Source organism: Nocardia sp. NPDC057353 (assembly GCF_042667085.1).
In the GTDB taxonomy this organism is placed as follows: domain Bacteria; phylum Actinomycetota; class Actinomycetes; order Mycobacteriales; family Mycobacteriaceae; genus Nocardia.
On the sequence record NZ_JBHVAK010000052.1, the window covers coordinates 1 to 52,824 of the forward strand.

Below are 52,824 nucleotides of genomic sequence, written 5' to 3' on the forward strand. Positions count from 1 at the left end.
CTCGAGACTCGCGCCTGCGGCGCATGCGCTTCGAGTGCTCGAACGCGAGCCGGCCGCGAACGGGGCTCGTAAGACTCGCCCCGGCGTAGCCGGTTGGTGAGGTATCTCGCTACTCGGGCGATACCGAGTGGTTCCCACCGCAGCGCAGGGTCGGGGGCGTAGCCCCGTGGGGGTTCGGGGGCGCTTGCGCCCTCGAGGAAATGCTTTTCTTTCTTTGCCCGCCGCGCCGGAAAGGCGCTGTGACCTGCGGCCTCCGCGCTACGGCCGGGGTTCCGGGGGATTTACCCGCGGGTAGACGTACAATCTGGTCGTTGGCTCCTCTGCGGCAGCGAGAGACAGATCTCGCGCCCGGACAACTACGGCAACAGCCGGACGCACCCGCCGCGTGGCGTCGGTCTTCGGTAGTGGCCTCCCGGCGCGGATAGCGAATCCGTCCGGCGGGCTTCGATCGATGACCGCCTCCGCGTCGCCGTTCCCAAGGGGGATCGGCCGGGTGCGCGCGTTGCGCAGCACGAGGCTGCCGCGTGTCCGCATCCGGAACGGCTGACGAAATGCCGGGTCGCGCCCGACGGGCGCTGGATCCGGCGAAGACGAGAGGTTGAGACAAGACATATGACCGACACCATCGAACGCAAGTCAACGGCCGTCGAGGTCGAGCCCGGCGTGTTCGAGTCCGTCGCGCTGATCGACAACGGCGCCTACGGCACCCGCACGGTCCGCTTCGAGACCGGCCGGCTGGCGCGGCAGGCGGCGGGCGCGGTCGCCGCCTACCTGGACGACGAGACCATGCTGCTCTCCGCCACCTCGGCGGGCAAGGCGCCCAAGGACCACTTCGACTTCTTCCCGCTGACGGTCGACGTCGAGGAGCGGATGTACGCCGCGGGCCGCATCCCTGGCTCCTTCTTCCGTCGCGAGGGCCGCCCCTCCACCGACGCGATCCTCACCTGCCGCCTGATCGACCGGCCGCTGCGCCCGTCCTTCGTCGACGGCCTGCGCAACGAGATCCAGGTGGTCGTCACCATCCTGAGCCTCGACCCGAACGACCTGTACGACGTGGTCGCGATCAACGCCGCCTCCGCCTCCACCCAGATCGCGGGCCTGCCGTTCTCCGGCCCGGTCGGCGGCGTGCGGGTCGCGCTGCTGGCCGACCCCGCGGTCGGCGGCGCCCAGCAGTGGGTCGCCTTCCCGACCGTCGAGCAGCTCGAGCACGCCGTCTTCGACATGGTCGTGGCCGGTCGCGTGGTCGACTCCGGTGACGTCGCCATCATGATGGTCGAGGCCGAGGCCACCGAGAACGTGATCGCGCTGGTCGACGCCGGTGCGCAGGCGCCGACCGAGGCCGTCGTGGCCGAGGGGCTGGAGGCCGCCAAGCCGTTCATCGCCCGGCTGGTCCGCGCCCAGGCCGACCTGGCCGAGCTGGCCGCCAAGCCGACCGGCGAGTTCCCGCTCTTCCCGCCCTACGGCGACGACGTGTTCGCCGCCGTCGAGAACGCCGCCGCCGCGCAGCTCGGCGATGCACTGAGCATCGCGGGCAAGCAGGAGCGCGAGGAGAAGATCGACGAGATCAAGCTCTCCGTTCTGGACCAGCTCGGCGAGACCTTCGCGGGCCGGGAGAAGGAACTGGGCGCCGCGTTCCGCTCGCTCACCAAGAAGCTGGTGCGCAAGCGCATCCTGACCGACAGCTTCCGGATCGACGGCCGCGGCCTCGCCGACATCCGCGCGCTCTCCGCCGAAGTCGCGGTGATCCCGCGGGCGCACGGCTCGGCGCTCTTCGAGCGCGGCGAGACCCAGATCATGGGCGTCACCACGCTGGACATGGTGAAGATGGCGCAGCAGGTCGACTCGCTCGGCCCGGAGACCAGCAAGCGCTACATGCACCACTACAACTTCCCGCCGTACTCCACCGGTGAGACCGGCCGCGTCGGCTCGCCCAAGCGCCGCGAGATCGGCCACGGCGCGCTCGCCGAGCGGGCCCTGATGCCGGTGCTGCCCAGCCAGGAGGAGTTCCCCTACGCCATCCGGCAGGTCTCCGAGGCGCTGAGCTCCAACGGCTCCACCTCGATGGGCTCGGTCTGCGCCTCGACGCTCTCGCTGCTGAACGCGGGCGTCCCGCTCAAGGCGCCGGTCGCAGGCATCGCCATGGGCCTGGTCTCGGACACCGTGACCGGTGCCGACGGCACCGACGAGGTCCGCTACGTCGCGCTCACCGACATCCTCGGCGCCGAGGATGCCTTCGGCGACATGGACTTCAAGGTCGCGGGCACCCGCGACTTCGTCACCGCGCTGCAGCTCGACACCAAGCTCGACGGCATCCCCTCGCAGGTGCTGGCCGGCGCGCTGGCGCAGGCGCACGACGCCCGCACCACCATCCTCGACGTCATGGCCGAGGCCATCACCTCGCCGGACGAGATGAGCCCGTACGCCCCGCGCGTCACCGCGATCAAGATCCCGGTGGACAAGATCGGCGAGGTGATCGGCCCCAAGGGCAAGGTCATCAACCAGATCACCGAGGACACCGGCGCCAATATCTCCATCGAGGACGACGGCACCGTGTTCGTCGGCGCGACCGACGGCCCGTCGGCGCAGGCCGCGATCGACGCGATCAACGCCATCGCCAACCCGCAGCTGCCGAAGGTCGGCGAGCGCTTCCTCGGCACGGTCGTCAAGACCACCGCCTTCGGCGCGTTCGTCTCGCTGCTGCCGGGCCGCGACGGTCTGGTGCACATCTCGAAGCTGGGCAACGGCAAGCGCGTCGCCAAGGTCGAGGACGTGGTCAACGTGGGCGACAAGCTGCGCGTCGAGATCGCCGACATCGACAACCGCGGCAAGATCTCGCTGGTCCCGGTCGAGGAGACCACCGAAGCCGCGGCTCCCGAGGCCGCCGCCGCCGAAAGCGAGTAGACACGGTATCTGTGAGTACCGAGAACACGACGGCCCCTCTGCTCCGCGGTGAGCAGGGGGGTTCGTCGCTCCGAACCGCCACCGCCGAGGAACTGGGCTCGGACAGCGGGGTCCGCCGCACCGTGCTCCCCGGCGGGCTGCGCGTCGTCACCGAGCACGTCCCCGGCGTGCGCTCCGCCTCCGTCGGCGTCTGGGTCGGCGTCGGCTCTAGGGACGAGGGCCCCGGCGTCGCGGGCGCCGCGCACTTCCTGGAACACCTGCTGTTCAAGGCGACCCCGACCCGCAGCGCGCTGGACATCGCGCAGTCGATGGACGCCGTCGGCGGCGAGCTGAACGCCTTCACCGCCAAGGAGCAGACCTGCTACTACGCCCACGTCATCGACGAGGACCTGCCGCTCGCGGTCGACCTCGTCGCCGACGTGGTGCTGAACGGGCTGTGCCGGGCGAGCGATGTCGAGGTCGAGCGCCAGGTGGTGCTCGAGGAGATCGCCATGCGCGACGACGACCCGGAGGACCTGGTCGGCGACGCCTTCCTCACCGCGCTCTTCGGCGACCACCCGATCGGCCGCCCGGTGATCGGCTCGGTGGAGTCCATCGAGGCCATGCGCCCCACCCAGCTGCGCTCCTTCCACCAGCGCCGCTACCGGCCGGACCGGATGGTCGTCGCGGTCGCGGGCAATGTCGAGCACGAGCACACCGTCGAACTGGTGCACCGCGCCTTCGCGAACCGGCTCGACCCGGCCGCCGCGCCCGCCCCGCGCCGCGAGGGCCGCTTCCGCACCCGCACCGCCCCCACCCTGCACTGGAGCAACCGGGACAGCGAGCAGTCGCACCTGGCCTTCGGCGTGCGCGCCTACGGCAGGCACGAGGGGGACAAGCGCTGGCCGCTCTCGGTGCTCAACACCGTGGTCGGCGGTGGGCTCAGCTCCCGGCTCTTCCAGGCCATCCGGGAGGAGCGCGGGCTCGCCTACTCGGTGTACTCCGGGGTCGACACCTTCGCCGACACCGGCGCCTTCTCGGTCGCGCTCGGCTGCCAGCCGGAGAACCTCGGCACCGTCGCCGCGCTGGCCCGCGGCGTCCTGGAGGACGTCGCCGCGAACGGCATCACCGACGCCGAGTGCGCCAGGGCCAAGGGCTCGCTGCGCGGCGGGCTGGTGCTCGGCCTGGAGGACTCCGGCTCCCGGATGAACCGGATCGGGCGCAGCGAGCTCAACTACGGCAACCACCGCAGCGTCTCCGAGACGCTGGTGCGGATCGACGCCGTCACCACCGAGCAGGTCGACGCCGTCGCCCGCACCCTGCTCGCCCGGCCCATGGCCGCCGCGGTCGCGGGCCCCTACCGCCGGACCCGGGATCTCCCGGTCGCGGTGCGCAGGCTGGTGGAGAACTAGGGTTCGCGGTTGGCGGCCTGCACCACGGCGGGGAGCAGGCCGGGGAGCGCGGTCTCCAGCTCGGCGCGGCGCAGCCGCTGGCAGGTGCTGCCGTCGACGGTGAGCCGCTCGATCACCCCGGCCTCGCGCAGGATCCGGAAGTGGTGGGTAGCGGTGGACTTGTTGATGGCGTCGTAGAGCGCCGCGCACCGCACCGGGCCGCCCGCATTGGCCAGCCGCCGCACCATCTCCAGCCGGACCGGGTCCTGCAGCGCGCCGAGCACGGCGGACAGCGGCGCCACCGGCGCGGACGCTTCGCTCATGATCTCCCTCACTCCGGTTTGATGATGATCGTACCCGGCCCGTAGGGTCGAGAGCGGTTCGACAATCATCAAACTCATTCGACGGGAGCCGCGATGACCGCGACCATCGCCGAGCCCACGGTGCAGCGCTGGGCCTACCCCCTGGTCCTGGTCGCGACCGGGGTCGCGCTCGGGGTCTCCGGCGCGCCCGCGCCGCTCTACGGGCTGTACGAGAGCGAGTGGCAGCTGTCGCCGCTCACCACCACCGTCGTCTTCGCGGTCTACGCGGTGGCGGCGCTGGCCGCGGTGCTGGTCACCGGCCGGATCTCCGACGTGCTCGGCCGCAAGCCGGTGCTGCTCGGCGCCTTCGGCACCATGATCGCCGGGCTGGTGGTCTTCGTCGCCGCCGACTCGGTGCCGATGCTGGTGCTGGCCCGCGCGCTGCACGGCCTCGCGGTGGGCGCCACCGTGGTCGCGGGCGCGGCCGCGCTGCTCGACCTGCGGCCGCACCGCGGCGCGCGCTCCGGGCAGCTCAGCGGGGTGGCCTTCAATGTCGGGATGGCGGTGACGATCCTCGGCTCGGCGCTGCTCGCCCAGTACGCGCCGTACCCGCTGCGCACCCCGTACGTCGTGATCAGCGTGGTCTGCCTGGCCATCGCGGCCGGGGTGATCGCGCTGCGCGAGCCGCACGCCGCCCGAGTGGCCGGGCGGATCCGGATCGCCAGGCCCGCGGTGCCCGCCGAGATCCGCGGCGACTTCTGGTTCTCCGCCATCGGGGTGATGGCGGCCTGGTCGGTGCTCGGCGTGCTGCTCTCGCTCTACCCGTCGCTGGCCGCGCGCCAGACCGGCATCCACAACCTGGTCTTCGGCGGCGCGGTGGTGGCCGCGACCGCGCTCTCCGCCGCGCTGGTGCAGCTCTTCGCCACGCGGGTTCCGGCCCGGCGGGCCGCCGTGGTCGGCGATGTCGGGATGGCGTTCGCGCTGCTCGCGCTGATCCCCGCGCTGGCGACGCACAGCTGGGTGGCGGTGCTGCTGGCCGGGGTGTTCCTCGGCGGCACCTTCGGGCTCGGCTTCGGCGGCTCGCTGCGGCACCTCTCCGACGTGGTGCCGCAGAACCGGCGCGGCGAGACCATGTCGGCCTACTACCTGCTCGCCTACACCGCCATGGCGCTGCCGACGGTGCTCGCGGGCTGGGCGGCGAACACCTGGGGGCTGAGCACGGTGTTCCCGTGGTTCGTCGCCGCCGCCGCCGTCGCCTGCCTGGCCGCGGCAGGGTTGGGGCTGCGCCGCCGCAACCCGGCCGCCGTCGGCCCGTGACGCCCGGCCGGGCATCCACGCCGCCGGGCGTCGGTGATCCCGCGCCGGTCGCCGTTCGGAAGGTCGGCGCCACCGGCCGCCGCGGCGCGCCCGCGATCCCGATCGGGTGCGGGGTAGCGTCGGCGGCATGAGGATCCGTGGAGCTGTCCTGGAGCGCATCGCCGCGCCCGCCCCGTTCGCCGAGTCGGCGCCGCTCACCGTCTCCGAGCTGGAGCTGGCCGAGCCGGGGCCGGGCGAGCTGCTGGTGCGGATCGAGGCCGCCGGGCTGTGCCACTCGGACCTCTCCGTGGTCGACGGCAATCGGGTGCGTCCGGTGCCCATGCTGCTCGGGCACGAGGCCGCGGGCCGGGTCGAGGCGGTCGGCCCCGGCGAGCCGGACATCGCCGTCGGGCAGCGCGTGGTCATGACCTTCCTGCCGCGCTGCGGCGAGTGCGCGGGCTGCGCCAGCGAGGGTCGGACGCCGTGCGTGCCCGGCAGCGCTGCCAACAATGCCGGTGAGCTGCTCGGCGGCGGCCGCAGGCTGCGCCGCGCCGGCGAGGAGGTGCACCACCACCTCGGCGTCTCCGCCTTCGCCACGCACGCCGTCGTCGACCGGCGCTCGGTGGTCCCGGTCGACGACGACGTCCCGCCCGAGGTCGCCGCGGTGCTCGGCTGCGCGGTGCTCACCGGCGGCGGTGCGCTGCTCAACTCGGCGCCGCCCGCGCAGGGCGACCGGATCATGGTGGTCGGGCTCGGCGGCGTCGGCATGGCGGCGCTGCTGGTCGCGGTCTCGCTCGGGGTCGGCGAGGTGATCGCCGTCGACACCGTGCCGGAGAAGCTCGCGCTCGCCCGCGAGCTCGGCGCGGCCCGCGCGCTCACCCCGGCCGAGGTGGCCGACCAGGGCGTGCAGGCCGAGGTGGTGGTGGAGGCGGCGGGCAATGTCCGCGCCTTCGAGACCGCGGTGGCCGCCACCGCGCCCGGCGGGACCACGGTCACCGTCGGGCTGCCCGCCCCGGAGGCCCGCGCGAGCATCTCGCCGCTGGCGCTGGTCGCGCAGGGCCGCTCGATCGTCGGCAGCTACCTCGGCTCCGCGGTGCCGTCCAGGGACATCCCCGAGTACGTGCGGCTGTGGCGCGCGGGCAGGCTGCCGGTGGAGCGGCTGGTCTCCGCCCGGATCGGGCTGGAGCAGATCAACGCCGCCATGGACGAGCTGGCCGCCGGGCACGCGCTGCGCCAGGTGATCGTGTTCGGAGGCTAGGCTCACCGGTGTTCGGACGAGAGGAGAAGCGGTGACCATTCGGATCGGAGTACTCGGCGCGCAGGGGAAGGTCGGCCAGGCCATCTGCGCCGCGGTGCGGGCGGCGGATGACCTGGAGCTGGTCGCGAGCGTCGACAAGGACGACGCGCTGACCGCGCTCACCGACGCGAACACCGAGGTCGTCGTCGACTTCACCCACCCCGACGTGGTGATGGGCAACCTGAAGTTCCTGGTGCAGCACGGCATCCACGCCGTCGTCGGCACCACCGGCTTCGACGAGGCCAGGCTCGCCGAGGTGCGCGGGTGGCTCGCCGACAGCCCCGGAACCGGCGTGCTGATCGCCCCCAACTTCGCCATCGGCGCGGTGCTCTCCATGCGCTTCGCCGAGCAGGCGGCCCGCTTCTTCGAATCGGTCGAGGTGGTCGAGCTGCACCACCCGAACAAGGCGGACGCGCCGTCCGGCACCGCCTACCGCACCGCCGCGCTCATCGCCGAGGCCAGGGCCAAGGCCGGTGTCGGCCGCAGCCCGGACGCCACCAGCACCGAGCTGGAGGGGGCGCGCGGCGCCGACGTCGACGGGGTGCGGGTGCACTCGGTGCGGCTCGCCGGGCTGGTCGCGCACCAGGAGGTGCTCTTCGGCACCCAGGGCGAGACGCTCACCATCCGGCACGACTCCATCGACCGGAACTCCTTCGCCCCCGGCGTGCTGCTCGGGGTCAGGAACATCGCCGCCCGCCCCGGCCTCACCATCGGCCTCGACCCCCTCCTGGATCTGTGACCGAAGCCGCGCCCGGCCGCGAGGTGCTGAAGCGGGTCGCCGTCGTCACCGCCCTGGTGCTGGCGCTCGGCTTCTACTTCCTGCTGCTCGGCCGGATCGCGATCGACCTGCTCACCTCCGGCGAGGCGGCGGCGATCGGGATCGGGATCGGCGTGCTGATCCTGCCGATCATCGGTCTCTGGATCGTGGTCGCCACGCTGCGCGCCGCGCTCGCGCACCAGCACCTGGCCCGCCGCATCCACGACGAGGGCCGCGAACTCGACACCGCCGACCTCCCGCGCCGCCCCTCCGGGCGGGTCGAGCGGGCCGCGGCCGACGCGCTCTTCGCCGAGGTCAAGACCGAGTGGGAGGCCGACCCGGACAACTGGCGCTCCTCCTACCGCCTCGCCCGCGCCTACGACCTGGCCGGCGACCGCTCGCGCGCCCGCGAGGTCATGCGCCGCGCCGTCGCCCTGGAACGCCTGGACCGGTGACGGGAGTGCCTCGCCTGCTGATCGTGCACCACACGCCGTCCCCGCACACGCACGAGATGTTCGAGGCGGTGCTGCGCGGCGCCACCGACCCGGAGATCGAGGGCGTCGAGGTCGTGCGCCGCCCCGCGCTCTCGGTCGCGCCGGTCGACGTGCTGGCCGCCGACGGCTACCTGCTCGGCACCCCCGCCAACCTCGGCTACATGAGCGGCGCGCTCAAACACGCCTTCGACACCGTCTACTATCAGGCCCTCGACAGCACCAGGGGCCGCCCCTTCGGGCTCTACCTGCACGGGAACGAGGGCACCGAGGGCGCGGCCCGCGCGGTTGATGCCATCACCACCGGCCTGGGCTGGGTCAAGGCCGCCGAGCACGTCGTGGTCTCCGGCAAGCCGACCAGGGCCGACCTCGAGCAGTGCTGGGAGCTCGGCGGCACCATCGCCGCGCAGCTCATGGGATGACCGCGCCCCCGATTCTGGTGGGCTGACCGGACACCCCCGCACCCGGCATACTGCCTGGACGAGCCGTACACGACGGCCGGGATGGGAGCATCGAGGTGACCTGGGGCGAGGAGGGCGCGCCTGCCCGGCGGATCGGGCTGGTGGAGGACCACGAATCGGTGGCCATCGGCCTGGCGGCGATGCTGGCCCCCGAACCCGACCTCGACCTGGTGCACACCGCGGGCACCGTGGGCGAACTGCTCTCCGCCACCACCGACCTCGACCTCGCGGTGCTCGACCTTCGGCTCGCCGACGGCTCCGCGCCGGAGGACAATGTGCGCGCGCTGCGCGACCGCGGCATCGAGGTGCTGGTCTTCACCGGCGCCGACAACGCCTTCCTGGTGCGCTCCGCCGCCAAGGCCGGGGTGCTCGGGGTGGTGCGCAAGTCCGAGGACGTGCCGACGGTGGTGGCCGCGGTGCGCCGCGCCGCCTCCGGCGAACAGGTGGTGACCACCGACTGGGCCGCCGCCATCGACGGCGACCCGCAGCTCTCCGACGTCGGGCTGAGCCCGCGCCAGGAGGAGGTGCTGATGCTCTACGCCTCCGGCGAGAAGGCCTCCAGGGTGGCGCGGCTGGCCGGCCTCTCCGAGCAGACCGTCAACGACTACCTGGGCCGGATCCGGCAGAAGTACGCCGACGCGGGCCGCCCGGCGCCGACCAAGACCGACCTGTACAAGCGCGCGGTGGAGGACGGGTGGCTCCCGGTGCCCGAGCGCAACAGCAGGGCATGACCGCGGGCGCGCTGACTCCCGCCGACACCGTTTCTCCGCAGGGCCGCTGGGGCAGCGGGCTGCTCGCCATCGCCGCCGGGCCTGCGGGCGAGCCCGCCGCCGACCGCATCCTGCGCAGGCTCGGGCTGAGCATCGGCATCGCGGGCGTGATCGTCGGGCTGGTCGAGCTGCCGGAGATCGCGGACCAGAGCGGCGGCGCCGACCCCGGCCGGGTGGCGCTCACCGTGGTGCTTGCCTTCGGGCTGTTCCCGGTGCTCGCGGTGGTCTCGGTGGGGATGAACCGCAGGGCGATCCAGCGCACGGCCGCCGCCGCGGCGGTGAGCTTCCTGCTCGCCGCGGTCATGGTGCCGAGCACCTACCCGGTGCTGGAGTCCGGGTCGGAGCAGATCTGGCTGTTCCGGGTGCTGGTGCTCGGCGTCCTGGTCGCGGCGCTGGCCTGGCGGCTCCCGATCGCGGTCGGGTACCTGGCCTTCAGCTGCGTGCTGATCTCGGCGGCGAACGCCGCGGTGCTGCCCGAGGTCACTGCGGCGGCCTTCGTCAGCGCGGTGGCCAGGTCGGGCGGGCTGGCCGCGCTCTTCGCCTGGTGCGTCATCTACGCGCGGGCCGCCGCGGCCAGGGTGGACCGGGAATCCGCGCTGGAGGGCAGGCGCGCGGCCGCGGTGGCAGGCGCGGCGGCCAGGGAGCGGGAGCGGGCCCGATTCGCCGCGCTCATCCACGACGCCGTGCTCTCCACCCTGCTCGACGCCTCGCGCGGTGGCTGCACCGAGCCGAACGTGCTGCACCGGCAGGCCCAGCGCACCCTCGAGCAGCTCGACGCCGTGCGCGGCGGCGGGATCGCGCCGGACCGGCTGGACGCCCGGTCCGCCATCGGCTTCCTGCGCTCGGCGGTGCACGAGGTGAACCCGGAGATCGAGTTCCGCGCGCAGCGCCCCGGCGCGGGCGGCGACCTGGACATGCCGCTGGAGGCCGCGGTGACGCTGGCCGCCGCGCTCACCGAGGCCGCGCGGAACAGCCTGCGGCACGCGGCGGTGCCCGGCCGGGTGGTGCACCGCGCCGTCACCGTGACGATCGGAGCGGGCGGCATCCGCGTCGTCCTGCGCGACGACGGCGCCGGTTTCGACCCCGGCGCCGTCCCGCCGGACCGGCTCGGGGTCGCCGTGAGCATCCTCGGCCGGATGAGCAGGCTCTCCGGCGGCGCGGGCTTCGTGGAATCACACCTCGGCGCGGGCACCACCGTCACCCTGGTGTGGGGCAACGATGGCTGAGCGGGACACCGAGTTCGCGCTGCGCGACCTGCTCGGCCTGCGCGACGGCGCCGCCTGGCTCTTCCTGGCCGGCTTCGAGGCGCTCATCGTGCTCTACATGGTGCGCAACTTCGCCGGGTCGCCGCCGCTGCCCGCGCTGCTCGCCCTGCTCGCGCTGGCGGCGGCCGGGTTGCTGGTGCTGGTGATCCCGGTCGACCCGCTGCCCGCGACCGCGACCGCGCTGGTGGTGCTCGCCGCCCCGGTCGCGGCGGTGCTCACCACGATCGGGCTGCCGGACCGCGGGGACGCCCCGCAGGTCTCCACGGCCTTCGCCGCCTCCTACGTGCTGGCGCTGCTGGTCCTGCGCGGCAGGCTCGGCGCGGCCTGGGTCGGGGTGGTCGCCACCGCGGCGGTGATCGCGGTGCTGGGCGCCACCGAGGGGATGACCGGCCGCGCCTTCGTCGGCACCATCGTGCCGATCGGCACGGTGGCGGGGGTCTCGCTCTTCGCCGCGGTCATGCGGCCTACCCAGCGCTCGCTGCGCACGCTGCGCGAGGAGGCGACGCTGCGGGCCGCCGCCGAGGCGGGCCTGGCCGCGGAGAACGGCGAGCGGGACCGGCAGCTCGCCCGGCTGGACCGGCTGGCCCGCCCCATGCTGGAGCGGATCGCCGCGGGCGCCGAGCTGAACGGCGCCGACCGCGAGCAGTGCAGGCTGCTGGAGGCCGAGCTCAGGGACGGGCTGCGCGCCCCGCAGCTGGTCACCGACGAGCTCAGCGCCGCCGCCCGCGGCGCCCGCGCCCGCGGGGTCGAGGTGGTGCTGCTGGACGACGGCGGCTTCGCCGGGGTGCCGCAGTGGGTGCGCGAGCGGGTGGTGGACGCCGCCGCCAGGGAACTCGACGCCGCCACCGACGGCCGGGTCACCGTGCGGGTGCTGCCCATGGGGCGCCGGGTGCTGGCCACCGTGCTCGCCGCCACCGGCGCGGCGGACCGGCGGATCGAGATCGACGCGGCGGGCGAGGTCCGGGTCTCCACCTGACCTGTCGGACCCCCGTGGCATCCTGCGCGGCATGCGGACGATGAGCGCGGCCGCCGCGCGCCGGACGGCGCTGGCGGCCCAGGGGTTCGGGCGGCGCAAGCCCGCCACCACCACCCGCAGGACGGTCCTCGACGTCCTGGCCAGAACCCAGCTGCTGCAGATCGACTCGGTCTCCGCGGTGGTCCGCGCGCACTACGCGCCGGTCTTCAGCCGGATCGGGCCGTACGACCGCGCCCTGCTGGACGACGCCGCCTGGCGGCACCGCCCGCGCACCCCGCGGCGGCTGGTGGAGTACTGGGCGCACGAGGCCGCGCTGATCCCGGTCGAGGACTGGCCGCTCTTCCGCTGGCGGATGGTGCAGTACGAGCACGGCCGCTGGGCGGGGATGCGCCGGGTGCTGGAGCGCAACCCGACGCTCGGCGCCGATATCGTCGCCGTGCTCACCGAGGTCGGCGCCGCCACCGCGGGCGAGGTCGAGAAGCACCTGGAGCTGGACCGCCCTGGCCCGCGCGGCTCCTGGTGGGACCACAGCGACACCAAGGCGATCTGCGAGCAGCTCTTCGCCGCGGGCGCCGTCTCGGTGAGCCACCGCGCCGGCTTCACCCGCTACTACGACCTGGCCGAGCGCGTGATCCCGCCGGAGCTGCACGCCCGCGCGGTGCCGGAGGCGGAGGCGGTGCGCGAGCTGGTGCGCCGGGCCGCCACCGCGCTCGGCGTCGCCACCGAGTCCGACCTGCGCGACTACTACCGGATGCAGCGCAAGCAGACCGAACCGGCCATCGCCGAGCTGGTGGCCGCGGGCGAGCTGATCCCGGTCGCCGTCGAGGGCTGGGACCGCCCCGGCTACCTCAGGGCAGGCGCCCCCGCGCCGCGCAAGATCTCCGGTGCCGCGCTGCTCTGCCCCTTCGACCCGCTGGTCTTCTGCCGCCCGCGCACCGAGCGGATGTTCGGCTTCCACTACCGGATCGAGATCTACACCCCCGAGGCCAAGCGGGTGCACGGCTACTACGTCTTCCCGTTCCTGCTGGACGGGCAGCTGGTCGGCCGGGTCGACCTGCGCGCCGAGCGCGCCGCCGGGCGGCTGCTGGTCCCGGCCGCCTTCGCCGAGCCCGGCCACGCCACCCCGTACACCGCGGCCGCGCTGGCCGGGGCGCTGCGCGAGATGGCGGACTGGCTGGAGTTGGACGACGTGGTCCTCGGCGAGCGCGGCGACCTCATGCCGGAGCTGGCTCAGCTGTCGGTGCGCGGCTCCGGCTTGGCGCCCGACCCGCTGCCGTAGCCGCGCATCTGGTCGCGCAGGGTATTGCTGACGGCGTGCGAGAGCCACGAGTTGAGCGACTGCCCGCTCTGCGCCGCGGCCTCCTCGGCGCGCGACTTCAACTGCTCGACCAGGCGCAGCGTGACCCGGCTGATGTCGCCGGTCATCTCCTCGAAGGTCGGCGGCACCTCGGCCCTCTCCTCGGCCACCGGGCGCACGTCCACCGCGGCGTCCGTGCCGTGCACCGAGACGTGCACGGTGCGGTCGCCGAGCGCGGTGCTCACCTCGGCGGCCAGGTCGGAGAGCGCGGCGAGCAGCACCAGCCGGGCGGAGCTCTCCGCGGCGGTGGCCAGCGCCTCGGCGGTGGCGCGGGTCTGCTCGTCGCCGAGCGCGGCCGCGGCGACCAGGTCGGCGCGGAGGCGGGCGGTGTAGCTGTCGAGATTCATGACACCAGCATGATGTCTCCATGATGTCGCCGCAAGGAATCTATGACATCATCTGGCGTCGATATGGTGTCAGTGGTGGGGTGTGCGGCCGGTTCGCGCGCGCGGCACACCGGCGGCCGGACGACGGTGTCGAGCCGCCGCGCCCGACCGGGTAGCCTTTCTCACCATGAGGAACGGTGAAACGACGCCCACCCCGCTCCGGGCGTCCGGCTCGGTCGGCGTCGCCATGGTGACCCCTTTCACGCCCGAGGGGAAGCTGGACGTGGACGCGGGTGTCGCGCTGGCGGCGCACCTGGTCGACCGCGGCGTCGACCTGCTCGCCGTCTCCGGCACCACCGGCGAGTCGCCGACCACCACCGAGTCCGAGAAGGCCGACCTGCTGCGCGCGGTCGTCGACGCCGTCGGCGAGCGCGCCACCGTGATCGCGGGCGCGGGCACCTACGACACCGCGCACTCGATCCACCTGGCGCGCAACGCGCAGCGCGCGGGCGCCCACGGGTTGCTGGTCGTCACGCCCTACTACTCGCGGCCCTCCCAGGAGGGGCTGGTCGCGCACTTCACCGCGGTCGCCGACGCCACCGACCTGCCGGTCACGCTGTACGACATCCCGCCGCGCTCGGTGGTGCCGATCGCCTCGGACACCATCCGGGTGCTGGCCGAGCACCCGCGCATCGTCGCGGTGAAGGACGCCAAGGGCGACCTGAACATGGGCGCCGGGCTGATCGCGGAGACCGGGCTGGCCTGGTACTCCGGCGACGACTCGCTCAACCTGCCCTGGCTGTCGGTGGGCGCGGCCGGTTTCATCAGCGTTATCGGGCACCTGGTGCCGGAGCGGCTGCGCGACCTGTTCGCCGCCTACGCGGCCGGTGACGTGGTGCGGGCCCGGCAGCTCAATGCCGATCTGATCGGGCTGAACAATGCCATGGCGCGCCTCGGCGGCGTGGCGATGACCAAGGGCGGGCTGCGCCTGCTCGGCGTGGACGTGGGCGAGCCGCGGTTGCCGCAGCTCATGCCCTCCACCGCCCAACTCGACGAGCTGGCCTGCGATCTGCGGGCCGCGGGGGTACTTGTATGAGCCGACCACGGAGACGTTCCGCCAGCCGCACCGCGGGCCCGCCGCTCCCGGCGAGCGAGCGGCCGGTCGCCGAGAGCGCCGCTCCGGAGATCGATGCTGCCGCCGACGCGGCCGCCGTAGTGGCCGACGGCGCCGCGACAAGCCGCGCCGCCGTCGGTGAGACCGGTGGTGCCGCAGCGGAGCAGGCCGTCGCACCGCGCGAGAACAGCGCGGCCGTCGCGCAGTCGTCGGTGGCCGCCGAGGCCGGAGCGGCCGTCGCGGAGCGGACGGACCGTTCGGGCGGCTCCGCGAGCCGCGACGGTGGTGCCGAGCAGGCGTCCGGCGGGCGGAACGACCGGCAGGGCAGCCGCCGCGGCAACCGCGGCAGGCAGTCCGGGCGCCGCCAGGAGCCGCAGGAGCCGCAGGTCGTGGCGGCCCAGGACCGGCTCGGCACGCCGCCAAGGGCGCCGAAGAACGGCCTGCGCGTCTTCGCGCTCGGCGGCATCGGCGAGATCGGCCGCAACATGACCGTCTTCGAGTTCGGCGGCAAGCTGCTGATCGTCGACTGCGGCGTGCTCTTCCCGGAGGACCAGCAGCCCGGCGTCGACCTGATCCTGCCCGACTTCCGGCCCATCGAGGACCGGATGGACGACATCGTCGCGGTGGTGCTCACGCACGGCCACGAGGACCACATCGGTGCCGTGCCGTTCCTGCTCCGGCTGCGCCAGGACATCCCGGTGATCGGCTCCCGCTTCACCCTCGCGCTGGTCGCGGCGAAGTGCCGCGAGCACCGGCTGCACCCGAAGCTGGTCGAGGTCACCGAGGGCCAGCACACCACGCACGGCCCGTTCGGCTGCGAGTTCTTCGCGGTCAACCACTCCATCCCGGACGCGCTCGCGGTCGCCATCCGCACCCCGGCGGGCGTCGCGCTGCACACCGGCGACATCAAGCTGGACCAGCTGCCGCTGGACGGCAGGCTCACCGACCTGGCCGGCTTCTCCCGGCTCGGCGACGAGGGCGTCGACCTGTTCCTGGTCGACTCCACGAACGCCGAGGTGCCCGGCTTCGTCACCCCGGAGCGCGAGATCGGCGGCGTGCTCGACACCGTCATCGGCAAGGCCCGCGGCCGGGTGATCGTGGCCTCGTTCGCCAGCCACGTGCACCGCATCCAGCAGGTCGTGGACGTGGCCCAGCGCTACAACCGCCGGGTCTGCTTCGTCGGCCGCTCGATGGTCCGCAATATGCAGATCGCGCAGGAGCTCGGCTACCTGACGGTGCCGCCCGGCGTCGAGATCACCATGGACGGCGCGGCGAGCCTGCCCGGCGACCGGCTGGTGCTGATCTCCACCGGCTCGCAGGGCGAGCCGCTCTCGGCGCTCTCCCGGATGGCCCGCGGCGACCACCGGCAGATCAACGTTCGCGCCGACGACCTGGTGGTGCTGGCCTCCTCGCTCATCCCCGGCAACGAGAACTCGGTCTTCACCGTGGTGAACGGCCTGGCCAGGCTGGGCGCGACGGTGATCACCCAGCAGAACGCCAAGGTGCACGTCTCCGGGCACGCCTCGGCGGGCGAGCTGCTGTACCTGTACAACGCGGTGCGCCCGACCAACGCCATGCCGGTGCACGGCGAGTGGCGGCACCTGCGCGCCAATGCCGCGCTCGCGGTGGCCACCGGCGTGCCGGAGGAGCGGGTGGTGCTCGCCGAGGACGGCGTCGTCGTCGACCTGGTGGACGGCATCGCCTCGATCGTCGGCCGGGTGCCGGTCGGGCACGTCTACGTGGACGGCCTCTCCGTCGGCGACGTCGGCGAGTCCACGCTCTCGGACCGGCTGGTGCTCGGCGAGGGCGGCTTCATCTCGATCACCGTCGCCATCGACCAGGACACCGGCAAGGCGGTCAGCCCGCCGGAGCTCAGCGGCCGCGGCTTCTCCGACGACCCGACCGCGCTGGCCCAGGCCGCCGAGCTGGTCGAGGCCGAGCTGCTGCGGCTGGCGGGCGAGGGCGTCACCGACACGCACCGGATCGCGCAGAGCGTGCGCCGGGTGGTCGGGCGCTGGGTGGCCGACGTCTACCGCCGCCGCCCGATGATCGTGCCCACCGTCATCGGGGTCTGACCCGCGAACGGAACGGAGCCCGCCGGAGATCTCTCCGGCGGGCTTCGTCGTTTCCGCGGCTCAGCTCTCGCAGGCCGCCGATTCGATCTCGGCGCTCTTGACGACGTTGCAGGCGAAGGTGTTCGAGACCTTCCACTGCCCGCCCTCGGAGACGAACTCGATGAAGGCGTTCTGCACCGGGGTGCCGCCGATCGAGACGTCGGCGTCGGCCTTGACCTTGCCGTCGACCGGGTCCTGCACATTCGTCACCTGCACGGTGACGTTCTCCCGCTCGGCCGCCGCCACCAGGTTCTGCACCAGGTAGGGGTCCTGCTCGGCGTTCTGGATCCAGCTGATCTTCTCGGCGTTCGGCACCGCGGGATCGAAGGCCTTGGTCAGCCGGTCGTTCAGCTCGGCCACCGACGGCTTGGCCAGCGCGGGCGCGGACGGCGTCGTCGGCGCGGAGCCGGTCTGCTTGCTGCCCACGTCGCTGCCGCCCTGCGCCTCGGCTGCGTCGGCGTCCCTGGTGGCGGTGGGGGCGGCGGTGCCGGAGTCCGCGTCGTCACCGGCGCTGCTGCAGCCGACCGCGAGCGTGCAGGCGGCGGTGGTCACGAGCACCGCGACGGCGGTGCGGAAAGGGTGCTTCACGGTGTTCCCCGTCATTTGCTGTGGTTGGAGGTGCAGTTCCAGTGCACGATGGCGGCGTCGGAGTAGTTCTCGCCGAGCGCCCGCGACTGCGCGGTGCGGCGGGAGTCGCCGTAGGCCCAGCTCCAGGTGGCGGTGCGGTCCGAGTAGGCGACCGCGCCGCAGCCGTTGGCGAACCACACCACCGACTGGCAGTCGGCAGCGTCGCAGCTGCTCAGCGCCCTTGACTCCGCGGTGTCCACATCCGAGTAGTCGTACGAGTACCCGATGTACCCGGTGGACGTGGAGAGCGCGATCGCGCCGTAGTAGTACCGCGCGGCCTGCGCGGAGGGAGCGCCGAGCGTCAGCGCGGAACCGACCGCGGCGGCGACGACGACGCCGGAGACGAACTTTTTCACGGGGGAGTTGCCCTTCTGTCCGGAAGATCCACGACCCGATGGACCGAAGCAACAAAATACACAGTGCGGACCGCGCTGGGTATCTTCGGCAGGATGAGCATGGCACAGAAGGAACGCCGGGAACTGGTGGCGACGATGGCGGCCGCGGGCCCGGACGCACCGACGCTCTGCGGCAGCTGGACCGTCCGCGACCTGGCCGCGCACCTGGTGGTGCGGGAGCGCAGGCCGGACGCGGCGCCCGGCATCATGATCGCGGCGCTGGCGCCGCGGCTGGAGAAGATCCAGGCGCGCGCCGCCGAGCGGCCCTTCCCCGAGCTGCTGGAGGCGGTGCGCACCGGGCCGCCGTGGTGGTCGCCGCTCAAGCCGATCGACGCGGTCGCCAACCTGGCCGAGTACTTCGTGCACCACGAGGACGTGCGCCGCGGGAGCGACCCGTGGGAGCCGCGCGAGCTGCCCGCCGACGAGCAGCGCCAGCTCTGGAAGACGGTGCGGCGCATGGCGAAGATGGCCTACCGGAAGTCGCCGGTGCCAATCGTGCTGCGCACGCCGGACGGGGACGAGGCGCGGCTCGGTTCGGGTCCCGGTGAGCCGGTCGTGCTGCTCGGCGCGCCTGCCGAGTTGCTGCTGCACGCCTTCGGCCGGGACAAGGTGCGGATCGAGACCTCCGGTCCGGAAGATTCGGTTCGCCAGGTCCTCGCGCTGGACCGCTCCCTGTAGATCGCCCGCCTCGCCCGAGGCGGGCACACGGAGGGAACCACTCCGTGACCGGCCCGCGAGACGCGCGGGAACAGTGTTGCGGATGGTTTCCGCGGGGCATTTGGGGCTAGCCTGGGGCCATGGCAGGTAAGCCCCGCAGCACCACGTCGGCTCGGCCGCGGGCGGGATCGGCGCGGGGGAGGGCTCCCCGATCCGGTTCCGCGCCCGCCGCTTCCGGGGTGCCGCGGCCCGCCGCGCCCGCCCCGAGGACGCGCAGCGCGCCCCGCGCGGGCGCCACCGCGCGGGCAGGCGCCACCGCCCGCTCCGGCGCGGCAAGGCGCCCCGCCAAGCGCCAGGCGGGCGCCCGCTCCAACACCGCCCCGCTCGCCGTCTTCACCCGCGCCGTCACCGGCGGCTGGGGCGTGCTGGCGCGCGGCGTCGGCGCCGCCACCCGCGCGGTGAGCAAGGCGGGCGACATCGACCACGGCCACCGGCGCGACGGCATCGCGCTGGGGCTGCTCGCCTTCGCGGTCGTGGTGGCCGCCGCGGTCTGGCTCTCCGCGGGCGGCCCGGTCGGCCGCTGGGTGGAGACGGTGATCCGCGCGGTCGGCGGCTCGGCCTCCGCCGCGGTCCCGTTCGCCGCGGCGGCCGTCGCGGTGATCCTCATGCGCACCGAGCCGCGGCCGGAGATCCGCCCCCGCCTCCTGCTCGGCGGGCTCATGGTCGGGCTGCCCTTCCTCGGCCTCTGGCACCTCGCGGCGGGCGCCCCCACCGACGCGCACGGCCGCTCCCGCGCCGCGGGGTTCCTCGGCTTCGTGGCGGGCGGCCCGCTCGGCCAGGGGCTCACCGCCTGGCTGGCCACCCCGATCCTGGTGCTCTGCATCGCCTTCGGCGTGCTGCTGCTGACCGGCGTCACGGTGCGCGAGGTGCCCGAGGTGCTGCGCCGGTACTTCGGCACCCAGTCCGGCGGCGACGAGTACGCCGACTACGACGCCGCGCACCCCTTCGACGCCGGCTACGGCACGCTCGACCCGCCCGGCTACGACGACCCGCCCGCCCGCCCGCGCCGCAGGCGCCGCGGCACCCCGGCGGAGAACTACCCGACCGACGAGTTCCCCGGCTCCGACTCGCCCACCGAGCTCATCGGCGAGCCCCCGCTGCGCGATGCCAAGCCGCTGGAGCTGCCGCTCGACCCGGAGCCGGAGCCCGCCCCGAAGCCCGCGCGCAAGCGTCCGGTGCCGACGCCGGTCGATCAGACCCCGCCGCCCCCACCGGAGCCGGAGTTCGTCACCGACCGGGTGATCGAGGGCGACTACGTGCTGCCCCCGCTGTCCCTGCTCACCGACGGTGAGCCGCCGAAGAAGCGGAGCGCCGCCAACGAGTCGATGATCGAGGCGATCACCGAGGTGCTGGTGCAGTTCAAGATCGACGCGGCGGTCACCGGCTTCGTCCGCGGCCCGACCGTCACCCGGTACGAGGTGGAGCTCGGCCCCGGCGTGAAGGTCGAGAAGATCACCGCGCTGGCCAGGAACATCGCCTACGCCGTCGCCACCGAGAACGTCCGGCTGCTCGCGCCGATCCCGGGCAAGTCCGCGGTCGGCATCGAGGTGCCGAACTCGGACCGCGAGCTGGTCCGGCTGGCCGATGTGCTCAAGGCGGGCTCCACCCGCAACGACCACCACCCGCTGGTGATCGGGCTCGGCAAGAACATCGAGGGCGAGTTCGTCTCGGCGAACCTCGCCAAGATGCCGCACCTGCTGGTCGCGGGCTCCACCGGCTCCGGCAAGTCGAGCTTCGTGAACTCCATGCTGGTCTCGCTGCTGCAGCGGGCCACGCCGGAGGAGGTGCGGCTCATCCTGATCGACCCCAAGATGGTCGAGCTCACCCCCTACGAGGGCATCCCGCACCTGATCACGCCGATCATCACCCAGCCCAAGAAGGCCGCCGCCGCGCTGGCCTGGCTGGTCGAGGAGATGGAGCAGCGCTACCAGGACATGCAGGCCAGCAAGGTCAGGCACATCGACGACTTCAACCGCAAGGTGAAGTCCGGCGCGATCACCGCCCCGCTCGGCAGCGAGCGGGTGTACCGGCCGTACCCGTACATCCTGGCCATCGTGGACGAGCTCGCCGACCTCATGATGACCGCACCGCGCGACGTCGAGGACGCCATCGTCCGGATCACCCAGAAGGCCCGCGCCGCGGGCATCCACCTGGTGCTGGCCACCCAGCGGCCCTCGGTGGACGTGGTCACCGGCCTGATCAAGACCAATGTCCCCTCCCGGCTCGCCTTCGCCACCTCCTCGCTCACCGACTCGCGCGTCATCCTGGACCAGCCCGGCGCGGAGAAGCTGATCGGCATGGGCGACGGGCTCTTCCTGCCGATGGGCGCGGGCAAGCCCACCCGGCTGCAGGGCGCCTACATCTCCGACGAGGAGATCTACGGCGTCGTCGAGTTCACCAAGAACCAGGCCGCGCCGGAGTACACCGAGGGCGTCACCGCGGCGAAGGCGGGCGAGAAGAAGGAGGTCGACCCGGATATCGGCGACGACCTCGACGTGCTGCTGCAGGCGGTGGAGCTGGTGGTGACCTCGCAGTTCGGCTCCACCTCCATGCTGCAGCGCAAGCTGCGGGTCGGCTTCGCCAAGGCGGGCAGGCTGATGGACCTCATGGAGACCCGCGGCGTCGTCGGGCCCAGCGAGGGCTCCAAGGCCAGGGACGTGCTGATCAAGCCGGACGAGCTGGACGGGGTGCTGCTGGCGATCCGCGGCGGCGATCCGGAGCCCGCCGACCCGGACTGAGGTGTACCGTCCACTGTGACGAACCACCCGGTTCAGCCCCGGTGCGGCAAACCTCGGACAATTCGGGCATGCTGGGTGCCATGACTGAAGCCGTCGACAGGACCCGCGCATGCAGGTGACCGGACTCGTTTGGGCGATCACCATCGTGGTGATCCTGGGATTGTTCGTCTTCGACTTCTTCGCGCACGTACGCACGCCGCACGAGCCGACCTTCAAGGAGTCGGGCTTCTGGTCCGCCTTCTACATCGGCATCGCGCTGCTCTTCGGCGGCGTCGTCGCCTGGCAGTGGGGCGGCACCTACGCCGGGGAGTACTACGCGGGCTTCGTCACCGAGAAGGCGCTCTCGGTGGACAACCTGTTCGTCTTCCTGATCATCATGAGCACCTTCGCGGTGCCACGGAAGTACCAGCAGAAGGTGCTGCTCATCGGCATCGTGCTCGCGCTGGTCATGCGCGGCGGCTTCATCGCCGTCGGCGCGGCCGCGATCAGCGCGTTCAGCTGGGTGTTCTACCTGTTCGGCGCCTTCCTCATCTACACCGCCGCCAAGCTGCTCAAGGACAGCGGGCACGAGGTGGAGGTCGAGGAGAAGCGCGACTCGATGATCGTCCGGCTCACCAAGAAGGTGGTGCCGACCACCGACGAGTACCACGGTGACAAGCTGATCGCCCGGATCGACGGCAAGCGGGTGGTCACCCCGATGCTGCTGGCGCTGCTCGCCATCGGCTTCGCCGACCTGCTCTTCGCGCTCGACTCCATCCCGGCGATCTACGGCCTCACCGAGCAGCCGTACCTGGTCTTCACCGCGAACGCCTTCGCGCTCATGGGGCTGCGCCAGCTCTACTTCCTGATCGGCGGCCTGCTGGACCGCCTCGTCTACCTCTCCTACGGCCTGGCCGCCATCCTGGCGTTCATCGGCGTCAAGCTGGTGCTGCACGCGCTGCACGAGAACACGCTGAGCTTCATCAACGGCGGCGAGCACGTCGCGGTCCCCGAGATCTCGACCCCGCTCTCGCTCTCGGTGATCCTCGGCATCCTGGTGATCGCCACCGTGGCCAGCCTCATCCGCACCCGCGGCTCCGCCAAGCCGCGGACCGAGGCCCCGGAGTCCGTGGAACAGCCGAAGTAGGTTCCGGCGGGGGCCGGATCCAACACCCGGCCCTCCCGGGCAGTCGAGCGGGCGCTACCTCTACTCCGAGAACGCCCCGAGCACCGGCAACCACTCCACGACGCGCACCGCGTCGATCAGCTCCTCGCGCGCGAACGGATCCCGCTCGAGCAGATCCCGCAGCTCCCCTTCGCTGTCGACCCGGAAGAGCAGCAGCGCCCCGGACCCATCCGGGTACGGCCCACTGGTCAGCAGCGTCCCGGCGTCGACCAGCGCCCCCAACCAGTTCCGATGCTCCGCGCGATGCACATCGCGCCCTGGCACGGTGGCATCGGAGTAGGTGTAGTGCACGGCGAAGGTCGGCACGGCAGGGTTCCTCTCAATCCAGGGTCAGCAGCATCCGAGTATTGCCGAGCGTGTTCGGCTTCACGTAGCTGAGGTCGAGGAACTCCGCGACACCGGTGTCGTACGACCGGCACATCTCCGCGTACACCTCGGCCGTCACCGGCGTCCCGTGGATCTCCACGAACCCGTGCCCCGCGAAGAACGGCACCTCGAAGGTGAGCACGAACACCCGCCGCAGCCCCAGCTCCCGCGCCACCTCGACCAACCGGCGCACGATGAGCTTGCCCACACCGTGCCCCTTGACGCTCGGGTGCACCGCCACCGTGCGCACCTCGCCGAGGTCCGCCCAGAGCACGTGCAGCGCGCCGCAGCCGACCAGCCGCCCGTCCAGCTCCGCCACCCAGAACTCCTGGACCGCCTCGTACAGCGTCACCAGGTTCTTCTCCAGCAGGATGCGGCCCGCGTAGACGTCGATCAGCTCCTTGATCGCAGGCACGTCCGCGGTGCGGGCTCGGCGCACGACCACGGCGGAAGCGGGCGCGCCCGAGGGCGCGACGGTGTTCGCGTCGCTGGTGGAGCCACCGAGTGGTGCCCGAGAAGTCATGGGGTGAACAGTAGCGGGGGCGGTTACCGATAGGCTGAGGCTGTGCCGCGCATCCGATTCGTCCGCTCCCGGTATCGCCGCGTGCGATCCGCGGGCCGGAGGCCGTCGTGAGCGCGCAGCCCGAGGAGATCGACCGGGGGTGGAGCGGCCCCGTCGTCGGCCCCGCCTACCAGCGCGCGCCGCAGGACGGCCACCTGCCGCACGAGCCCGCCGTGCCGCTGATGAACATCGCGAACATCCTCACCATGGCGCGGCTCGCGATCGTCCCGCTGTTCGTGCTCGCGCTCTTCGCCGCGGACGGCCACGACCCCGCCTGGCGGGTCGGCGCCACCGTGCTCTTCGCGGTCGCCGCCATCACCGACCGCTTCGACGGGCAGCTGGCCCGCAAGTACGGCCTGGTCACCGACTTCGGCAAGCTCGCCGACCCGATCGCGGACAAGGCGCTGGTCGGCGCCGCGCTCATCGGCCTCTCCGTCCTCGGCGACCTGGCCTGGTGGATCACCATCGTGATCTGCGCCAGGGAACTCGGCATCACGCTGCTGCGGCTGGTCGTGGTCCGGCGCGGGGTGATCCCGGCCGGGCGCGGCGGCAAGCTCAAGACGCTGGTGCAGACGCTGGCCATCGGCGTGCTGCTGCTGCCGCTCAGTGGCGGCTTCGAGACCGCCGGGATGGCGCTGATGTACCTCGCGGTGCTGCTCACCGTCGCGACCGGGCTGGACTACGTGGGTCAGGCGGTGCGGGTCTGGTTCGCCGGGCCGGGGCGGGCGAAGGAGTCGTGACCGCCGATCCGCTGGCGGATACCGGGGCAGTCGAGCTGGTGGCCGCGCTGCGCGGCGCCGGGCAGACCGTCGCCGCCGCCGAGTCGCTGACCGCCGGGCTCTTCACCGCCGCGCTCGCCGGGGTGCCCGGCGCGAGCACCGTGCTGCGCGGCGGGCTCGTGGTCTACGCCACCGACCTCAAGCACACCCTGGCCGGCGTCGACGCCGAGCTGCTGGCCGGGCTCGGACCGGTCGCCGCAGGCACCGCCGAGCAGCTCGCGGTCGGCGCCCGCACCCGCTGCGGCGCGGACTGGGGCGTCGGGCTGACCGGGGTGGCCGGGCCGGACCCGCAGGGCGGGCAGCCGGTCGGCACCGTCTTCCTCGCCGTCGCCGGGCCCGGGCACACCGCCACCCAGCGGTTGAAACTCGACGGTGACCGGTGGACCATCAGAATCGGTGCGGCGCGCGCGGCGGTCGACGAGTTGCTGCGCACGGTGCTCGCCGCCGAACGGCCCTGACGCCGGGGCCGGGAAAGCGGTGGTGACCCGGGAGAACCCCGGCGGATCCGACCTGCGAAATCCGGGTGAACCCGGAGCGGGCGCGGGAACCGATCGGCCCCGCGGCGCGTTGTGCCTGTGAACGATGTGCGCCGGAGGTCCGGCCGCGCCGCCACCGGCTCCGCGAGCCGCGCGGGGGAGGTGGCGGTCGGGGTGCGAGGAAGAGGAGTGCGAGATGACGCTGCTGCGAGAGGCCATCGGGGACAGTCTGCGGCGTGCGCGGCTCGCGCAGCACCGCACCCTGCGCGAAGTCTCCACCTCGGCCCGGGTCAGCCTCGGCTACCTCTCCGAGGTGGAGCGCGGGCGCAAGGAGGCCTCCAGCGAACTGCTGGCCGCCATCTGCTCGGCGCTGGACGTGCCGCTCTCCCGGGTGCTCTGGGATGTGAGCACGATCATGGCCGATGCCGACGGCTTCGGGCCGCTGGAGCCGGTGCTCTCCGGTGCCCCCGCCGCCGAGCGGGGTGCAGCGGGCCACGAGGCCGACCGGAGCCGCGAGCCCGCGGGCGTCGGCGACGCCGGGGAGCGCGGTACCGAGGCGGCCGCGGCCGCCTCGGCGGGAGCCATGTCCGCCGCAACCGCGGTACCGGTCGACGGGCCCGCGGCGGCGGAGCGGGTGACGCGGGAACCGATCGGGTCGGACGAGGCGGTTCCGGTTCCGGCCGGGATCGGCACCGGCCCGGACGCGGTCGGCGCGCCCGCCGCGGGCGAGGTGTCGGATGCGGGCGCGATCGTGCCGGGCAGCGTGGTGGTGACGCCGGGCGCGGGCCGCCCGCTCCCGGTCGAGACCAGGATCGTGATCCCGGCCCCACGCGGCGAGACCCGCGCGCTGGTGCACAGCTGGTGACCGGCGGCGCACGCTGCGCGCGGGAGCGCCCAGCGACTAGATTCGGGGGGCCCGGCCTCGGTGGATCCGGGCGGCACATGGTGGAGGATAGAAACCGACAACGGGTGCGTGACGGTCGCGCACCGCAGCCGCGTCGCGACGTGGCGCGTCAGATGGAGGCGGGATCAACCGATGGCTAATCCGTTCGCGAAGGCCTGGAAGTACCTGATGGCGCTCTTCGACTCCAAGATCGAGGAGCACGCCGACCCCAAGGTCCAGATTCAGCAGGCGATCGAGGAGGCCCAGCGGCAGCACCAGGCGCTCTCGCAGCAGGCCGCATCGGTGATCGGCAACCAGCGCCAGCTGGAGATGAAGCTGAACCGGCAGCTCGACGAGGTCGAGAAGCTGAACGCCAATGCGCGGCAGGCGGTTCTCCTCGCCGACCAGGCCATCGCCGCGGGCGACACCGAGAAGGGCGTGCAGTACACCAACGCCGCCGAGGCGTTCGCCGCCCAGCTGGTCACCGCCGAGCAGTCGGTGGAGGACCTCAAGGTGCTGCACGACCAGTCGCTGCAGGCGGCCGCGCAGGCCAAGAAGGCGGTCGAGCAGAACGCCATGCTGCTGCAGCAGAAGGTCGCCGAGCGCACCAAGCTGCTCAGCCAGCTGGAGCAGGCCAAGATGCAGGAGCAGGTCTCGGCCTCGCTGCAGCAGATGGACTCCACGCTCTCCGCGCCGGGCAGCACGCCGAGCCTGGACGCCGTGCGGGAGAAGATCGAGCGCCGCTACGCCAACGCGCTCGGCGCCGCCGAGCTCGCGCAGAACTCGGTGCAGGGCCGGATGCTCGAGGTGCAGCAGGCCAGCGTGCAGATGGCCGGGCACAGCAAGCTGGAGCAGATCCGCGCCTCCATGCGCGGCGACGCGCTGCCCGCCGGCGGCGCCGCCCCCGCCGTCGGCCAGGGCCAGCCGCAGCCGAACCCGGCCGTGCAGCAGGCCGACCTGAACAAGGGGCAGACCGCCCAGCAGTGAGTGCGCAGGCCCCGCCCGCGCCGTGGAACGAGAAGGGGAGGCCCGTCCGATGAGCCGCCAGCAGCCCGAGCCGGGGACGTGGCTCGGCCGCGTGAAACCCGCCACCGCGCAGCACGTCCCGGCGCCCGCGGCGGCGACGCTGCGGGACATCGGGGAGCACGCGCTGGTGGCGGTGCGGCGCTGGGCCGACCCGCGGGAACGCGAACTGCGCAGGCGCCGCCGGGCCCGGCGCACCAGCCTGCGGCTCGGCACCGCGGGCGGGCTCACCACCGTCGGCGCCGTCGGGCTGGTCGTGCTCTCCGCGCCGGTCTGGGCCGTGGTCGTGCTCGGCGGCGGCGCGGTCGCGCTGGTCACCGGCGGCGCGATCAGCGCGCGGCGCTACCTCCGGCTCCGGCAGCTCCCGCTGCCGCAGGCCGCCTACCAGCCGCGCAAGCTACCGCCGCTGCGCTCCGCCGCCCGCACCGCGGCCGCCAGGCTGGACCGGGCCGAGCGGGCGCTGCACGCCCTCGTCACCCAGATCGCCCGCACCGGCAGGCTCCCCCTGGACGAGCTCGCCGACCTGCGCGAGACCGCGGGCTCCGGCGCCGCCGCGCTCGCCGCCCTGATCACCGACGTGCAGGCCATGGAGCAGGCCGCTGACGCCATCGGCCAGGCCAACCCCGCCACCGCGGGCTCGCTGCGCGAAACGGTCCGCGCCGCGGTCGCCAGGCTGGACGCCGGGGTGGCCGAGTACGAGCAGCTGGTCGCCGCCGCGGGCGGGTTGCTGGCCGTCCCGGAAACCGGTGTCGTGCACTACAACTTCGACCTCATCGTCGCCGACCTCAGGCACGCCGCGGACCGCCTCGACGGCTGGGCGCAGGCGCTCACCGAGCTCGCCGACGACGCCCGCGCCCCGCTCCCGCCGCACGGCCGCTGACCCCGTCCCGGTGTGCAGGCGCCTGCTTCCGGCGCCGGGGCGGACCGGTCGCGAAAGCGCCTCGGGCGGTACCATTTCGGCCACCGGGGGGTGATGTCCCGACGCTCGGCGACGCGCGGAAGCCGCGTCGCTGCCGGGCATTTGCCGGGGAGGGTGTGTAATGTGCTGTCTCCGAACGGTTCTGGTAGAAGGACAGGGAAACTATGGCGCAGCGGGTGGTCGTGACGACGGTCGACGATTTCGACGGGGAGTCGGCGGCCGACGAGACCATCGTGTTCGGCCTCGACGGAGTCACCTACGAGATCGACCTGTCGACGGCGAACGCCGAGCGCCTGCGCGCCGAGGTCGAGGAGTGGGTGCGGCACGCCCGCCGGGTCGGCGGCAGGCGCAGGCGGGCCGGGGAGCAGGGCGCCACCGGCAGGTCCGGTGAGGACGCCACCGCCGTCCGCCGCTGGGCCAGGGACAACGGATTCGACATCTCCTCGCGCGGCCGGGTGCCGGACGAGGTGGTCGCGGCCTACCGGGCCGCGCACCCCGCGCGCTCCTGACACCGCCGCGCGGCCCGGAGTCGGTATCCTCCGCTGGGGAGGAGGTCGTGTCGTGGTGCTGCGCCCTGGCGAGGTATTCGCCGGTTACCGCATTCTGGGCAAGTTGGGGGCGGGCGGGATGGGGGCGGTGTACCTCGCCCAGCATCCGCGGCTGCCGCGGCGGGACGCGCTGAAGGTGCTCGATCCCGGGCTCGGCGCCGACCGCGAGTTCCGGGCCAGGTTCGAACGCGAGGCCGATCTGGCCGCCCGGCTGGAACACCCCAACGTGGTCGCCGTCTACGACCGGGGCGCGGAGGGCGAGACGCTCTGGATCGCCATGCGGTACGTGGACGGGGTGGACGCCGCCGAGCTGATCCGGCGCGGCCCCGCCGAGCTGCCGCCCGCGCGCGCCGTGCGGATCGTCGCGGCCGCCGCGCGCGGGCTGGACGCCGCGCACCGGCACGAGCTGCTGCACCGGGACGTCAAACCGGCCAACATCATGGTCGCCGTCGACGACGAGGGGAACGACGTCGTCCGGCTCACCGACTTCGGCATCGCCAGGCCGCTCGACGCGCCGACCTCGCTGACCGTCACCGGGTCGGTGCTCGCCACCTTCGCCTACGCCGCGCCGGAGCTGCTCACCGGCGGGCAGGTGGACCGGCGCGCCGATGTCTACTCGCTCGGCTGCACGCTCTTCGAGCTGCTCACCGGGGGCAAGCCGTTCGGGTCGCGGCAGCCCGCCGCCGCCATGGCGGCGCACCTCTTCGAGCCGCCGCCCGCGGTCTCCGCGCTGAACCCCGCGCTGCCCGCCGCGCTGGACGGGGTGATCGCGACGGCGATGGCGAAGGAGCCGGACGAGCGGTACGCGAGCTGCGGGGCGCTGGCCGATGCGGCGCTCGCCGCGCTCGGCGGCGCGGGGGAGGGAAGCGGTCCCGCGGGCTCCGGCGGGGCTGCGGGGCCGACCGGCGGTGCCGGTTCACCGGTCGCAGGCGGCGCCGCGGTCGCCTCGGCCTACCCCGCCGCGCACGGTCACGCTGCCGCGGGATCGCGGAGCGGCGCACCGGGTCTTGCTGCGAGCGGCGCTCCGAACCATCCCGGTGTGGTCGCCCCGGGGGGCCCGCCGCTGCCCGGTAGCCAGGCGGCCTTCGCCGGCGGGCCGAACCGGGCTCCCGGTGCCGCGCCCGCCCGGCGAAGCATGGTGCCCGTGGTCGCGGGCGTCCTCGCGGTGCTCGGCGTCCTGGCCGCGACCACACTCGTGGTCCTGAACCGCGCCGACCTCACCGGCACCGCGGCCCCCGCCACGCCGACCACCGCGCGATCGACCACCACGCCGACCACCCGCCCGCCCACCACCTCGGCGCCCCCGGCCACCTCCGCGTGGGGCACTGCCGCCTACATCGCTGCCGCCTTCCCCGGCCTGGTCCCGGCCGACCCGCTGGGCACCGGCTACCTCGGCATGCGCTGCGCGCTGAACGACGACCGCGGCGCCTGGCTGCACTGCCCGCCCGCCACCGACGACGGCATCTACGTCAATATCCGCTGCGACCCCGACCGCGGACCGGTCACCTACACCAGGGAGACCGTCGGCTACGCCGACCCGCGCGAGGAGCGCTGGACCAGGCCGAGCGGCAGCGGCAGCGTCCGCTACGCCACCGACAGCATGTCGGGCTCCGGCCTGCTGGACATCGCCTTCGACGACCCGAGCCGCAACTTCTGCACCGTCGGCGCCTCCGGCGGCCGCGGCGGCCGGGACGTCTACGACCGCTGGTTCGCCGGCGCCCCGCTCTGAGGAGATCCGCCCCATGACGCTGACCCCGGGCACGGTTTTCGCAGGCCACCGCATCGAACGCAGGCTCGGCGCCGGCGGCATGGGCACCGTCTACCTGGCCAGGCACCCGCGGCTGCCGCGCTCGGTGGCGCTCAAGGTGCTCGACCCGGTGGCGGGCGCCGATCGTGAGTTCCGGGCCAGGTTCCGGCGCGAGGCGGAGCTGGCGGTGCAGCTCGACCACCCGAACATCGTGGAGATCTACGACCGCGGCGCCGAGGACGACCTGCTCTGGATGTCCATGCGCTACGTCGCCGGGCCGGACGTCGCCGAGCTCATCCGCGCCGCGGGCGGCAGGCTCGACCCGCGGCGCGCGGTGCAGATCCTCACCCAGGCCGCCGCCGGGCTCGACTCCGCGCACCGCCGCGGGTTGCTGCACCGCGACGTAAAACCCGCCAACCTGCTGGTCGCCGACGACGACGGGGCGGACCACGTCTTCGTCACCGACTTCGGGATCGCGCGCAGCCGCACCGACGACAGCGGGCTCACCGAGGCGGGGGCGCTGATCGCCACGCTCGGGTACGTGGCGCCGGAGCAGATCCGGGGCGAACCGCTCGACCACCGCGCCGACATCTACGCGCTCGGCGCCACGCTGTACCAGATGCTCACCGGCGCGCTGCCGTTCGCCCGCAGCACCCCCGCCGCCGTGCTCGGCGCGCACCTCATGGAGCCGCCGCCGCGCCCCTCCGCGGTGGTGCCAGGGCTCCCGGTCGGGCTGGACGCGGTGCTCGCCACCGCCATGGCGAAGGACCGCGAGCAGCGCTTCCCCGACTGCCGCTCGCTCGCCGCCGCCGCGGGCGCCGCGCTCGACGCCGTGCTCTCGCAGGCGGTCTCGCCGCTCGCGGGCGCACAGCTGCTTCCTGGCGGACCCGCCCCCAGCGACCCCACCCTGCTCCGTCCGCAGCCGACCGGCACGCTCCCCGGCAGTTCGGGTCCGCCACCGGCCGGGCCCGGACCGCGAGCGGTCGCGCCGTTCGGTGGGGGAGCGGCGCAGCATTCCGGCCCCCGCCCCGCGGTCGGCGGCCCGCACCAGCGGAAGAACGTCCTGGCGAGCACCTGGTTCCGCGCGGCGGCGGCGATCGCGGCGGTGCTCGCGGCCGGCACCGCCGTCACCCTCGCCGTGGCCCCGTCGACCGTCACCGGCATCGGCACCCCGGCCGAACCCACCGCCACCAGCGCGACCACCACCGCCCCACCGCCGACGACGACCCCCACCGCGACGACCCGCCCGACCAACCCCGCCTGGGGCCGCGACGCCGAACTCGTCGCCCTCTTCCCCGGCCTCCTCCCGCCCGACCCCGGCGCCACCGGCTACCGCGGCGCCCGCTGCACCAGCATGAACGTGCTGAACAACGGCGGCGCCCCGGCGCTGGAGTGCGCGCAGGACGACGGCGTGAAGTACTACGTCTGGTCCTACCGCCTCGGCGACCCGCGCCGGGACTCCGACTTCACCACCAATATCGAGAACGCCACCACGCGCGAGGAGCCGTGGACCCGCCCGTCCGGCACCGGCCGGGTGCGCTGGAGCCACTACCCGGGCGCCAACACCGGCATGCTGACGGTCAAGTTCGACGACCCGGCCCGCGCCTGGGTGGTCATCGACGCCAACTGGGACTTCCACACCGGCGACGACCTGTACCGGCAGTGGTGGCCGGAGCTGCCGCTCTGATCAGCGGGGTGCCGCCGCCTCGGCGCTGCCCGGCCGCCCGCCCGCGTCCGCCGTGCCCGGCGGGTCCGGCCGCCAGGCCTCGCGCACGCCGGGCACGCCGTTCTCCACCACGTACGCGGCCCTGGTCTCGATCGGCGCGCCGCGCCTGCGCACGTACGGCAGCACCCGGAAGTCGGTGCGCCACAGCTCGTGGTCGAGCTCGACCCGGACGTAGCCGCGCTGCCCGTTGAAGAACTTGATGTCCGGGTTGGCGTCCAGCATGGTGCGCCCGCGCGGGGTGAGGTCGGCGCCGTCGCCGCCGCTGGTGATCGAGGTGCCGGTGAACTCGGCCGACACCACCGGCGAGTCCGGGTCGCCGTGGTCGCGGCGCAGGTCGGCGGCGTGGTTCTCGTGCCGGTCGCCGGTGATCACCACCATGTTCCGCCCGCCCAGCCGCTCGGCGGCGCCGAGCACGGCGGCCCGGTCGGCGAGGTAGCCGTCCCACGGGTCGGTCGGCATCGCGACACCGGGGCCGGTGTCCATGTCGGTGCGGCTCATCCCGACCTGGTTGCCGAGCACCTGCCAGCGCGCGGGCGAGTTCGCCAGCCCGTCCAGCAGCCACTCCCGCTGCCCGGCGCCGAGGATGGTGCGCTCCGGGTTCGCGCGCTCGTCGCAGCCGACCACCACGTTGCCGTCGCCGCAGGCCTGCGCGGTGCGGTACTGCCTGGTGTCGAGCATGGTGAAGTCGGCGAGGTCGCCGAAGCGGTAGCGCCGGTGCAGCAGCATGGACGGGCCGTCCGGCAGCTGCGCCAGCCGCAGCGGCTGGTGCTCGTACATGGCCTGGAAGGCGGCGGCCCTGCGCCGCAGGAAGAGCGGCCGCAGCCGCTGCACGGTGACGCCGAGGCCGGGCGCGTCGCCCGCCCAGTTGTTGTCCACCTCGTGGTCGTCCATGGTGACCAGCCAGGGGAACGCCGCGTGCGCGGCGCGCAGCGGCGCCTCCGCCTTGGCCTGCGCGTACCGCAGCCGGTAGCCGCGCAGGTCCACCGCCTCGCCCTCGAACTGCGGCTCCCAGACCTCGTGCCCGACCCGGCCGCGCAGCCACCCCATCTCGTAGATGTAGTCGCCGAGGTGCACGACCAGGTCCAGCTCCTCCCGGCTCATGTGGTCGTAGGCGGTGAAGTAGCCGGAGGTCCAGGACTGGCAGGAGGCGAAGGCGAAGCGCATCCGGGCCAGCCGCTGCCCGAGCGCGGGCGCGGTGCGGGTGCGGCCGACGGGGGAGAGCGCCGAGCCCGCGCGGAAGCGGTAGTAGTACCAGCGGTCCGGCTCCAGCCCGCTGATCTCGGGGTGCACGCTGTGCCCGAGGTCGCGGCTCGCCACCGCCGTGCCGCGGGCGACGACGGTGCGGAACTGCTCGTCGTGCGCCACCTCGTAGTCCACGCTGACCGGGGCCAGCGGCATCCCCGCCAGGCCGTCGGGGGCGGTGGGGTCGGGGGCGAGCCTGGTCCAGAGCACGAAGCCGTCCGGCGTCGGATCGCCGGAGGCGACGCCGAGCGAGAAGGGGTCGCCGAGCCAGCGCGGCGCCGGGAATCGGGCACTGCTCGCCGCCGCCGTGCCCGCCAGCACCGCTACCAGGGCGGTGCCGCCGAACCGCCCGAACTGTCGACGCGAGATGGCCACCCCGTCAGGGTACGTGCGGAGCGGGCTGCGGGCCCGCTCGGTGGCAACCCCGAAATCTACCCTGATATCAGCTTTCACCTGCTGTTTCATCGCCGTTCGGCTGCCATGCTCGAAGCAGGACGAGCCGAAGGAGACGAAAAGCAATGGTGTGGAAGATCATCGGAGTGGTGGCGCTGGTGTGGATCGCGGTCGCGATCATCGGGGCGCTGCTGGAGGGGCTGTTCCCGCTGCTGGTGCTCGGCGTGATCGTCGGCGGGCTGTACCTGCTGTACCGGGCGGTGACCGACAAGAGCGACAACACGATCAGCAAGCTGTAGCTTCGGCGGTATGCGGCAGGTTCCGGAGGACTGGCAGCGCGGCCTGGTGATCGCGGCCCACCCCGACGACATCGAGTACGGGGCGGCCGCCGCCGTCGCCCGGTGGACCGGGCAGGGCAAGGACGTCAGGTACCTGCTGGTCACCAGCGGCGAGGCCGGGATGGCCGGGGTGCCGCCCGCCGAGGCCGGGCCGCTGCGCGAGCGCGAGGAGCGGGCCGCGGCCGCCGAGGTCGGGGTGCGCGAGGTGGAGTTCCTCGGCTACCCCGACGGCCGGATCGAGGAGAGCCTCGCGCTCCGCCGCGACCTGGCCGCCGCGCTCCGCAGGCACCGCCCCGAGCTGGTGGTGCTCATGCACTTCGGCCCGGTCTGGGCACCCGGCTACCCGAACAGTGCCGACCACAGGGCCACCGGCCGCGCGGCGCTGGACGCCATCGCCGACGCGGGCAACGAGTGGATCTTCCCCGAACTCGCCGAGCTGCCGCCGTGGACCGCGCGCTGGGCCGCCGTCTACGAACCCGGTGGCGACCACGCGGTCGACGTCACCGAGGTCATTCCCCGGGCGCACGCCTCGCTCGCCGCGCACCGGCGCTACCTGGAGGTGCTCGCGCCGGGGCGGCCGGTGGCCGAGCAGGTCGCCGAGATCGTCGAGCAGGGGACCGGGCCGCGCGCCGACTTCCCGGCCGCGCGGGCGGTCGGCTTCACGCTCTACCACTTCCGCGACTGACCAGGAACGGGCCGTGTGGCAGGGTGGGCGGATGCGCGTAGCCGTCGTGGCCGGACCCGACCCGGGACATGCCTTCCCCGCGCTGGCCCTGTGCGCCCGGCTCCGCGCCGCGGGCGACGAGCCGGTGCTCTTCACCGGCCCGCGCTGGTTCGACACCGCCGCGGCCGCGGGGATCACGGCGCGGCTGCTCCGGGGGCTGGCGCCGCGCGCCGTCGACGACGACGCCGACGCGGGCAGGCGGATCCACGAGCGCGCCGCGCACATCTCCACCGAGCTCCTGCCCGACCTCCGCGGCATGCACCCCGACCTGGTCGTCTCCGACGTGCTCACCGCGGGCGGCGGGATGGCCGCCGAGCGGCTCGGCGTGCCGTGGGTCGAGCTCTCGCCGCACCCGCTCTACCTGCCGTCGGCGGGGCTGCCGCCGATCGGCAGCGGGCTCGCGCCCGGCACCGGGGTGCGCGGCCGGGCCAGGGACGCGGTGCTGCGCGCGCTCACCGCCCGCGACATCAGGGCCGGGCACCGGCAGCGCGCCGCGGCCCGCGCCGGGGTCGGGCTGCCCGCAGCGGATCCCGGCCCCGCCGCCCGGCTGATCGCCACCCTGCCCGCGCTCGAGGTGCCGCGGCCGGACTGGCCTGCGCACGCGCACGTGGTCGGGCCGCTGCTCTGGGAGCCGACCGACGCCGTGCTGGCGCCGCCGCCCGGCACCGAGCCGCTGGTCGTGGTCGCGCCCTCCACCGCGCACACCGGGGTCGCCGGGATGGTGGAGACCGTGGTCGAGGCGCTGGACGGCGCCGGGGTGCGGGTCGCCGTCTCCATGCTGGACACCCCGCCGCCCGGGCTGCCCGCCTGGGTGCGGGCCGGGCTCGGCAGGCAGGACGTGCTGCTGCGGGAGGCCGCGGTGGTGGTCGGCGGCGGCGGGCACGGGCTGCTGGCCAAGAGCCTGCTCGCCGGGGTCCCGGTGGTCACCGTCCCCGGCGGCGGCGACCAGTGGGAGCTCGCCAACCGCGCGGCCAGGCACGGCAGCTCGCTGATCGTCCGGCCGTCGACCGCCGCCGCCGTGCGGGCCGCGGTGCTGCGGATCCTGGCGGAACCCGGCTTCACCGCCGCCGCCGAGGCCGCCGCGGCGGGCATCGCCGAGGTCGCCGACCCGGTCGCGATCTGCCACGGTGTGCTCGACCGGGCCGCGGTGCGCTGAGCGCCGGACGGTTGCCGGGTGCGGACGCGGGCGCCGACCTCGCCCGCCGGGCGGGCGCGGCGCGGGCGTTCGGCGGCCCCGGTATCTTCGGCACGGTGCGGTTGACCGAATTCTCCGAACTCCTGCACACCGAATTCGGTGTGGCCAGGGGCGACACACTCCTCACCGACCACGTGATCCTCGCGCTCGGCGGGCGCACCGGCGCGCAGGCCATCGAGGCGGGGGTCGACCCCCGCGAGGTCTGGCGCGCGCTCTGCGCCGAGTTCGACGTGCCGCGCGCCCGCTGGTGATTCCCCGGTCGGCGGGGCGACTTGACTCGAACACCTGTTCGTCTAGGCTGGGCGCCAGAACTTGTCGGTGCCGCGCTCTAGTGTGGGCGCCAACCACGAGGAAGCGCTTCTTCTCCGCCTGAGCCGGAGCGCCGACCACATCAGCTTCCCGAGTGAAGGGGATCGACATGGCACCACAGGCTTACGACCGCGACAAGGCCCTGGAACTGGCGCTCGCCCAGGTCGAGAAGAGCTTCGGCAAGGGTGCGGTCATGCGGCTCGGCGAGGAGGCGCGGCAGCCCATCTCGGTGATCCCGACCGGCTCCATCGCGCTGGACGTCGCGCTCGGCATCGGCGGGCTGCCGCGCGGCCGGGTCGTCGAGATCTACGGCCCGGAGTCATCGGGTAAGACGACGGTCGCGCTGCACGCGGTGGCCAATGCCCAGGCCGCGGGCGGCGTCGCCGCCTTCATCGACGCGGAGCACGCGCTCGACCCGGAGTACGCGAAGAAGCTCGGCGTCGACACCGACGCGCTGCTGGTCTCCCAGCCGGACACCGGTGAGCAGGCGCTGGAGATCGCCGACATGCTGGTGCGCTCCGGCGCCATCGACATCATCGTCATCGACTCGGTCGCCGCCCTCGTGCCGCGCGCCGAGATCGAGGGCGAGATGGGTGACAGCCACGTCGGCCTGCAGGCCAGGCTGATGAGCCAGGCGCTGCGCAAGATGACCAGCGCGCTCAACAACTCCGGCACCACCGCCATCTTCATCAACCAGCTGCGCGAGAAGATCGGCGTCATGTTCGGCTCGCCGGAGACCACCACCGGCGGCAAGGCGCTCAAGTTCTACGCCTCGGTCCGGCTCGACGTGCGCCGCATCGAGACGCTCAAGGACGGCAGCGACGCGGTGGGCAACCGCACCCGCGTCAAGGTCGTGAAGAACAAGGTCTCGCCGCCGTTCAAGCAGGCCGAGTTCGACATCCTGTACGGCCAGGGCATCTCCAAGGAGGGCTCGCTCATCGACATGGGCGTCGAGCACGGCTTCATCCGCAAGTCCGGCTCCTGGTACACCTACGAGGGCGACCAGCTGGGCCAGGGCAAGGAGAACGCCAGGAAGTTCCTGCTGGAGAACATCGACGTGCGCGACGAGATCGAGAAGAAGATCAAGGAGAAGCTCGGCATCGGCGCCGATGTGACCGCCGCCGAGGGCGCCGAGGTGCCCGCCGATTTCTGAGCCGGGTCGCAACCGCCGCGCCGGACCCGATCCGGTGGACGAGGTCCGGCGGCGGTTGCGGGAACTGGAGCACACGCCAGGGGGGAGCGATCTTCCGCCGGACGGCCGCGGTGGTGCCGGCCGTCGGCGGGCGGGTCCGGTGGCGGCCGGGCCCGGGCGGGAGGAACCCGCGCCGTCCGGCTCCGGCCGCGCGGCGCAGGGGGGTGCCCCGCAGGGTGGGACGGTCGAGCAGGCGAAGGAAGCCTGTCTTCGCCTGCTCGCCGTCCGCGCTCGCAGCCGCGCCGAACTGGGGCAGCGGCTCTCCGCCAAGGGGTTCGACGCCGAGGTGACGGCGGTCGCGATCGACCGGCTCGCCGAGGTCGGGCTGGTCGACGACGCCGCCTTCGCCGAGCAGTGGGTGCAGTCCAGGCACACCTACTCCGGGAAGGGGCGGGCCGCGCTCGCCCAGGAGCTGCGCCGCAAGGGCGTCGCACCGGAGACCGCCGCCGCCGCGCTCGACGGCATCAGCGGCGACGACGAACAGGAGCGCGCCGCCGAACTGGTGCGCCGCAAGCTGCGCAGCCTGCCCGCGAGCGTCGACCGCGACACCGCGCTCCGCCGCCTCGCCGGCATGCTCGCCCGCCGCGGCTACCCCGCCTCCGTCGCCTTCCCCGTGGTCCGCGCCGAACTCGACGCCGCCGGATACGCGGGCGGCTCCGAACCCGGGGACGACTGAACTCGTTCCGCCGCTGCGGCACGCGCGGGCCAGGCCGCCCGCCAGGTGCCGACCGGCGACGAATCCGGAACGGGCACACCACGATTGTGGCGCACCCGGGCCCCTTCGGCGGCACCATTGCACGGCCGCTCACGCCGAAGGCCCGCCGGCACGGTGTGCGGGCGGGCCCCGATGCGACCCGCCGGACGGGCGGGCCACCGGCGACTACTTCTTCGTGATGTCGACACCCGGCGCGGCGTCGGTGACGATCGAGTCGGCCGCGAGCACCGTGCCACCCTTGCGCTTGCGGGTCCGCAAGCGCCGCTCGACCTGGGTGGCGACCCAGGTGAGGGCGCTGTTCAGCAGGATCATGACGAGCGCGACCACCATGAGCGCGGGGATCGTATTGCTGTCCGCCGAGCCGAGCTGCTGCCCGGAGCGCACGATCTCGACGTAGGTGATCTGGTAGCCGAGCGCCGAGTCCTTGAGCGCCACCACCATCTGCGAGATCAGCGCGGGGAGCATGGCGGTGATCGCCTGCGGCAGCAGGATCAACCGCATGAGCTGGTTCTTGCGCAGCCCGAGCGCCACCGCCGCCTCGGTCTGCCCGCGCGGCAGCGACTTGATGCCCGCCCGCACGATCTCCGCGATCACCGACCCGTTGTAGATGGTGAGCGCGGTGACCACCGCGGCCAGCGCCAGATCCTCCGAGGCGAACAGGTTGTACTCGGCGAAGACCGCGAACAGGAAGATCATCAGGATCAGCACCGGAATGGCGCGCGACACCTCGACGACGACGCTCGCGAACCAGCGCACCGGCCGGTGCTCGGAGAGCCGCAGGATGCCGAAGAGCATGCCGAGCACCAGCGCGAGCACGATGGAGAGCACCGCGGCCACGATCGTGCCCTGCAGGCCGGGCAGCAGGTAGGTCTCCCACACCGCGGCGTCCAGGAACGGCGTCCACTTGTCCGCGGCGAACTGGCCCTTGTCCGCGAAGGCGGAGATCGTCAGCCACAGCCCGGCGGCGACGAGCACGACCACCACCGCGGTGACGATGTGGTTGCGCAGCCTGGCCTTGGGGCCGGGGGCGTCGAACAGTACCGAAGCCGCGGCGCTCATCGGGCCACCTCGAATCGCTTGGCCAGCCAGCCGAAGAACAGGCCGGTGGGCAGGGTCAGGATCACGAAGCCGAGCGCGAAGATCGCGCCGATCGCCAGCAGGTCGGCCTCGGTTTCGTTCATGGTCGCCATCAGCGCGGCAGCCTCGGCGACGCCGATGGCGGAGGCGATGGTGGAGTTCTTGGTGAGTGCGATCAGCACGCTGCCCAGCGGGGCGACCACCGCGCGGAAGGCCTGCGGCAGCACGATCAGCCGCAGGTTCTGGGTGAACCCGAGCCCGAGCGAGCGGCCCGCCTCGGACTGCCCGAGCGGCACGGTGTTGATCCCGGACCGCAGCGATTCGCAGACGAACGCGGCGGTGTAGACGCTGAGGCCGACGATGGCCCAGCGGAAGTTGATGGCGTTCAGGGTCTCGCCGCCGAGCGTCAGCCCCATGGTGGAGTACAGCCCGAGCGAGCAGAAGACGATGATCAGCGTGAGCGGAGTGTTGCGGATCAGGGTGACGTAGGCGGTGCCGACGCTGCGCGCGACCGGCACCGGCGACACCCGCAGCGCGGCGACGACGGTACCGAGGACGAGGGCGCCGACGGAGGAGAGCAGGGTCAGTTGGATGGTCACCCAGAAGGCGTCCAGTATCTGTTCGTCGTACCGCGAGATCAGATCGAACACGAGCGCGCGTCCCTTGCGATCGAGGATGGGCGGGGGAACACGACGGGGGCGGCCCGGCAGACCGAGCCGCCCCCGCCGAGTGGATCAGTACCGGTTGACCGTCGGCGGCGCCGGGATCTGGTACCCGGTCGCGCCGAAGGTCTGGTTCAGCGCGTTGGCCCAGGAGCCGTCGGCGATCATCGCCTCGATGGCGTCGTTGACCGCGTCCCTGGTCTCCTGGTCGCCCTTCTTCAGCCCGACGCCGTAGTTCTCCGTGGTGAACGGCTTGCCGACCACCTTGAGCTGGCCCGGCGACTGGGCGGCGAAGCCGGCCAGGATGATGTCGTCGGTGGTCACCGCGTCGACCGAGCCGCTGCGCAGCGCCTCGACGCAGAGCGAGTACGTGTCGTACTCCTGCAGCTGGACGTCGCTGGCGTACTTCTCCTTGACGTTCTGCGCGGGGGTCGAGCCCTTGACCGAGCACAGCTTCTTGCCGCCGTTCAGCGACTCCGGCCCGGTGATCTCGGTGTTGTCCGCCTTCACCAGCAGGGACTGGCCCGCGACGAAGTAGGGGCCCGCGAAGTCGACCTTCTCCTTGCGCTTGTCGGTGATCGAGTAGGTGGCGAGGACCAGGTCGACCTGCCCGTTCTCGATCAGCGTCTCGCGCTGGGCGGACGGCGCCTCCTTGAAGGTGATCTGCTCCGGCGACACCCCGAGCTTGCCCGCGACGTACTTGGCGACCTCGACGTCGAACCCGCTGTAGGAGCCGTCCTTGTTACGCAGCCCGAGGCCGGGCTGGTCGAACTTGATGCCGATGGTGAGCTTGCCGTCCTTGGCGTTCTGCACGGCGGACTGGTCGGAGCCGCCACCGCAGGCGGCCGTGCCTGCGACGGTCAGCGCCAGGACTGCCGCGCCGATTCCGGCGCGCAACGCGCGGTTGATCCTCATCGATTTCCTTCTCTCTTATCTCAGTGGCTCAGAATCTTGCCCAGGAAATCCTTGGCGCGGTCGGACTTGGGCGCGGTGAAGAAGGTCTCCGGCTCCGTGTCCTCGACCACCTGGCCGTCCGCCATGAAGAGCACCCGGTCACCGGCGCGGCGGGCGAAGCCCATCTCGTGCGTGACCACGAGCATGGTCATGCCCTCCTTGGCCAGCGAGACCATCACCTCGAGCACCTCGTTGACCATCTCCGGGTCGAGCGCCGAGGTCGGCTCGTCGAAGAGCATGACCTTGGGGTTCATCGCGAGCGCGCGGGCGATCGCGACGCGCTGCTGCTGGCCGCCGGAGAGCTGCGCGGGGTACTTGTCCGCCTGGTTGGCGATGCCGACCCGCTCCAGTAGCGCCAGCGCCTGCTTGCGCGCCTCGTCCTTCTTCAGCTTGCGCACCTTGAGCGGCGCGAGCATGACGTTCTCGATGATCGTCTTGTGCGCGAACAGGTTGAACGACTGGAACACCATGCCGACGTCGGCGCGCAGCGCGGCCAGCGCCCTGCCCTCCGCGGGCAGCGGCACGCCGTCGACCGCGATCTCGCCGGAGTCGATGGGCTCCAGCCGGTTGATCGTGCGGCAGAGCGTGGACTTGCCGGAACCCGATGGCCCGAGCACGATCACGACCTGCCCGCGGGGCACCTCCAGGTTGATGTCGCGCAGCACGTGGAGCGCACCGAAGTGCTTGTCCACCTTGCGCATCGAGATCATCGGCGGAGCACCGGTACTGGCGTCTCCTGCGGTCGCGGAAGCGGCGGCGTCGTCGGTCATGGTCACAGACTTTAAGCGCAAAACCGGATTTTGCCCCGCTTTGCATGACACACCGCCGCGCCGCGCCGAATCGACATACATATGTAACCTGATGGTGTCCTATCAGGCCAAACGCACAGAATGTGACGTAACATCACCTGGTCAGAGACGAAAGCGGAATTAACATAGTTACTTTTGATCCCTTTTGATCGGCTGCCTCGGGCAGTGCCGAAAGGTCGCCGGAGTCGGTCGCCCGGAGAAATCGATTCGCCGCGCACCGGTGCCCGGGGGCGTCGCCGGTGGCGGCGACCTGCTGGGCTACAGTGACGCGTGTCCATGAATGCCATCGAAGACGCTCCGCACACGGCCATGCGCACCTATGATGTCCGCACCTTCGGCTGCCAGATGAACGTGCACGACTCCGAGCGCCTCTCCGGGCTGCTGGAGGAGGCCGGCTACGTCCGGGCGGTGCCGGGGGCACAGCCCGACCTGGTGGTGTTCAACACCTGCGCGGTGCGGGAGAACGCGGACAACAAGCTGTACGGCACGCTCGGGCACCTGGCGCCGACCAAGGCGAGCAGGCCAGGCATGCAGATCGCCGTCGGCGGCTGCCTGGCCCAGAAGGACCGGGAGGCGGTGGTCCGCCGCGCGCCCTGGGTGGACGTGGTCTTCGGCACGCACAACATCGGCTCGCTGCCGGTGCTGCTGGAGCGGGCCAGGCACAATGCCGAGGCCCAGGTCGAGATCCTGGACTCGCTGGAGGCCTTCCCCTCGACGCTGCCCGCCAAGCGGGAGTCCGCCTACGCGGGCTGGGTCTCCATCTCGGTGGGCTGCAACAACACCTGCACCTTCTGCATCGTCCCCGCGCTGCGCGGCAAAGAGGTGGACCGGCGCCCCGGCGACGTGCTCGCCGAGGTGCAGGCGCTGGTCGACCAGGGCGTGCTGGAGGTGACGCTGCTCGGGCAGAACGTCAACGCCTACGGCGCCTCCTTCGCCGATCCGAGCGAGCCGCGCGACCGCGGCGCGTTCGCCAAGCTGTTGCGCGCCTGCGGCGGCATCGACGGCCTGGAGCGGGTGCGCTTCACCTCGCCGCACCCGGCCGAGTTCACCGACGACGTCATCGAGGCCATGGCGGCCACCCCGAACATCTGTCCGCAACTGCACATGCCGCTGCAGTCCGGCTCGGACCGGGTGCTCAAGGCCATGCGCCGCTCCTACCGGCAGGCGCGCTACCTGGGCATCATCGAGAAGGTGCGGGCCGCCATGCCGCACGCCGCGATCACCACCGACATCATCGTCGGCTTCCCCGGCGAGACCGAGGAGGACTTCGAGCAGACCCTCGAGGTCGTCCGCCGCGCCCGCTTCACCAGCGCCTACACCTTCCAGTACTCCAAGCGGCCAGGCACCCCGGCCGCGGAGCTGCCCGACCAGCTGCCCAAGGCCGTGGTGCAGGCGCGCTACGACCGGCTGATCGCGCTGCAGGAGGAGATCTCGCTGGCGGGCAACCGGGAACTGGTCGGCACCGAGGTGGAGCTGCTGGTCGCCGAGGGCGCGGGCAAGAAGAACGCCGCCACCGCGCGCATGAGCGGGCGGGCCAGGGACGGGAGACTGGTGCACTTCCGCCCGGAGGGCGTCGATGGCCACCGCCGCCCGGAGCGCGATGGTATCCGCCCGGGTGACCTGGTGACCGTCACGGTGACCGAGGCCGCCCCGCACCACCTGATCGCCGACTCGCCGATCACCGCCCACCGCAGGACCAGGGCCGGGGACGCGCACGAGCGCGGCATCACCCCCAAGACCGAACCCATCGGCGTCGGGCTCGGGCTCCCGAGCATCGGCGCGCCCGCGGCACCGCCGGTGAGCAGCGGCTGCGCCACCGGGTGCGGCTCGTGACCGGCCCGGCCGACCCCGGCGCGGAGCCGGGCCGAGAAGGAGACGACGTGAATTCCGTCGAGAACCTGGAACAGATGCGCGCCGAGATCGACGCCGTGGAGCGGAGGGTCGCGGGCGAGATCGACCCCGGCGCCCGGGCGCTGGTGGTGGCGATCGCGGTGTTCGCGCTGCTGCTCTCGCTGGTGCTACCGCACGCCGGGTCGGCGCGCGGCTTCGACGTGCTGCTCTTCACCGAGCCGGCGCGGTTCGAGCACATCGGGCTGCCGTCCCGGGTCTTCGTCTGGTTCGTGACGGTGTTCGGGATCGGCTTCTCGCTGTTCGCGCTGATGACCAGGCGCTGGGCGCTGGCCTGGATCGCGGTCGCCGGGTCGGCGGTCGGCAGCGTCTTCGGGATGCTCTCCATCTGGCACCGGCAGACGCCGGGGCTGGACAACTACATCGGCGCGGGGCCGGGCATCGGGCTCATCGTCGCCGCGATCGCCGCCGTCGTGCTCACCTTCCACTGGGTGCAGGTGGTGTGGAGCCGGACCGCCGTGCACCTCGCCGCCGAGGAGCAGCGCCGGGCCGTCGCCGCGGCCGCCGAAGAGGAAGCGCGCAAGAAGCGCTTCGGCGAGAGCTGAGCGGCGGCCGCGCCGGACCCCGACGCGGCCACGCTCCGATCAGCGGTTGCTGACCGCGCCCTCGGCGGCCTCGGCCCACTCGCGCCACTGCTTGGCCTGCTCCAGGGCCCGCTCGGCGTCCCTGGCCTTCCCCGCGGCCTGCGCCTTGGCCGCCTGCTCCTCGAACTGCTGCACCCGCTCGCGGAACTGCGCGGCGCGGGCGACGGCCTCCGGGTCGCTGCGCCGCCACTGGGCGTCGGCCGCCTCGCGCACCTTCTTCTCGATGGCGCGCAGCCTGCCCTCCAGGTCCTGCATGCGCTCGCGCGGCACCTTGCCCAGCGCGTCCCACTTCTCCTGCAGGTCGCGCAGCGCGGCGCGGGCGCCCTCCAGGTCGCTGGCGGGATCGATGTGCGCGTGCGTGCGGAGCAGCTCCTCCTTGGCGGTGGCGTTCTGCTCGAACTCCGCGTCCCGCTCGGAGGCGGCGGAGTTGCGGGCCGCGAAGAAGACGTCCTGCGCGCTCTTGAACCGGCGCCACAGCGCCTCATCCGCCTCGCGCGGGGCGCGGCCCGCCGCCTTCCACTCGGTGAGCAGGTCGCGGAAGACGGCGGCGGTGCCGACCCAGTCGGTGGAGCCGGAGAGCTGCTCGGCCTGGACGCACAGCTCCTCCTTGCGCGTCTTGGCGGTGGCGCGCTCGCGGTCGAGCTCGGCGAAGTGCGCGCCGCGGCGGCGGTTGAACGACTCGCGCGCCTTGGAGTAGCGGCGCCACAGCGCGTCGTCCACCTTGCGGTCGACGCCGCGGATGGTCTTCCACTCGTCCAGGATCTCGCGCAGCCGGTCGCCCGCGGTCTTCCACTGGGTGGACTCGGCGGCGATCTTCTCCGCCTCGGCGGCCAGCGCCTCCTTGCGCTCGGTGTGCTCGTGGCGGGCGCGCTCCTTCTCCTCGCGGGCGTGCGCGGCCGCCTCCTCGGAGTGCTCGGCGATGGCGGCGAGCCGGGCGGCCAGGCCGTCGATGTCGCCGATGACGGCGGCACTCGGCAGCGACTCGGCCAGCGCGACGGCGGCGGCCCTGGTCTTGCGGGCGTCGGCGCCCGCGGCGAGCCGCGCCTCCAGCAGCGCGACCTCGGTGGCCAGGTCGTCGAAGCGGCGGCCGAAGTGCGCCAGCCCCTCGGCGGCGTCACCGGCCTGCCAGGAGCCGATCTGCCGCTCACCGTCGGCGGTCTTCACCCAGGCGGTGCCGTCCTCGTCGACCCGGCCCCACTTGCTCGGGTCGCTGACGGTCGGGACGACGACGGGGTGCGGGTGCTGCTGGGCGGCCGGGCCGGGAGCGGGCTTGACGGCGTGCGGCTTGGGACGGGGCCCGGCGCCGCCGGGCTTGGGCGCGCCGGACGGGCGCGGTACCGGCGCGGGGCGGCCGGCGTCGGCGGTTCCGTTGGTGTCGGTCATTGCTCCTCGTCCCTGCCGCGCGTCACGGCTGCCTGATTACGCCCTGGCTCACCCCATTCAACCCGGTGCGAGCCCTCGAGACCATTCGATCCACGCCCCCGCGAGGGGGACCACCAGGTCGCCCGACCCGTGGTGACCTGGGTTGTCGCTCCCCGAACACTATCAATGTCCGGGTGTTTTGCGGCAGAGACACTCGAACCCGCGGCGGCCGTCCGGCACCGGACGGCTACCGTTGTCGGGTGTTCTCCGCCGCGGCCGTGATCCCCGCGCCACCCGTGCTCGTGCCCGAGTTGTGCGGGGGTGCCGCCGAATCCGGCGCGCCCGATCCGGCGCGCGCGGTCGAGCAGCTTCCCGGCGGCGCGACCGGCGACGCGCGCGGCGTCGGCGCCGGGCTGCGCGGGGCGGGGGCCGGTGATCCCAGGACCGTGCTGCGGGCGGCGGTGCTCGACGTGCTCGCCGCGCTGGCGGCGGAGGGCGGCAGCTGGACGGTGCTCGGCACCGGGCAGGGGCAGTACGGCCCGGACACCGTCGGCACCTTTCTCGGGTACGGCGTCGACCTGGCGGTGGCGCTCGGCCCGGCCGCGTCGAGCGAGCCCGACCCGGAGCTGGAGCTGCCGGTGCTGATCGCGGGCTGGGCCCGCGGTGCCGTCGCCCCGGCGACGAACGTCGAGGTCCGGCTGCTGCCGGAGGAGACGCCCGCGCGCGAGGCGGCGGCGTTCGGCGCCCGGCTGCGCGCCGAACTGGACGCCGGGCCGGAACCGCGCGGCGTGCTGGTGATCGCGGACGGCGCCGCCACCCTCACCACCGCCGCCCCCGGCTACCTGGACGAGCGCGCCCCCGCCGTGCAGCGCGCGCTCGACACCGCGCTGGCCACCGGCGACCGGGCGGCGCTGCTGGAGCTGGACCCGGCGCTCTGCGCCGAGCTGGTGCTCCGCGGCCGCGCCGTCTACCAGGCGCTGGCCGGGCTCTTCGGCCGGGACGGCGCGGTGGCCGCCGACACCCGCTACCAGGACGCGCCGTTCGGGGTCGGGTACCACGCCGGGCTGTGGCGGCCGGCGTGAGCACACCGGTCGCGGTGATCGGCCCCACCGCCACCGGGAAGTCCGAGCTCGGGCTGGAGCTGGCCGAGCGGCTCGGCGGCGAGATCGTGAACATCGACGCCATGCAGCTGTATCGGGGGATGGACATCGGCACCGCCAAACTCGCCCCCGCCGAGCGCCGCGGCATCCCGCACCACCAGCTCGACGTCCTCGAGGTGACCGCCACCGCGACGGTCGCGGCCTACCAGAGCGCCGCGGCCGCCGATGTCGAGGCGATCCTGGCGCGCGGGCGGACCCCGGTGATCGTCGGCGGCTCCATGATGTACGTGCAGGCGCTGCTCGACCAGTGGGCCTTCCCGGCCACCGACCCGGAGGTGCGGGCCAGGTGGGAGCGGGTGCTGGCGGAGGAGGGGCTGCCCGCGGTGCACGCGGCGCTGCGCGCGGCCGACCCGGTCGCCGCCGAGACCATCCTGCCCACCGACGGCAGGCGCATGGTGCGCGCGCTGGAGGTGGTGGAGCTGACCGGGCGGCCGTTCGCGGCCTCCGCGCCGGTGATCGGCACCCCGCGCTGGAACACGCTGCTGCTCGGCGTGGACCGGGACACCGCCGAGCTGGACGCCAGGATCGAGCGGCGCACCGCGCACATGTTCGCGGCCGGGCTGGTGGACGAGGTGCGCGGGCTGCTCGAGCGCGGCCTGCGCGCCGGGGTGACCGCCCGCAGGGCCATCGGATACGCACAAGTCCTCGCCCACCTCGACGACGAATACGACCTGAACCACGCGGTCGAGCGCACGCTGATCGGTACCAGGCGGTACGTGCGCAGGCAGCGCTCGTGGTTCCGCCGCGACCCGCGGGTGCGCTGGTTGGACGGCGCCGACCCGGCGCTGGCCGAGGCCGCGCTGGCGACGGTGGCCGGGCACGCGGCGGGCGTATCGGCAGGCACGGGAAAGGAACGTTCAGCGCAGTGAGCCGATCAGCGCGGCCGCGCACGGCCTCGGTCCAGGTGTGGCAGGGGTACCTGACGAATCGCGGCAAGCGGCAGCGCGACGGCCGCTTCCTGGTGCACGGCGTCCGCCCGATCACCCGCGCGCTGGCCTGCGACTGGCCGCTGGAGACGCTGCTCTACCGGCTCGGCGGACCGGAGCTCTCCGGCTGGGCGCGGGAGGTGCTCGACACCAGCCCGGTGCCGCGGGTCGGGCTGGTCCCCGAGCTCATGGCCGAGCTCGGCGACGGGGTCCCCGAGCTGGTCGCGGTCGCCGTCTCCCGCCCCGGCGAGCTGGACGACTTCGCGCCCGGCGTGCCCGGCGGCCCCCCGCCGGTGGTGCTGGTCGTCGACCGACCGGACTCGCCGGACGTGCTCGGCGCGCTGATCCGCAGCGCGGACGCCTTCGGCGCGGCCGGGGTGGTGATCACCGGCCCCGGCGCCGACCAGCACGACCCGCGCACCGTGCGCGCCTCGACCGGCTCGCTCTTCGCCGTCCCGGTCTTCCGGGCGGGCGGCGCCGCCCAGGTCCTGGCCTTCGCCGAGCGCCAGCGCAGCCGCGGCATCCCCACCCGCGTCGTGCTCCCCGGCCCGCACGGAACACCGGTGGACCAATACTCGTTCCACGAGGCGCCCGTCCTCGTCGTCGGCGACGAGCGCGGCCCCTGGCCCGCCGCCGACCAGGTCACCATCCCCCGCGCCGCCGACACCATCGGCGCCGCCGCCACCGCCACCATCGCCCTCTACGAAATAGCCAGACAGCGCCCCTAGCGACTACCGTCCCTACAACTGACAACGGCCCCCCGCCCGCCCACCCCCCCCGGGTTTGCGGCCCGTCCCGCGATCGGGCGTCCGAAGCGCACGCGGCGCAGCCGCAAACTTCGGACGCCCGATCGCGGGACCCCGAAGGGCCGCAAACCCCGTCCGCACCAGCGGACAAAAAACACAGGAGTGACTTGGTGGATGCGGTCGAGTTCAGCAAGGGGCACGGTACGGAGAACGACTTCGTGTTGCTTCCCGACCCGGAGGCGGCGCTCGAGCTGACCGCGTCCAAGGTCGCCGCGCTGTGCGATCGCCGGGCCGGGATCGGCGCCGACGGGGTCCTCCGGGTGGCCAAGGCCGGGAAGTTGCTGGACGCGGGGGTGCTGGACGCGCTCCCGGACGGCGTCGCGGGCGACGACTGGTTCATGGACTACCGCAATGCGGACGGCTCCATCGCGGAGATGTGCGGCAACGGCATGCGGGTCTTCGCGCACTACCTGGCCGCGGCGGGCTGGGAGCCGCGCACCGACTACGTGGTGGGCAGCCGGGCGGGCGCCAAGCCGGTGACGGTGCACAGCGGTGACCCGGTCGACGGCGAGATCACCGTGGCGATGGGCGTGGTGCGCGAGCTCGGCCCGTCCACCGCCTCGCTGGCGGGCTGGGCCTACCCGGGCATCGGCATCGACGTCGGGAACCCGCACCTGGCCTGCGTCGCCCCCGACCTCTCCGCCGACGACCTGGCCAAACTGGACCTCACCGTCGCCCCCGGCTACGACCCCGACCTCTTCCCTCAGGGCGTGAACATCGAGTTCGTCACCGCGCTCCCGGAGGGCGCGGAACCCGCCGTCGACATGCGGGTCTACGAGCGCGGCGTCGGCGAGACCCGCTCCTGCGGCACCGGTACCGTCGCGGCCGCCGCCGCGGTGCTGCAGCGCGAGGGGTTCCGGATCGCCGAGGACTCCGGCGAGGTGCGGGTCCGGGTGCCGGGCGGCGCCGTCTCGGTGCGGCTCGCGGGCGGGCAGGCGTGGCTGCGCGGCCCGTCGGTGCTGCTCGCGCACGGCCGGCTCGCGGGCGAGTGGTGGCTCGCGCACTGAGCGGCCGGGTGAATATCACGATGCGCCGTTCGCCGCAAAGTGGCAGCATGGACAGCGTATGAAAAAATCTGACAGGTTCCCGCTCCCGGTGACGCTCGAGGACGCCTTCGACACCGAACCGGCCGAAGCCACCGATGACGACACGCTCGCCAGGCACGCCGAGCGGATGGCCCGCTCCGGCTGGTCCGCCGACCCGACCGTCGGCGAGCTGCAGCTCGACGAGCGCAGTTCGCTGCGCCGGGTGGCCGGGCTCTCCACCGAGCTCACCGATATCACCGAGGTCGAGTACCGGCAGCTGCGCCTGGAGCGCGTCGTGCTGGTCGGGGTCTGGACCGAGGGGACGGCCGCGGCCGCCGACGCCTCCATGGCGGAGCTGGCCGCGCTCGCCGAGACCGCGGGCTCGGAGGTGCTGGAGGCGCTGATCCAGCGCCGCGACCGGCCCGACCCCGCCACCTACATCGGCTCCGGCAAGGCCGAGGAGCTGCGCGCGGTGGTGCTGGAGACCGGCGCCGACACCGTCATCTGCGACGGTGAGCTGACCCCGGCCCAGCTGACCGCGCTGGAGAAGGTGGCGAAGGTCAAGGTGGTCGACCGGACCGCGCTGATCCTCGACATCTTCGCCCAGCACGCCACCTCCAGGGAGGGCAAGGCGCAGGTCACGCTGGCGCAGATGGAGTACATGCTGCCCCGGCTGCGCGGCTGGGGCGAGTCCATGTCCCGCCAGGCCGGTGGCCGGGCGGGCAGCAACGGCGGCGTGGGGCTGCGCGGTCCGGGTGAGACCAAGATCGAGACCGACCGCCGCCGGATCCGCGAGCGGATGGCCAAGCTGCGCAGGCAGATCCGCGAGATGAAGACCGCGCGCGACACCATGCGCGCCCGCCGGGTGAACGGCGGGGTGCCCGCCGTCGCCATCGTCGGCTACACCAACGCGGGCAAGTCCAGTCTGATGAACGCGCTCACCGACGCCGGAATCCTGGTGCAGGACGCGCTCTTCGCCACGCTCGACCCCACCACCCGCCGGGCCGCGCTCGACGACGGCCGGGAGATCGTGGTCACCGACACCGTCGGGTTCGTCCGGCACCTGCCGACCCAGCTGGTCGAGGCGTTCCGCTCGACGCTGGAGGAGGTGACCGCCGCCGACCTGCTGCTGCACGTGGTGGACGGCTCGGATCCGCTGCCCGCCGGGCAGATCGAGGCGGTGCGCGAGGTGATCACCGACGTTGTCAAGGACTCGGGCGTGCCCGCGCCGCCGGAGTTGCTGGTGGTCAACAAGATCGACGCGGTGGACGAGCTGACCCTGGCCCGGCTGCGCGCGCAGCTGCCGGACGCGGTCTTCGTCTCCGCCGCCACCGGCGCCGGGGTGCCCGAGCTGCGCGAGCGGGTCGCCACGCTGCTCGGCGGGCTGGACGTCGATGTCACCGTGCTGCTGCCCTACACCAGGGGTGATCTGCTGGCCCGGGTGCACGCCGAGGGCCGGATCCTGGCCACCGAGCACGAGGAGGGCGGCACCAGGGTGCGGGCCAGGGTGCCGCACGCGCTGGCCGCCGCCTTGACCCCGTTCGCCGGCTCCGCGCCGGAGCAGCGGGACTGATCCGCACTCCCGCTGCGGCGCAGCGGATTCGGGGTGCGGCGTCGGGGTAGCCGGGATGCTGCCGGTGTGATTAGGCTGAGCCTCGTCGCATCGGCAAGCAGGAGGACCATCCATGTCGCAGCACCGTTCGGGCGGGGCCGCACCGGCAGCGCCACGATCCGGCGCCACCGCTCCCGGCACGCTCACCGACGGTGCGCCGCTCCGGGTTTCGCCGAGCGGTGCCGAGCTGCGGTTACTGGACGCGGTGCTCGCCCCGCTGCGCGCCTGGTCGAGCCCGCGCTTCTACGGGCTGGAGAACATCCCGGCCGACGGTCCGGTCCTGCTGGTCGGCAACCACAACCTGCTCGGCGGCATCGATGCCCCGCTGTTGCTGCCCGAGGTGCTGCGCCGCCGCGGCAGGCTGATCCGCGGCCTCGCGGAGCAGGTGCTCATGGCGGTGCCCGGGGTGCGGCACGTGCTGCACCGGTACGGCGTGGTCCGCGGCACCAGGGCGAACTGCCTGGCGCTGCTCGCGCGGGGCGAGGCCGTGATCGTGTTCCCCGGCGGCAGCCGGGAGGCGGCCCGGCGCCGGAACGAGAAGTACACGCTGCAGTGGGACGGCCGCACCGGCTTCGCCAGGATGGCCATCGAGGCGGGCGCGCCGATCGTCCCGGTCGCCATGATCGGCATCGACGACGCCTTCGACATCGTGCTCGACGCCGACCACCCGGTCATGCGCCCGGTGCGCTGGGCCGCGCGGGCGCTCGGGCTGCCGACCGGGCTGATCCCGCCGGTGGTGCGCGGCATCGGCCCCACCGTCGTCCCGCGCCCGGAGCGGTTCTACTTCGCGGCGGGCGCGCCCATCGACCCGGCGCCGTGGCGCGGCGCCCCGGACGTGGCGGCCGCCGCCACCGAGCTGGCGGGCGTGGTCCGCAAGGGGCTGGAGGAGGAGCTGCGCTTCCTCTTCGCCGAGCGCGAGCGGGACTCGGGGCGCAGCCTGACCGGCAGGCTCAAGGGATTGCTCCGCCGCTTCTGAACCACCGTTCCCGGCGCGGCGCCCCGTGCCGTCGCGCGGTTCGCCGCGCCCGCCGCGAGGTTTGCCGAGAATTGCTGATACTCACCGCCCCGGCAGGTCGCGGGGCAGGTGACGGTATCGATTTCAGGTGTGAAGTGAACACCGATTCTCATTGCGGGTACCGTGTGAGGCAACGACCGCCGGGGTGGCCCGGCCGGTGCCGCACAAGGAGGTAGGCGTGGAACGCACACTGTTCGAACCCGAGCACGATCTGTTCCGGGAGTCGTTCCGCAAGTTTCTCGATCAGCACGTCGCGCCGAACCACGCGAAGTGGGAGGAGCAGGGCCTCGTCGACCGCGAGGTCTGGCTGGAGGCGGGCAAGCAGGGCTTCCTCGGCATGGCCGTGCCGGAGGAGTACGGCGGCGGCGGGGTCAAGGACTTCCGCTACAACGCGGTGGTCGTCGAGGAGTCGGTGCGCGGCCTGTACAGCGGCCTCGGCTTCGGGCTGCACAACGACGTCATCGCGCCGTACCTGCTGGAGCTGGCGAACGAGGAGCAGAAGCAGCGCTGGCTGCCCGGCTTCTGCTCCGGCGAGATCATCACCGCGATCGCCATGACCGAGCCGGGCACCGGCTCCGACCTGCAGGGCATCAAGACCAAGGCGGTCCGGGACGGCGACGACTGGATCCTGAACGGCGCCAAGACCTTCATCACCAACGGCATCAACGCCGACATCGTGATCGTGGTCGCGCAGACCGACCCGGAGAAGGGCGCCATGGGCTTCAGCCTGCTCGTGGTGGAGCGCGGGATGGCGGGCTTCGAGCGCGGCCGCAACCTGGACAAGATCGGGCTCAAGGCGCAGGACACCGCCGAGCTCAGCTTCACCGACGTGCGGGTGCCGGGCAAGAACCTGCTCGGCACCGAGGGCATGGGCTTCGTGCACCTCATGCAGAACCTGCCGCAGGAGCGGCTCTCCATCGCGGTCATGGCCGCGGGCGCCATGGAGGCCTGCCTCGACCTGACCATCCAGTACGTGCGCGACCGCAAGGCGTTCGGCAAGCCGATCGGCGCACTGCAGAACACCCGCTTCGTGCTGGCCGAGCTGGCCACCAAGACGACCGCGGTGCGGGTCCTGGTCGACCGCTTCATCCAGGACCTGAACGAGGGCAAGCTCTCCGCCGAGGACGCCGCCATGGCCAAGTGGTGGAGCACCGAGGAGCAGCTGGAGCTGATCAACCGCTGCCTCCAGCTGCACGGCGGGTACGGCTACATGAAGGAGTACCCGATCGCCAAGGCGTACATGGACGCGCGCATCCAGACCATCTACGGCGGGACCACCGAGATCATGAAGGAGATCATCGGCCGGTCGCTCAAGCTGGCCTGAGCACCGTCGACAGCGCCCCCGTCC

The 52,824-nt window shown here is 73.3% G+C and carries 50 protein-coding genes and 1 pseudogene; 39 read left to right on the top strand and 12 right to left on the bottom strand.

The genetic code is table 11. The features are described from left to right. Window positions 1-612: 612 nt before the first annotated feature. Both ACFUUZ_RS23850 and ACFUUZ_RS23855 read left to right on the top strand, forming a co-directional pair. The gene (locus tag ACFUUZ_RS23850) at window positions 613-2,901 is read left to right on the top strand and encodes a polyribonucleotide nucleotidyltransferase (protein WP_378699756.1); all 2,289 of its coding nucleotides are present in this window, start codon (window positions 613-615) and stop codon (window positions 2,899-2,901) included. A gap of 92 nt (window positions 2,902-2,993) precedes the next feature. Then, window positions 2,994-4,292 carry a M16 family metallopeptidase gene (locus ACFUUZ_RS23855; protein ID WP_378699843.1) on the top strand — a complete coding sequence of 433 codons (1,299 nt, stop codon included), beginning with the start codon at window positions 2,994-2,996 and terminating at the stop codon, window positions 4,290-4,292. Here the strand turns inward: ACFUUZ_RS23855 and ACFUUZ_RS23860 are convergent. Further along, entirely contained in the window at window positions 4,289-4,594 is a 306-nt protein-coding gene (locus ACFUUZ_RS23860; protein WP_378699759.1) for an ArsR/SmtB family transcription factor, read from the bottom strand. The genes ACFUUZ_RS23855 and ACFUUZ_RS23860 overlap by 4 nt on opposite strands. 93 nt (window positions 4,595-4,687) lie before the next feature. On the opposite strand from ACFUUZ_RS23860, the gene ACFUUZ_RS23865 reads away from it, so the two are divergent. The 9 genes from ACFUUZ_RS23865 (at window position 4,688) to ACFUUZ_RS23905 (ending at window position 13,165) form a co-directional block, all read left to right on the top strand. Then, window positions 4,688-5,890 (top strand): MFS transporter, encoded by a 1,203-nt coding sequence (locus ACFUUZ_RS23865; RefSeq protein ID WP_378699761.1) that lies wholly within the window; start codon window positions 4,688-4,690, stop codon window positions 5,888-5,890. Between the two features lie 127 nt (window positions 5,891-6,017). Then, window positions 6,018-7,127, top strand: coding sequence for an alcohol dehydrogenase catalytic domain-containing protein (locus ACFUUZ_RS23870; protein ID WP_378699764.1), 1,110 nt, complete (start codon window positions 6,018-6,020; stop codon window positions 7,125-7,127). Window positions 7,128-7,158: 31 nt separating this feature from the next. Then, window positions 7,159-7,905: a 4-hydroxy-tetrahydrodipicolinate reductase gene (gene dapB / locus ACFUUZ_RS23875; protein ID WP_378699766.1), complete on the top strand. Its 747-nt coding sequence runs from the start codon at window positions 7,159-7,161 to the stop codon at window positions 7,903-7,905. Further along, window positions 7,902-8,378 (top strand): hypothetical protein, encoded by a 477-nt coding sequence (locus ACFUUZ_RS23880; protein WP_378699768.1) that lies wholly within the window; start codon window positions 7,902-7,904, stop codon window positions 8,376-8,378. The genes dapB and ACFUUZ_RS23880 overlap by 4 nt, the downstream gene beginning before the upstream one ends. A gap of 56 nt (window positions 8,379-8,434) precedes the next feature. Beyond that, the gene (locus ACFUUZ_RS23885) at window positions 8,435-8,836 is read left to right on the top strand and encodes a flavodoxin family protein (RefSeq protein ID WP_378699845.1); all 402 of its coding nucleotides are present in this window, start codon (window positions 8,435-8,437) and stop codon (window positions 8,834-8,836) included. A 95-nt stretch (window positions 8,837-8,931) separates the two neighbouring features. Further along, window positions 8,932-9,606: a LuxR C-terminal-related transcriptional regulator gene (locus tag ACFUUZ_RS23890; RefSeq protein ID WP_378699770.1), complete on the top strand. Its 675-nt coding sequence runs from the start codon at window positions 8,932-8,934 to the stop codon at window positions 9,604-9,606. Continuing rightward, entirely contained in the window at window positions 9,603-10,871 is a 1,269-nt protein-coding gene (locus ACFUUZ_RS23895; protein ID WP_378699772.1) for an ATP-binding protein, read from the top strand. The genes ACFUUZ_RS23890 and ACFUUZ_RS23895 overlap by 4 nt, the downstream gene beginning before the upstream one ends. Next, on the top strand, window positions 10,864-11,886 hold the full coding sequence (locus ACFUUZ_RS23900) for a hypothetical protein (protein WP_378699774.1): 1,023 nt from the start codon (window positions 10,864-10,866) through the stop codon (window positions 11,884-11,886). Before ACFUUZ_RS23895 ends, ACFUUZ_RS23900 begins: the two co-directional genes overlap by 8 nt. A 31-nt stretch (window positions 11,887-11,917) precedes the next feature. Beyond that, window positions 11,918-13,165 carry a winged helix-turn-helix domain-containing protein gene (locus ACFUUZ_RS23905; RefSeq protein WP_378699776.1) on the top strand — a complete coding sequence of 416 codons (1,248 nt, stop codon included), beginning with the start codon at window positions 11,918-11,920 and terminating at the stop codon, window positions 13,163-13,165. On the opposite strand, the gene ACFUUZ_RS23910 is transcribed toward ACFUUZ_RS23905, so the two are convergent. After that, entirely contained in the window at window positions 13,117-13,590 is a 474-nt protein-coding gene (locus tag ACFUUZ_RS23910; protein ID WP_378699778.1) for a hypothetical protein, read from the bottom strand. The genes ACFUUZ_RS23905 and ACFUUZ_RS23910 overlap by 49 nt on opposite strands. Window positions 13,591-13,756: 166 nt before the next feature. On the opposite strand from ACFUUZ_RS23910, the gene dapA reads away from it, so the two are divergent. Both dapA and ACFUUZ_RS23920 read left to right on the top strand, forming a co-directional pair. Next, a complete protein-coding gene (gene dapA, locus ACFUUZ_RS23915) occupies window positions 13,757-14,665 on the top strand; it encodes a 4-hydroxy-tetrahydrodipicolinate synthase (RefSeq protein WP_378699780.1) in 909 nt (302 codons plus the stop codon). Further along, window positions 14,662-16,758: a ribonuclease J gene (locus tag ACFUUZ_RS23920; RefSeq protein ID WP_378699782.1), complete on the top strand. Its 2,097-nt coding sequence runs from the start codon at window positions 14,662-14,664 to the stop codon at window positions 16,756-16,758. Before dapA ends, ACFUUZ_RS23920 begins: the two co-directional genes overlap by 4 nt. A gap of 60 nt (window positions 16,759-16,818) precedes the next feature. On the opposite strand, the gene ACFUUZ_RS23925 is transcribed toward ACFUUZ_RS23920, so the two are convergent. Both ACFUUZ_RS23925 and ACFUUZ_RS23930 read right to left on the bottom strand, forming a co-directional pair. Next, window positions 16,819-17,400, bottom strand: a complete 582-nt coding sequence (locus ACFUUZ_RS23925; RefSeq protein ID WP_378699784.1) for a hypothetical protein — start codon at window positions 17,398-17,400, stop codon at window positions 16,819-16,821. Beyond that, the gene (locus ACFUUZ_RS23930; protein WP_378699786.1) at window positions 17,397-17,780 is read right to left on the bottom strand and encodes a DUF4189 domain-containing protein; all 384 of its coding nucleotides are present in this window, start codon (window positions 17,778-17,780) and stop codon (window positions 17,397-17,399) included. Before ACFUUZ_RS23930 ends, ACFUUZ_RS23925 begins: the two co-directional genes overlap by 4 nt. Before the next feature lie 93 nt (window positions 17,781-17,873). Between ACFUUZ_RS23930 and ACFUUZ_RS23935 the strand changes: the two genes are divergently transcribed. The 3 genes from ACFUUZ_RS23935 to ACFUUZ_RS23945 all read left to right on the top strand — a co-directional run bounded on the left by ACFUUZ_RS23935 (window position 17,874) and on the right by ACFUUZ_RS23945 (window position 22,400). Next, window positions 17,874-18,497, top strand: a complete 624-nt coding sequence (locus tag ACFUUZ_RS23935; protein WP_378699788.1) for a TIGR03085 family metal-binding protein — start codon at window positions 17,874-17,876, stop codon at window positions 18,495-18,497. Window positions 18,498-18,616: 119 nt separating this feature from the next. Further along, the gene (locus ACFUUZ_RS23940) at window positions 18,617-21,274 is read left to right on the top strand and encodes a DNA translocase FtsK (RefSeq protein ID WP_378699789.1); all 2,658 of its coding nucleotides are present in this window, start codon (window positions 18,617-18,619) and stop codon (window positions 21,272-21,274) included. A 109-nt stretch (window positions 21,275-21,383) separates the two neighbouring features. Continuing rightward, on the top strand, window positions 21,384-22,400 hold the full coding sequence (locus ACFUUZ_RS23945; protein WP_378699791.1) for a TerC family protein: 1,017 nt from the start codon (window positions 21,384-21,386) through the stop codon (window positions 22,398-22,400). A 60-nt stretch (window positions 22,401-22,460) separates the two neighbouring features. On the opposite strand, the gene ACFUUZ_RS23950 is transcribed toward ACFUUZ_RS23945, so the two are convergent. Next, window positions 22,461-22,745: a YciI family protein gene (locus ACFUUZ_RS23950; protein WP_378699793.1), complete on the bottom strand. Its 285-nt coding sequence runs from the start codon at window positions 22,743-22,745 to the stop codon at window positions 22,461-22,463. Window positions 22,746-22,758: 13 nt separating this feature from the next. Continuing rightward, window positions 22,759-23,328, bottom strand: a complete 570-nt coding sequence (locus ACFUUZ_RS23955; RefSeq protein WP_378699795.1) for an amino-acid N-acetyltransferase — start codon at window positions 23,326-23,328, stop codon at window positions 22,759-22,761. Between the two features lie 221 nt (window positions 23,329-23,549). Here ACFUUZ_RS23955 and pgsA point away from each other — a divergent pair, with 221 nt between their 5' ends. The 8 genes and pseudogenes from pgsA to ACFUUZ_RS23995 all read left to right on the top strand — a co-directional run bounded on the left by pgsA (window position 23,550) and on the right by ACFUUZ_RS23995 (window position 31,429). Then, the gene (gene pgsA, locus ACFUUZ_RS23960) at window positions 23,550-24,107 is read left to right on the top strand and encodes a CDP-diacylglycerol--glycerol-3-phosphate 3-phosphatidyltransferase (protein ID WP_378699847.1); all 558 of its coding nucleotides are present in this window, start codon (window positions 23,550-23,552) and stop codon (window positions 24,105-24,107) included. Then, window positions 24,104-24,604 (top strand): CinA family protein, encoded by a 501-nt coding sequence (locus tag ACFUUZ_RS23965; RefSeq protein ID WP_378699797.1) that lies wholly within the window; start codon window positions 24,104-24,106, stop codon window positions 24,602-24,604. Before pgsA ends, ACFUUZ_RS23965 begins: the two co-directional genes overlap by 4 nt. Before the next feature lie 214 nt (window positions 24,605-24,818). Continuing rightward, window positions 24,819-25,038: pseudogene (locus tag ACFUUZ_RS23970) on the top strand (helix-turn-helix domain-containing protein); the annotation flags it as partial. A 620-nt stretch (window positions 25,039-25,658) separates the two neighbouring features. Further along, window positions 25,659-26,492: a PspA/IM30 family protein gene (locus ACFUUZ_RS23975; protein ID WP_378699799.1), complete on the top strand. Its 834-nt coding sequence runs from the start codon at window positions 25,659-25,661 to the stop codon at window positions 26,490-26,492. 49 nt (window positions 26,493-26,541) lie between these two features. Beyond that, entirely contained in the window at window positions 26,542-27,408 is an 867-nt protein-coding gene (locus ACFUUZ_RS23980) for a hypothetical protein (protein WP_378699801.1), read from the top strand. A 203-nt stretch (window positions 27,409-27,611) separates the two neighbouring features. After that, a complete protein-coding gene (locus ACFUUZ_RS23985) occupies window positions 27,612-27,956 on the top strand; it encodes an Lsr2 family protein (RefSeq protein WP_378699803.1) in 345 nt (114 codons plus the stop codon). A 52-nt stretch (window positions 27,957-28,008) separates the two neighbouring features. Further along, window positions 28,009-29,724, top strand: a complete 1,716-nt coding sequence (locus tag ACFUUZ_RS23990; protein ID WP_378699805.1) for a serine/threonine-protein kinase — start codon at window positions 28,009-28,011, stop codon at window positions 29,722-29,724. 13 nt (window positions 29,725-29,737) lie between these two features. Further along, on the top strand, window positions 29,738-31,429 hold the full coding sequence (locus tag ACFUUZ_RS23995) for a serine/threonine-protein kinase (protein WP_378699807.1): 1,692 nt from the start codon (window positions 29,738-29,740) through the stop codon (window positions 31,427-31,429). Here ACFUUZ_RS23995 and ACFUUZ_RS24000 read toward each other — a convergent pair whose 3' ends face one another. Beyond that, on the bottom strand, window positions 31,430-33,085 hold the full coding sequence (locus ACFUUZ_RS24000) for an alkaline phosphatase D family protein (RefSeq protein ID WP_378699809.1): 1,656 nt from the start codon (window positions 33,083-33,085) through the stop codon (window positions 31,430-31,432). It lies immediately after the preceding gene. Window positions 33,086-33,228: 143 nt separating this feature from the next. Here ACFUUZ_RS24000 and ACFUUZ_RS24005 point away from each other — a divergent pair, with 143 nt between their 5' ends. The 6 genes from ACFUUZ_RS24005 to recX all read left to right on the top strand — a co-directional run bounded on the left by ACFUUZ_RS24005 (window position 33,229) and on the right by recX (window position 37,537). Next, window positions 33,229-33,402, top strand: coding sequence for a hypothetical protein (locus tag ACFUUZ_RS24005; RefSeq protein WP_378699811.1), 174 nt, complete (start codon window positions 33,229-33,231; stop codon window positions 33,400-33,402). 10 nt (window positions 33,403-33,412) lie between these two features. Next, on the top strand, window positions 33,413-34,126 hold the full coding sequence (locus ACFUUZ_RS24010; protein ID WP_378699813.1) for a PIG-L deacetylase family protein: 714 nt from the start codon (window positions 33,413-33,415) through the stop codon (window positions 34,124-34,126). Between the two features lie 31 nt (window positions 34,127-34,157). Further along, window positions 34,158-35,321, top strand: a complete 1,164-nt coding sequence (locus ACFUUZ_RS24015) for a glycosyltransferase (RefSeq protein WP_378699815.1) — start codon at window positions 34,158-34,160, stop codon at window positions 35,319-35,321. Window positions 35,322-35,416: 95 nt separating this feature from the next. Continuing rightward, window positions 35,417-35,611, top strand: a complete 195-nt coding sequence (locus ACFUUZ_RS24020; protein ID WP_378699850.1) for a DUF3046 domain-containing protein — start codon at window positions 35,417-35,419, stop codon at window positions 35,609-35,611. A 167-nt stretch (window positions 35,612-35,778) separates the two neighbouring features. Continuing rightward, window positions 35,779-36,822 (top strand): recombinase RecA, encoded by a 1,044-nt coding sequence (gene recA / locus ACFUUZ_RS24025; RefSeq protein ID WP_378699817.1) that lies wholly within the window; start codon window positions 35,779-35,781, stop codon window positions 36,820-36,822. A 139-nt stretch (window positions 36,823-36,961) separates the two neighbouring features. Then, window positions 36,962-37,537 carry a recombination regulator RecX gene (gene recX / locus ACFUUZ_RS24030; protein ID WP_378699819.1) on the top strand — a complete coding sequence of 192 codons (576 nt, stop codon included), beginning with the start codon at window positions 36,962-36,964 and terminating at the stop codon, window positions 37,535-37,537. A gap of 204 nt (window positions 37,538-37,741) precedes the next feature. On the opposite strand, the gene ACFUUZ_RS24035 is transcribed toward recX, so the two are convergent. The 4 genes from ACFUUZ_RS24035 to ACFUUZ_RS24050 form a co-directional block, all read right to left on the bottom strand. Continuing rightward, window positions 37,742-38,635, bottom strand: a complete 894-nt coding sequence (locus ACFUUZ_RS24035) for an amino acid ABC transporter permease (RefSeq protein ID WP_378699821.1) — start codon at window positions 38,633-38,635, stop codon at window positions 37,742-37,744. Then, on the bottom strand, window positions 38,632-39,303 hold the full coding sequence (locus ACFUUZ_RS24040; protein WP_378699823.1) for an amino acid ABC transporter permease: 672 nt from the start codon (window positions 39,301-39,303) through the stop codon (window positions 38,632-38,634). The genes ACFUUZ_RS24035 and ACFUUZ_RS24040 overlap by 4 nt, the downstream gene beginning before the upstream one ends. Window positions 39,304-39,387: 84 nt before the next feature. Continuing rightward, a complete protein-coding gene (locus ACFUUZ_RS24045; protein ID WP_378699825.1) occupies window positions 39,388-40,230 on the bottom strand; it encodes a glutamate ABC transporter substrate-binding protein in 843 nt (280 codons plus the stop codon). A 20-nt stretch (window positions 40,231-40,250) separates the two neighbouring features. Further along, window positions 40,251-40,979 (bottom strand): amino acid ABC transporter ATP-binding protein, encoded by a 729-nt coding sequence (locus tag ACFUUZ_RS24050; protein ID WP_378699852.1) that lies wholly within the window; start codon window positions 40,977-40,979, stop codon window positions 40,251-40,253. Between the two features lie 375 nt (window positions 40,980-41,354). On the opposite strand from ACFUUZ_RS24050, the gene miaB reads away from it, so the two are divergent. Next, the gene (gene miaB, locus ACFUUZ_RS24055) at window positions 41,355-42,911 is read left to right on the top strand and encodes a tRNA (N6-isopentenyl adenosine(37)-C2)-methylthiotransferase MiaB (protein ID WP_378699827.1); all 1,557 of its coding nucleotides are present in this window, start codon (window positions 41,355-41,357) and stop codon (window positions 42,909-42,911) included. 74 nt (window positions 42,912-42,985) lie between these two features. Next, a complete protein-coding gene (locus ACFUUZ_RS24060) occupies window positions 42,986-43,531 on the top strand; it encodes a hypothetical protein (protein ID WP_378699854.1) in 546 nt (181 codons plus the stop codon). 39 nt (window positions 43,532-43,570) lie between these two features. On the opposite strand, the gene ACFUUZ_RS24065 is transcribed toward ACFUUZ_RS24060, so the two are convergent. Beyond that, entirely contained in the window at window positions 43,571-44,953 is a 1,383-nt protein-coding gene (locus tag ACFUUZ_RS24065; RefSeq protein ID WP_378699829.1) for a DUF349 domain-containing protein, read from the bottom strand. A gap of 239 nt (window positions 44,954-45,192) precedes the next feature. Between ACFUUZ_RS24065 and ACFUUZ_RS24070 the strand changes: the two genes are divergently transcribed. The 7 genes from ACFUUZ_RS24070 to ACFUUZ_RS24100 all read left to right on the top strand — a co-directional run bounded on the left by ACFUUZ_RS24070 (window position 45,193) and on the right by ACFUUZ_RS24100 (window position 52,800). Then, the gene (locus ACFUUZ_RS24070; RefSeq protein ID WP_378699831.1) at window positions 45,193-46,014 is read left to right on the top strand and encodes a hypothetical protein; all 822 of its coding nucleotides are present in this window, start codon (window positions 45,193-45,195) and stop codon (window positions 46,012-46,014) included. Further along, the gene (gene miaA / locus ACFUUZ_RS24075; protein ID WP_378699833.1) at window positions 46,011-46,961 is read left to right on the top strand and encodes a tRNA (adenosine(37)-N6)-dimethylallyltransferase MiaA; all 951 of its coding nucleotides are present in this window, start codon (window positions 46,011-46,013) and stop codon (window positions 46,959-46,961) included. Before ACFUUZ_RS24070 ends, miaA begins: the two co-directional genes overlap by 4 nt. Beyond that, window positions 46,958-47,746, top strand: a complete 789-nt coding sequence (locus ACFUUZ_RS24080) for a TrmH family RNA methyltransferase (protein WP_378699835.1) — start codon at window positions 46,958-46,960, stop codon at window positions 47,744-47,746. The genes miaA and ACFUUZ_RS24080 overlap by 4 nt, the downstream gene beginning before the upstream one ends. 188 nt (window positions 47,747-47,934) lie before the next feature. Next, a complete protein-coding gene (dapF, locus tag ACFUUZ_RS24085) occupies window positions 47,935-48,831 on the top strand; it encodes a diaminopimelate epimerase (protein WP_378699837.1) in 897 nt (298 codons plus the stop codon). Window positions 48,832-48,997: 166 nt separating this feature from the next. Further along, window positions 48,998-50,422, top strand: a complete 1,425-nt coding sequence (gene hflX, locus ACFUUZ_RS24090) for a GTPase HflX (RefSeq protein ID WP_378699856.1) — start codon at window positions 48,998-49,000, stop codon at window positions 50,420-50,422. 112 nt (window positions 50,423-50,534) lie between these two features. Beyond that, complete coding sequence (locus tag ACFUUZ_RS24095; protein WP_378699839.1) at window positions 50,535-51,437, top strand: lysophospholipid acyltransferase family protein; 903 nt, start codon at window positions 50,535-50,537, stop codon at window positions 51,435-51,437. Between the two features lie 217 nt (window positions 51,438-51,654). Then, window positions 51,655-52,800: an acyl-CoA dehydrogenase family protein gene (locus ACFUUZ_RS24100; protein WP_378699841.1), complete on the top strand. Its 1,146-nt coding sequence runs from the start codon at window positions 51,655-51,657 to the stop codon at window positions 52,798-52,800. Window positions 52,801-52,824 lie beyond the last annotated feature (24 nt).

Excerpts from the sequence above, each read along its gene's own strand:
- ACFUUZ_RS23920 (WP_378699782.1), top strand. The coding sequence starts at position 14,662 with ATGAGCCGACCACGGAGACGTTCCGCCAGCCGCACCGCGGGCCCGCCG.
- ACFUUZ_RS23900 (WP_378699774.1), top strand. The coding sequence starts at position 10,864 with ATGGCTGAGCGGGACACCGAGTTCGCGCTGCGCGACCTGCTCGGCCTG.
- ACFUUZ_RS23850 (WP_378699756.1), top strand. The coding sequence starts at position 613 with ATGACCGACACCATCGAACGCAAGTCAACGGCCGTCGAGGTCGAGCCC.
- ACFUUZ_RS23865 (WP_378699761.1), top strand. The coding sequence starts at position 4,688 with ATGACCGCGACCATCGCCGAGCCCACGGTGCAGCGCTGGGCCTACCCC.
- ACFUUZ_RS24035 (WP_378699821.1), bottom strand. The coding sequence starts at position 38,635 with ATGAGCGCCGCGGCTTCGGTACTGTTCGACGCCCCCGGCCCCAAGGCC.
- ACFUUZ_RS24060 (WP_378699854.1), top strand. The coding sequence starts at position 42,986 with ATGCGCGCCGAGATCGACGCCGTGGAGCGGAGGGTCGCGGGCGAGATC.
- ACFUUZ_RS24005 (WP_378699811.1), top strand. The coding sequence starts at position 33,229 with ATGGTGTGGAAGATCATCGGAGTGGTGGCGCTGGTGTGGATCGCGGTC.
- ACFUUZ_RS24095 (WP_378699839.1), top strand. The coding sequence starts at position 50,535 with ATGTCGCAGCACCGTTCGGGCGGGGCCGCACCGGCAGCGCCACGATCC.
- ACFUUZ_RS23980 (WP_378699801.1), top strand. The coding sequence starts at position 26,542 with ATGAGCCGCCAGCAGCCCGAGCCGGGGACGTGGCTCGGCCGCGTGAAA.
- ACFUUZ_RS24015 (WP_378699815.1), top strand. The coding sequence starts at position 34,158 with ATGCGCGTAGCCGTCGTGGCCGGACCCGACCCGGGACATGCCTTCCCC.
- ACFUUZ_RS23985 (WP_378699803.1), top strand. The coding sequence starts at position 27,612 with ATGGCGCAGCGGGTGGTCGTGACGACGGTCGACGATTTCGACGGGGAG.
- ACFUUZ_RS23905 (WP_378699776.1), top strand. The coding sequence starts at position 11,918 with ATGCGGACGATGAGCGCGGCCGCCGCGCGCCGGACGGCGCTGGCGGCC.
- ACFUUZ_RS23910 (WP_378699778.1), bottom strand. The coding sequence starts at position 13,590 with ATGAATCTCGACAGCTACACCGCCCGCCTCCGCGCCGACCTGGTCGCC.
- dapA (WP_378699780.1), top strand. The coding sequence starts at position 13,757 with ATGAGGAACGGTGAAACGACGCCCACCCCGCTCCGGGCGTCCGGCTCG.
- ACFUUZ_RS23895 (WP_378699772.1), top strand. The coding sequence starts at position 9,603 with ATGACCGCGGGCGCGCTGACTCCCGCCGACACCGTTTCTCCGCAGGGC.
- ACFUUZ_RS23945 (WP_378699791.1), top strand. The coding sequence starts at position 21,384 with ATGCAGGTGACCGGACTCGTTTGGGCGATCACCATCGTGGTGATCCTG.
- ACFUUZ_RS23870 (WP_378699764.1), top strand. The coding sequence starts at position 6,018 with ATGAGGATCCGTGGAGCTGTCCTGGAGCGCATCGCCGCGCCCGCCCCG.
- ACFUUZ_RS24065 (WP_378699829.1), bottom strand. The coding sequence starts at position 44,953 with ATGACCGACACCAACGGAACCGCCGACGCCGGCCGCCCCGCGCCGGTA.
- recA (WP_378699817.1), top strand. The coding sequence starts at position 35,779 with ATGGCACCACAGGCTTACGACCGCGACAAGGCCCTGGAACTGGCGCTC.
- ACFUUZ_RS23955 (WP_378699795.1), bottom strand. The coding sequence starts at position 23,328 with ATGACTTCTCGGGCACCACTCGGTGGCTCCACCAGCGACGCGAACACC.
- ACFUUZ_RS23940 (WP_378699789.1), top strand. The coding sequence starts at position 18,617 with ATGGCAGGTAAGCCCCGCAGCACCACGTCGGCTCGGCCGCGGGCGGGA.
- ACFUUZ_RS24010 (WP_378699813.1), top strand. The coding sequence starts at position 33,413 with ATGCGGCAGGTTCCGGAGGACTGGCAGCGCGGCCTGGTGATCGCGGCC.
- miaB (WP_378699827.1), top strand. The coding sequence starts at position 41,355 with ATGAATGCCATCGAAGACGCTCCGCACACGGCCATGCGCACCTATGAT.
- ACFUUZ_RS23885 (WP_378699845.1), top strand. The coding sequence starts at position 8,435 with ATGTTCGAGGCGGTGCTGCGCGGCGCCACCGACCCGGAGATCGAGGGC.
- ACFUUZ_RS23925 (WP_378699784.1), bottom strand. The coding sequence starts at position 17,400 with ATGACGGGGAACACCGTGAAGCACCCTTTCCGCACCGCCGTCGCGGTG.
- ACFUUZ_RS24045 (WP_378699825.1), bottom strand. The coding sequence starts at position 40,230 with ATGAGGATCAACCGCGCGTTGCGCGCCGGAATCGGCGCGGCAGTCCTG.
- ACFUUZ_RS23935 (WP_378699788.1), top strand. The coding sequence starts at position 17,874 with ATGAGCATGGCACAGAAGGAACGCCGGGAACTGGTGGCGACGATGGCG.
- pgsA (WP_378699847.1), top strand. The coding sequence starts at position 23,550 with ATGAACATCGCGAACATCCTCACCATGGCGCGGCTCGCGATCGTCCCG.
- ACFUUZ_RS23860 (WP_378699759.1), bottom strand. The coding sequence starts at position 4,594 with ATGAGCGAAGCGTCCGCGCCGGTGGCGCCGCTGTCCGCCGTGCTCGGC.
- ACFUUZ_RS23995 (WP_378699807.1), top strand. The coding sequence starts at position 29,738 with ATGACGCTGACCCCGGGCACGGTTTTCGCAGGCCACCGCATCGAACGC.
- hflX (WP_378699856.1), top strand. The coding sequence starts at position 48,998 with ATGGCCCGCTCCGGCTGGTCCGCCGACCCGACCGTCGGCGAGCTGCAG.
- ACFUUZ_RS24050 (WP_378699852.1), bottom strand. The coding sequence starts at position 40,979 with ATGATCTCGATGCGCAAGGTGGACAAGCACTTCGGTGCGCTCCACGTG.
- ACFUUZ_RS23975 (WP_378699799.1), top strand. The coding sequence starts at position 25,659 with ATGGCTAATCCGTTCGCGAAGGCCTGGAAGTACCTGATGGCGCTCTTC.